A 55,258-nucleotide genomic window follows, 5' to 3' on the forward strand; every position below is an offset into this window, starting at 1 on the left:
AAGGAGAACCAGATTGCGGTGTGTGAAGACGAAACGAACCGAAAGTTCGAGACGCTCGACCGCGACACACAAACTATCGCATACCCATTCGCTGGAACGTGACCGCAAGGCACGCGCCGGCTACCGAATTTCTTGACGACCATAGAGCATTGGAACCACCTGATCCCATCCCGAACTCAGAAGTGAAACGATGCATCGCCGATGGTAGTGTGGGGTTTCCCCATGTGAGAGTAGGTCATCGTCAAGATTAAATTCCGAAACCCCTATCTGCTGACGCAGGTAGGGGTTTTGTTTTGCCCGCAGGAAAGTCTGCGAACGCTCGTAATAAATTTGCACAGTTATTTTCGAGCTGGAGCACTAGAATAGCCCCACCTTAGCTGAGCCAGAGCTGTTTATGCCCGATCCGTCAGACACTGATAGGTTGCCAGATCTACCCCTGAGCGATTTGGTTGCGTGTCATGAGTGCGACTTGTTGATGCGCAAGCCCCAACTGGCCCATGGCGAAAAAGCCGAGTGCCCCCGCTGCGGTTATGAGCTTTATGCTCACCGACACAATGTAGTTGAACGCAGCCTTGCCTTGGTGATCGCCGCCCTGCTGTTATATGTGCCGGCCAACTTCTTACCCATCATGCAACTCAATCTGCTTGGGCAGTCCTCGCAGGACACCGTGTGGAGTGGGGTAGTGGGTCTGTTCGATACCGGCATGCAAGGCGTCTCGGTAGTCGTGTTCCTGTGCAGCATGGGCATTCCGTTACTCAAGTTGCTTTGTCAGTTGGCTGTGCTGTTGACCATTCGCCTGGACGTTGGCCGTAGCTACGGTTTGTTGCTGTACCGCATTTATCACCATCTACGGGACTGGGGAATGCTCGAGGTTTACCTCATGGGCGTGCTGGTGGCCATCGTCAAGTTGGCAGACATGGCAGCCCTCACCGTAGGCCTTGGCTTGGTGTGTTTCATCAGTTTGTTGCTGGTCCAGGTCTGGCTGGAGGTGGTGATGTCACCGCATCAGATCTGGCAGGCGTTATCAGGAGAAGATGCCCATGCGGGCGATTGATGCCGGCATTCTGATTTGTACGGAATGCCATGAACTGAATCGGCAGGACGCTGAAGCCGACAAACAAACCTGTACTCGCTGCGGCGCGCTGATCCATCCCCGTCGCCCGAACAGCTTGATGCGAACCTGGGCTTTGTTGATCACGGCTGCGATTCTTTATATCCCGGCCAATATGCTGCCGATCATGACCATCAATTCACTGGGCCAGGGCGCTCCGAGCACCATCATGGCCGGCGTCATCGAGTTGGTTCACCACGGCATGATTCCTATCGCCGCCGTGGTGTTCATCGCCAGTATCCTGGTGCCGACCTTCAAGCTGGTGGGCATCGCTTTGTTATTGTTTTCCGTGCAACGGCACCAGCCCATGTCGGCACGGCAACGCATTCTTATGTACCGTTTCATCGAGTTCATTGGTCGTTGGTCGATGCTGGATATTTTCGTGATCGCCATTCTGGTGGCGGTGGTGAATTTTGGGCGGCTCGCCAGTGTCGAAGCCGGTCTTGGCGCGATTGCTTTCGCCAGCGTAGTGATTTTGACAATGATTGCCGCAGTAACCTTCGATCCCCGACTGATTTGGGATAACACGGAGTCGGATAACGACCATGACTGATTTGCCTACCGCTAAAACCCGACCGGCTTCGAACTGGTCAGCCATCTGGGTCTTGCCGCTGATCGCACTGATTATCGGCGGCTGGCTCGGTTGGCGGGCTTATAACGAGACCGGAATCGAGATCACTGTGCGCTTTGAGAGTGGCGAAGGCATCCAGGTCAACAAAACCGAAGTCGTCTACAAAGGGATGACGGTCGGTAAAGTGACGGCGCTCAAACTCGATGACGAAGGCAGTTCCAAGGGCGTGGTCGCGACGGTCGAGATGAACAAGGACGTCGAGCAGTATCTCAAGACCGGCACACGTTTCTGGCTGGTCAAACCGAGCGTGAGCCTGGCCGGGATCACCGGTTTGGAAACCCTGGTGTCGGGTAACTATGTGGCGATCAACCCGGGTGAGGGGGAGTCGACCCGTAAATTCAAGGCCCTGGCCGAAGAGCCGCCGCTGTCGGACGCCAAGCCGGGTTTGCACCTGACCCTCAAGGCTGATCGACTGGGTTCGCTGAACCGCGGCAGCCCGGTGTTCTACAAACAGATCCAGGTCGGCCAGGTGAAAAGTTACCTGCTGTCCGAGGATCAGAGCAAAGTCGAGGTCAAAGTCTTCATCGAGCCGACCTATGCCAGCCTGGTTCGTAAACACACGCGTTTCTGGAACGCCAGCGGCATCAGCATCGATGCCAACCTGTCGGGTGTGAAAGTGCGCAGCGAGTCCCTGGCCAGCATCGTGGCCGGCGGTATTGCATTCGCCACACCGGAAAGCCGCAAGGACAGTCCTCCAACGGATCCGAGCCTGCCGTTTCGTCTCTACGAAGACTTTGATGCGGCCGCTGCGGGAATCCGGGTGAAAGTCAAACTCAGCGACTTCGAGGGATTGCAGGCCGGGCGTACGCCGGTGATGTACAAAGGCATCCAGGTCGGCAGCCTGAAGAACCTCAAGGTCGATCCGGACCTGGCCAGCGCGACGGCTGAACTGACCCTGGACCCTTTGGCCGAAGATTACCTAGTCACCGGCACACAGTTCTGGGTCGTCAAGCCATCGATCTCCCTGGCAGGTATCACCGGCCTGGAAGCGTTGGTCAAGGGTAACTACATTGCCATACGTCCAGGCGATAAGGGCGGTGCGCCGCAACGGGAGTTCGAAGCCAGGGCGAAGGCCCCGCCACTGGACTTGCGCTCGCCGGGGCTGCACCTGGTCTTGCTGACCGAAAACCTCGGATCGCTGGAGGTCGGCAGTCCGATTCTCTATAAGCAGGTCAAGGTCGGCTCGGTGCAGAGCTATCAGTTCTCCCGCAAGAAAAAGCAATTGATCATTGGTGTGCACATCGAGAAGGAATATGAAGGGCTGGTCAACGGCTCGACACGCTTCTGGAACGCCAGTGGCATTACCCTCACCGGTGGTTTGACAGGCGGGATCCAGGTCAAGAGTGAGTCCTTGCAAAGCCTGATGGCCGGCGGCATTTCCTTCGAGACGCCAGAACCCAATGTGCCGTTGAAAAGGCGCGTTCCACGGTTCCGTCTGTTTGAAGACCGCGAGGCCGCACAGCAGAAGGGCACGGTCGTGACGATCAAGGTCGACCGCGCCGATGGCTTGCGCAGTGGTACGCCGATCCGTTTCAAAGGGCTGGATGTGGGCAAGGTCGAAGAGGTCGACCTCAGCGCCGACATGCAATCGGTGTTGCTCACCGCGCGTATCACCGAAGTGCCGGAGCGTATCGCCCGCGTCGGGTCTCAGTTCTGGGTGGTCAAGCCTGAGTTGGGGTTGATGAAGACCTCCAACCTGGAGACGCTGGTCACAGGCCAATACATTGAAGTGCAGCCTTCGGCGAAAAACCTCGGGCCACAAAAAAACTTCGTGGCCTTGGCCAACCCACCGGAAAGCGCTGTGCCCGAAGCGGGCCTGAGCCTGGTGCTGAGTGCGGCCCGCCGTGGTTCGTTGAAGATCGGCGTGCCGGTCACCTATCGCGAGATCACGGTGGGCAAGGTCACCGGTTATGAACTGGGCCAGACGGCGGACCGGGTGTTGATCCATATCCTGATCGAGCCCAAATATGCGCCACTGGTGCGCAGCGGCACCCGCTTCTGGAACAGCAGTGGCTTCGGTTTGGACTTCGGTCTGTTCAAGGGCGCGACGGTGCGAACCGAGTCGCTTGAAACGCTGCTCCAGGGTGGTATTGCGTTCGCAACGCCGGACGGTGAACGAATGGGCAATCCGGCCCGAGCGGAGCAGACCTTCCCATTGTTCGATAAGTTCGAAGACGAATGGTTGACCTGGGCGCCGAAGATCAGTCTTGGCAAGTAGTTGTGGCGCTATCGCGAGCAAGCTCGCTCCCACAGGGATGCAGGATCGTTCATCCAGAAGCAGTCCAATGTGGGAGCGAGCGTGCTCGCGATGAGGCCATCCGCTGCACTGAAGACTCAAAACTGACGCAATAAAAAAAGGCCGCGGTCCATTTGGATCGCGGCCTTTTTCATGCCCGGCTATTCACTTCACACCGGATCCAGCTCCGGCTCATCGGCCTGCACATTCACCGTGGCCTTCACCGCATCGTGACGACGGATGTATTTCCAGTCCGCTTCGTCGATGTAGATGCCGTTCGGGCCGCTGCCGCCTTCCAGGTCGATGGCGACACTGGCGCAGACTTGCGGTTTCACACTGGCGAGGATCGGCACGAAGCCCAGTTGCAGGCTGGTTTCCAGCAGTGCCGCCTGGTTTTTCTCGTCGATATCCGCCGCTTCGTCCAGGTAGTAAGGCAGGCGCACGCGACCGGCCTGTTCGCGGTCCATCAGGTGCAGCAACAAGTACATGTTGGTCAGCGCCTTGATGGTCATGGTGGTGCCGTTGGACGCCGCGCCGTCGATGTCGGTGTGGATCACAGGCTGGCCGTTGACCTTGGTGATCTCGAACGCCAGTTCGAACAGGTCCTTCAGGCCGAGCTGGTTGTGATTCGCCGCCACCAGCCGCGCCAGGTATTCCTTGGCTTCTTCGTTCTTGTTGTCCTGCTCGGCGCTCTGGCTGAGGTCGAACACCGACAGCGTCTCGCCTTCCTCGTACTGACCGGCGCTGTGTATGATCTGGTCGATGTGCTTGAGTGCTTCCTTGTTCGGCGCCAGGACGATGCGGAAGCTCTGCAGGTTGGACACCTGACGCTTGTTGATCTCGCGGTTGAACAGCGCCAGTTGGTGTTCGAGGCTGTCATAGTCGCTGCGGATGTTGCGCAGGGTCCGGGCGATGTCGGTCACGGCAGCACGGCGTGCCTTGCCCAGGGTCAGGGCCTCGTCGGTGCGGTGGGCATAGGCGTTGATCAGCAGTTGCAGGCGCCGCTCCATGTCATCTTCGCTGTCGAACTTGGCCACGCCCTTGAGGCGCACCTGGGCATACAACGCTTCGATCTGGCCATCGACGCGCAGCAGCCCTTGCCAGCTGTCCTGGTAGTCGTTGAGCAGCGGCAGCAGGTTGTCCATGGAATCGTCGACCGGGTCCATGAACGGCGTGCCGAACGGCAGGTCCGCCGGGAGCAATTGACGACGGCGCAGGGCGTCGTCGAGGGTGCGTTGCTTGGCTTCCATGTCGGCGATTTGCCGGCCCACCAGTTGCAGCTTGGCGGACAATTGCTGGACGCGTTCGGTGAAGGCATCGCTGGAGCGCTTGAGTTCGTCCTGGGCGGCTTCCATCTGCGCCAGTTGCTCGAGCTTCTCGCCTTCCTCGGCGCTCAGGGTCTGGCTGCGACGGAAGTCTTCCAGGGCTTTTTGCGCATCCAGTACCTGCTGGTACAGCGCCTCGGTCTGGGTCTTACTCGCGGCGCGGTCGGCGGCCACGGCTTGTTGGGTCTTGAGCTGCTTGAGTTCTTTTTCCAGACGCTCTTTCTGGTCCCGCAGCGCGGCACGGTCGGCCAGGGCTTGCAGGGCGGGCGGCTCGATGTGGGACAGGTCGATGGACAGCCCCGGCACTTCGAAACGCTCACCCTTGAAGCCGTCTAGGATCAGCTCGATGGATTTGACCCACTCGCCGTTCTCGTCCAGCGCGATGCCGTGTTCGCCCAGGGGCAGGCTGAACAGGGCGCTGTTGAACAAGCGCATCAGGCGTTCGACATCCTGCTGCGAGAATTCTTCGCGCAGGCGGGCGTAGCTGTTGTTGTCGGCGTGATCGAGCTGTTGCTTGACCGACTTCAGGCGTTTTTCCAGGTCCCGCAGGCGCTCTTCCAGGTCTTCGGCGCTGAACTGCCGGGACTGGGCCAGGGCGCCGGCCAGTTCGTCGTGGGCGTCCTTGGCGGCGAGTAGTTGCTGTTCCAGGACCTTGACGTCATCCACCAGGGCAAAGCGATGCTTGAGCACCGACAGCTCGCCGAGCCAGCGCTGGATGCCGCTGATTTCCCGCTCCAGGCGCATCAGCTCCTGGGTGCCACCGCGCTGGTCGTTCTGCAGCGAGTCCTGCTCGTTGCGGTAGTGTTCGGCCTGGATGGTCAGCTCTTCCTTGCGCGCACTGGCGTAGTCCGACCAGGTGCCCAGCAACGAATCGAGCAATGGCGAGAGGCGATGCAATTTGCCGCGCAGGATATCGCGCTGCTTCACGCCATTGGCCAGGGCTTCCACCAGCGGGCCGGCGGCCACGAGGGAGTTGTAGTCCTGTTCCATGCGGCGTACGTCGCGGAAGGCTTCTTCGCATGCGGCGATGTAGTCCACGCTGCCGGAACGCAGACTGTGCTCGAACGCATCGAGGAACAATTGCTTGAGCTTGGCCGCGGTGATTTCACGCATGTGCAGCAGGTTGATGAACAGGGCGCGGAAGGTCTTGAGGCTTTGCTCGCTGGTGGAGCGCAGCGGGATCAGCGTCAGGTCCAGCGGGATCGAGGTGTGACCACCCACCAGCAGGCGTCGCAGTTCATCCGGCTTGAGTTCGTAGGCTTTCAGGCCTTCGCGCTCCAGGTTGGTGAACAGCTCTTTCTGCCGCAGGCAGGTGTCATTTTTCTGGTAGTGGGCCAGGTCCAGTTTACCGGCATAGGCAAAGAACTGGTGCCCGAAACCGCCGCCGGGACCGCGACCGACCACGCCAATCACGTGCGGGCCGTGGGGCAGGGCGACTTCCACCAGGATGTAGCTGGTGTCCGAGGCGAAGTAGAAACGCCGGGACTGCTCCAGGCTGTACTTGCCGAAGCTCATGTCCGACATGCGCGCCAGGATCGGGAACTGCAAGGCGTTGATCGAGGCGGATTTACCGAGGTTGTTCGCGCCGTACACCGACAGCGGTTCTTCCAGCGGGAACAAGCCAAGGCTGTAGCCGGCGGTGTTCAAAAGGGCAAAGCGGCGGATGCCGTAGCGTTCCTTGCTCATGCGTCGGTCTCCTGTTCTTCGGCAATGGCGCGGGCCAGGGCGTCTTCTTCGCTTTCACCTTCGAATTCGCTGAGGTCCAGCGGATCATCGGTCTGCAGCAGTTTTTCGTCGCTGTCTTCGTCGATCAATACCGGTGCCGGCAACGGCAGCACGCTGTGCAGGCTGGCGGCCAGGTCGCGGTCCTGCTGGACCGACAGGCAGACGTCGAGGAAGCGGTGCATCGGCGGCAGGAAGCGGTACACGCCGTTTTCTTCGCTGGCAAAACCCAGTTGGGTCATGCGGCGCATGATTTTTTCTTCCAGCTCTTCCTGGGTCTGTACTTCGGCCTGGATGAACAGGTCGCGGTATTTTTCCAGCAGCGAAGGCAGCTCATCGCGGCCCAGGCTGCCGCCGTCGAGCACGGCAATCGGGTCACGGCCCTGGTCGGCCAGGTGCTCGACCAGGATGAAGGTGAACAGGGCCAGGCGCTGGGCGGTCTTGTTCACCGCCGCGGCGGCCAGGTCCGGCACGAAGTAATAGAAGCCACGGGTGTCGCACACCAGCTCGAAGCCCAGGGCCTTGAACAGCGTGCGGTACTGGTCCTGGAAGTTCGACAGTTGGGCGTACAGCTCCGGGTCGCGGCGGCTGACGTGGTAACCCTTGAACAGCTCGCGGAAGATCGGCGCCAGCTGGGACAGTTCGGATAGATCAAGATGCATGGGGGATGCTCGCAGAATCCTCGGCGGCGGTGTCGCCGGCCGAGAGCAGGGCGAAGGAGCGCAGGCTGACCTGATGCTCGTGAGTATGGTAGTCGCGGCGCTCCAGGCGCTCGCGCTTGAAGCGTTTTTCCCGCGACAGGCGCGAGAACCAGTACAGCAATTCGTCGGTGGCGCCGTCCGGTTCCTGTTCCAGCAGCCAGGTCATCAGGTCCGGCATCGGCAGGGCGTCTTCGCAACGCTCGACCATCTCGCGCACGGTGCGTGGCGCGCGCGGTGCTTCGCCACCCTTGTGGGTCTTGTGGGACTTGGGGAAACGCGCCGGTTTCGGTTCGAAACGGGCCAGGGCATAGACATAGGCTTCGACCTGGCTGGCACTGCCCAGGAAGGTACTTTGCGGCCGGGTGAACAGCGGCATGGCGGCTTGCGGCACGGCGTCGATGCCTTTGCGACGAATGGCGGCCAGGGCCAGTGCGGCGCCACGGGTCACGGCGTTGTGGCGGCGGGCTTCTTCGCGCAATGGCAGCAGCAGCTCGCGAGCATGGCGCAGGGTCAACTGGGCGCTGGTCTGCATCTCGAGGATGCGCGCGTGGGTGCGCAGCAGCATGTCGTCGTCCACCAGGTGCCCGAGGCGCTGCTGTTCGGTGAGCATGCGCAACAGCACGTTCTCGACCTTGCGCACGCCTTGCTCGAAGGCACCGTCGGCGTTCACCAATTGGATCATCGGCTCGACGTATTCGTCCCAGGTCGCCAACACTTCGGCGTAGCGTTGACGCAGTGGGATCTGTCGGTCGCTGGTCTTGGCCCGCTCGGCCACGGCCACCAGGGCCTGTTCGTCGTTGGCGAGTTTCTTGAGGACGTCGCGCACGCGCATGTCCAGCAGGCGCAACTGGCGGGCCAGGTCGTTGCCGTCGCGAATGTCGAAGGCGTCCTGGATGTAACCGGCCAGGCGCTCGAGGTGGCGCAGGTAGGCTTCGATTTCCAGGCACAGGCCCAGGCGGTGTTCGCGGCGCAGGTAAGCGAGAAAATCATGGATCTGGGCGTTGAGCTCGAAACGGTTCGGGCTTTTCGCCACCGGTACGAGGATGTCCAGGCGGATCCACACGTCCAGCAGGTTGGTGATGTCCTGGGGCGTGCTGTCCAGTTGTTGGGCGGCCAGCTGTGAACGCAATTCGTTGAGGCTCAGGGTGCCCTGGTCGAAGTGCTCGCACAAAGGTTCCAGCAATGCCCAGTGTTCAGCGAGGGCGCGCAAGACGCGCTTGGGTTCGATCATCGCAATGGCCGTCGGGTTGGCAATTAAAAGCGGCGATTGTACTGCATCGAGCCGGTTGCGATTCACCCCCTGGACGGACTGTCGTTCTCTATTGATCAACTATTGCTCCAACAGGGAAGCGATCCGCGTCGAAGGGCGGTAGAATCGCTTCCACTTTCAGTTATCCACAAGTGGCCGACCCTTGCTTATCGAGTCCCGTCGCCGCGCCTATCTGACCGCCATGCAGGTGGTCAACTGGCTGCCGCGTACCGAATTGCCGTTCGCTGCCCCGTCGCGGCCCGAGCTGTTGGAAGCGCCCGAGCCCGAGTACATCGCGCCGGCCGTGACGGCGCCTGTGGCCAAGGCGGTCGCCGAGCCGCCAGCGCCAGCGCCCGAGCGGCCAAAAATCGAAGTGCCGCGCCCGAGCCTGGCCTCGACCCGCACCAATGCCAAGCCGGTGGAGGAGGTGGTCGAGGCGCCGCCCAAGGCTCCCTACGTCGCCCCGCCGCGTTTCGCCCTGCAACTGCTGCGGGCCGGGCGTTGCCTGCTGTTGGTGGAGTTGCCCACGGGCGAGCCGTTCCAAAGCCGCGATCCGGCCTACTTGCTGCTCAAGGACATGCTGCGCGCCGCCGGTCTGCCGGACAGCCCGCAAATCATCGGTGAGCCGGTGCGTTGGCCGTTGTTGTCACGCGGCACCATGGACCAGGGGCCGGAAGCGGCGCGGGATTTCGTCCAGGGCTTCGTTTCGGCGCGTCTCGAAGACGAGCCCTGCGTGTGTCTGTGGCTGATCGGCCTGCCGGCGGTGAAGTTTGCCGGCGAGGCGGATGCCGAAGCGTTCAATCGCGAACTGCAGGTCGAAGGCCTGGGCTCGGCCTGGGCATTGCCCGGGCTGGAACTGTTAATGGAAACGCCACAGCGCAAGGCTGATGTCTGGCAAGCCATGCGCCGGCTGATGGCGCGCTGGAAAGAATCGAATGAGTGACGCTGTATCGTTCCGCCCGATGACCGAGGCGGACCTCGACGCTGTACTGAAAATCGAATACGCCGCCTACAGCCACCCCTGGACCCGCGGGATATTTCTCGACGGGCTGGGCAAATACCAGATCTGGCTGATGTTCGAAGGCCAGCAGCAAGTGGGCCATGGCGTGGTGCAGATCATCCTGGACGAGGCGCACCTGCTCAACATTACCGTCAAGCCGGAAAACCAGGGCCGTGGCCTGGGGTTGCGCCTGCTGGAACACCTGATGTCGATTGCCTACAAGGCCGAGGCCCGGGAATGCTTCCTGGAAGTGCGCGACAGCAATCGCACGGCGTTCCGCTTGTATGAGCGCTATGGCTTCAATGAAGTGGGCCGACGCCGGGATTACTACCCGGCGGTGGGTGGGCGCGAGGATGCGGTGGTCATGGCGTGTACCTTGGTGGACTGAAGCGCCGTGACCCCTGTGGGAGCGAGCTTGCTCGCGAAGACGGCGGTACATTCGACATCGATGCAAACTGATCCACCGCTATCGCGAGCAAGCTCGCTCCCACAGGGGCTTGGCGGTGTGCATCAAGTTTGTGATCAACACAAAACCATGTGGGAGCGAGCTTGCTCGCGATGGCGATTGCCGGGTCAACGCTTGCCATCCAACGGATCGATATCGGCCATCTCCGCTTCGTCCAGCCCGTCGCCGCCACCAATGTCATTTTCGTTCACGATGCTCAGGTCCCAATCGGCCTGTTCGTCGTCGCCGGTCTCAAAGGCATCCCGGGCGCCGTCTTCGTGAATGAGGGTTTCCGGGCTCATGTCATCGTCGGTCGGTTCGTGATCATCCGTCGAGGCGCCTGTCATGCCTGCTTCACGCACGCGTTCACGAGGCATCAGCTGTTCGCGTTCGTCTTGTGGCAGTTCGTCGCCGATTTTCGCGCTGGGCTGCTCGTCGTCGAACTCCAACTCATGCATCGAGCCCATGCGATCCTCATTGTCGTCGATGGGTTCCGGTTGCGTCGCATCGAAAGGGCGTCGTGAATCATTCATGGCTATTCCTCATACTGTGGGCCTTACTGGTGTCGACCGACAGCGCAGCCAGGAATTCCAATGCATCGCCGACGTGACCTCGACCGACGGTCGTCTGTCACAGTTGCGCACTCTCTATCGAGGCTAGACAGCATGAACGAATTACAAGATCTGATTGATAACAACGCGCGCTGGGCCGATGCGATCAAGCAGGAGGATCCTGACTTTTTCGCCAAGCTGGCTCGTCAGCAAACCCCGGAGTATCTGTGGATCGGTTGTTCCGATGCGCGGGTGCCGGCCAACGAGATCGTCGGCATGCTGCCGGGCGATCTGTTCGTGCACCGCAACGTGGCCAACGTGGTGCTGCACACCGACCTCAACTGCCTGTCGGTGATCCAGTACGCGGTGGACGTGCTCAAGGTCAAACACATCCTGGTCACCGGCCATTACGGCTGTGGCGGCGTGCGTGCCTCGATGCAGGACCGCCAGCTGGGCTTGATCGACGGCTGGCTGCGCTCGATTCGCGACCTGTATTACGAGCATCGCGAGGCGTTGGGCCAGTTGCCGACCGAAGAAGAACGGGTCGACCGCCTGTGCGAACTCAACGTGATCCAGCAGGTGGCCAACGTCGGCCATACCAGCATCGTGCAGAACGCCTGGCACCGTGGGCAGAAACTGTCGATTCATGGCTGCATCTACGGCATCAAGGACGGACGCTGGAAGAGCCTGGACACCACGATCAGCGGGTTCGAGCAGTTGCCGCCGCAGTATCGGCTGCGTCCGGTCGGCGCGCCCTGACGCCGGCTCGTCAGTCGCGGTGACACTGACGACGCCAGTGCCGTGGAAAAGTATCTACTGTCGAGTCTGACAGGAGCCAAAGGCGCTTTCCCGTGTCAGTGCAAACTGACGCGGGAAGGCGCCTCAAGGTTTACACCGCCTCGGCAGGCAGCGGCATGGGCACTTTAAGTTGCGGAAGTTGCGACTTGATCGCTGGCGTTTCGCATTTTTTCGCTGCATCTGCCTCGCTCAGTTTGCGCACCGAGGTGTAGAACAACTCGCAGGTCTTTTCCTTTTGCGTGACCTGCCAGGTCTGCGTGCACTGGTTCAGCAGGGTGTTCGGGTCGGTGCCCGGCTTGCTGCCCATGCCGGCTTGCCAGCAGGCGGCGCTCAGGTCCTGGCCCATGACTTTCAAGCCGGCGGCATCGGCCTTGGCTTCGTCACCGTCGTAATTTTCCTTGTCAGCGGCATACCAGATATAGCTCGGGTGGTTGGAGCCCAGGACCGGGACCTTGACCCCCGCGGTCGGCGTGATGGTCGCCAGGCCGAGCACGCCAACGGTCTGGCCGTACTGGGTCTTGATCCAGTTCCGAACGGGCGCTCCGAAGGCCACCATCGGCAAGGCGGCGCCGCTGGCGGTTTGGGTGACCTGCTTGACCATGGTGGTCTGGTAATCGTTGAAGTAGCTGTAGAGCCCCTCCAATGTGCTGCCAGCATTGGACGGCGCTGCGATGGGCGCGATGTCGATGATGGTCTGGTAGGCCGGTGTCTGTGCAACGGCGATGCCGTTCACGGTCAGCAGCGTGGCCCAGCGATCGGTGGTCGCCGACTCCAGGTAATCCTGGGCCTGGGTCAGGGAATAATCCGGCGGAAAGTGCAGCAACTCGACACTCTTGCGGTTTTCCAGGGCCATGCCCAGCGGCAGGAACAGGTACCAGTTGTAGGACCATTTCTTGTCGCTGTTGAGTTTCGAGGCACCGTTGTACGCCAGGTCCCCGGCGTCGAGCAGCGCCTTCAGCGGTTGGCCGTAGCTCTTGGGCACGCCGTCGATGCTGGCATAGACCTTATCGTTGTCGATGTTGACCTGGACCTTGGCGGTGCCGTAGCCGTCGCGCTGCACACTTTGGGTCAGGTAATGCTGGACGGTCTGCTCCAGGGTCCAGTCGCGAAAACAAATGACGTTGCAGTTGTTGGGGTAGGCGAAGAGGCGGGTGACACGCTCGGTGCTGCCCAGTTGTACGTCGATCTTGGTAACGTCGGCGGCGTGAACAGTGGCGCTCAGGGTAAGGGCGGCAAGAGGAAGTGCTGCGAGTTTGAACATGCTCAGATCCTTTTCAGCGTGAGGGACCCTCAAAAGCAGGGCGTATCCATACTGAAACAGACCGAGCCGGAGAAGAAGTGGGCCGATGGAAATATCGGCCCTTTTTTATGGCTTTATGGCATCACTGGCGGCAAATAACTCAATGTCGTCCCCAGCGCCCACAGCAGCGCCAGCACCAGTGGCGTATGCACCAGCAACTGCACGAAGGAAAAGCCGATCAAGTCCCTCGCCTTCAGCCCCAACACCCCCAACAACGGCAACATGTAGAACGGGTTGATGAGGTTGGGCAGCGCTTCGGCAGCGTTGTAGATCTGCACGGCCCAGCCCAGGTGATAGTTCAGGTCGTTGGCCACCTGCATGACGTAGGGCGCTTCGATGATCCACTTGCCGCCGCCGGAAGGAATGAAAAAGCCCAGGACCGCCGAATAGACGCCCATCAGCAAGGCGTAGGTGTCATGGGAGGCGATCTGGACGAAAAAGGTCGAGATATGGTGGGCCAGGGTCTGGGCATCGCTGCCCTTGACCGTGGTCAGCAGTGCGGCGATCGAGCCGTACAATGGAAACTGGATCAACACGCCCGTGGTGGTCGGCACCGCGCGGGCCACGGCGTCGAGGAAGCTGCGCGGCCGCCAGTGCAGCAAGGCGCCGAGCATGATGAACAGGAAGTTATAGGTGTTGAGCCCGGAAATGGCACTGATCGCAGGCTTGGTCGAAAACTCATGGAACAGCCAGCCGGCGGCCAGTAGCACCAGGGCGATGGTCAGCAACGGACTGTGCTCCAGCCATTCTCCCGGGCGGGTACGGGGCTGCAACGCCGGCATGCTGAAACTCGGGTCGATCCCGCAAGCGGCGGCGTCACGGGCGCTGTTGGGGCCGGGAGCGGTGGCGTAGGCGACAACCAACGAGATCACGATCAGCGCCAGCAGCATCACGCCCGACTGCCAGAGGAAAATCGTCTGGGTGAACGGAATGACGCCGGTGATCGACAGGATCGAAGGTGGCAGGCTGGCCGGGTTGGCCTGCAGTTGCGCCGCCGACGAAGACAACCCCAGCGCCCAGACCGCGCCCAGGCCCAGGTAGGCGGCGGCACCGGCGGCGCGGTAATCCATCTTCAGATCGGTGCGGCGGGCGAGGGCGCGTACCAGCAAGCCGCCAAACACCAACGACAGTCCCCAGTTGAGCAACGACGCGACCATGGAAATCAGTGCCACCCACGCCACTGCGGAGCGACCGTTGGTCGGAATGCGCGCCAGGCGATCGATCAACTTGACGGCGGGCGGCGAGCTGGCGACCACGTAACCGCCAATCACCACGAAGGCCATTTGCATGGTGAACGGGATCAGGCTCCAGAAGCCGTCGCCAAATGCCATGGCCGCCGCCGTGGGCGTGGCGCCGATGAATTGCGTCGCCACGGCGACCACCAGCACCGCCAGGGCGGCGAAGACCCAGGAGTCGGGGAACCAGCGCTCGGCGAAACTGGAACAGCGCAAGGCGAAGCGGGCGGAACGGCTGTCTTCGATGTCAGTGGTCACGGACAATTACCTCGTTTTTATGGTTATGGGTTATTGATGGCGGCAAGGCTTCAAAGGTCAGGGCAACAGTAGAACAATCCAGTGACCATGGGAGGTATATCGGGTTCGAGGTCACCGGGAATATTTTCAATGGGCTCGCGGCGCTCTTTAGAAAAAAAATACCGGGCCGATGGCAAGGGAACAGCCTATTAATTTTTCCGCTGTTCCTGGAGCTGCCCATGTTCAACAACCGCCTGAAGCAGGAGCTACTGGCTCTTCGCCAAGAACTGTCCAGCCTTATGCAAGTCAAGGAAAGCCTGGACCGTGAAATGCTTGGTCTCACCCTGGATGCCGATGGAAGGATTCAATCGGTCAATCAGAACTTCCTCGACGACATGGGCTACAAGAGCCAGGACCTGATCGGCCGGCCTGTGGATGAGCTGGTGCCCGCGTATTTGAAATCCAATGAGTTCCAGGCTCGCTTCAAGGCGGCGCTGACCCGCGGTGAACACTTCTCCGGTGCCGTGCGCTTGCTGCGGGGCAATGGCCAGGAGGCCTGGTTGCGTTCGATCCTCCAGCCTGTACGGAATGCCGACGGGCGAATCCGCTTTTTTTCGATGTATGCCAATGACCTGACCCGCACCATCGAGGGGTCCCGTGAACATGAAAACCTCATCGGTGCGTTGGTGCGTTCAACGGCGGTGATCGAGTTCGATCTGGGCGGTCACGTACTGACGGCCAACGATCGCTTCCTCAATGCCATGGGCTATAACCTGGCGCAGATCAAGGGCAAGCATCACCGCATGTTTTGTGAGCCTGAGGAGTACAACAGCGCGGACTACCAACAATTCTGGAAGCGCCTGAACAGTGGCGAGTTCGTGGCCGGGCGCTTCAAGCGCATCGACAGCAACGGCCACGAGGTCTGGCTGGAAGCCTCCTACAACCCGGTGCTCGATGCCAACGAGCGACTGTACAAAGTGGTCAAGTTCGCCACCAACATCACGGATCAGGTCAACCAGGAAAAAGCCGTCGCCGAAGCGGCCAACATTGCCTACAGCACCTCGTTGCAGACCGACAACAGCGCCCAGCGCGGCACGACTGTGGTGACCCAGGCCGTGGACGTGATGCGCGACCTGGCCCGGCACATGCAAACCGCTGGCGAAGGCATCGAGGCGTTGAACGAGCAATCCCAGGTGATCGGTACCATCGTCAAGACCATCAGCGGCATCGCCGAACAGACCAACCTGCTGGCGCTCAACGCCGCCATCGAAGCGGCCCGGGCCGGCGAGCAAGGGCGGGGCTTTGCGGTGGTGGCCGATGAGGTGCGTCAACTGGCATCGCGTACCAGCCAGGCGACCGAGGAAATCGTCGGCGTGGTCCGCCAGAACCAGGATATGGCCCGCAACGCGGTGGCGCTGATGACCGACGGCCAGCACCAGGCCGAACATGGCCTGGCCCTGGCTGCCGAGGCGGGGACGGTGATCGTCGAGATCCAGGACGGGGCGAAGAAGGTGGTCGATGCCGTGAGTCAGTTTGCCAATCAGCTGTCCACGTAGAGGTATTATTGTTTTTTACATATTAATTATTGTTTTGCGATAATTTCCTGGCTATGTTCTGGGCTCCCTTATTCTATTGGAGCCTTACATGCACTCGAATCGTCTTGCCCTGTACAGCCAGCGGATGGCAGCCGTCACCCTTGTTTTCATGGTCGCGATGATGGTCGTCAACGCCGTGGCCTGGCTGTATCCTGAAGCGGCCTCCCGATACGGCCTGGGGTTTGCCCTGACCGAGCGGCAGCTGTCGAGCTTGCCTGAAGAGGCGATGGGCTTGACGGGCTGGCAGTGCCTGGGTGGCGTACTGTTGACGAGCATTCCCTTGTTGGCCCTGGCGGTCGGGCTCACCCACTTGCGCAGGCTCTTCAAGCACTACGCCCAGGGGCAATACTTTTCCACCGCGGCAGCGGCTTATCTGGGAAATGCGGGGCGCGCGGTGGCGTTGTGGGTGCTGCTGGACTTCATCTGCGAGCCGTTTCTGAGCCTGCTGATGACGATCAATGCGCCGGTCGGCCAGCGATTGCTGACCTTCAGTATCACCGCGCCGTCTTTCGTGGCTTTATTTCTTGCCGCCTGTATTGCGATCATTGCCCGGATACTGTCCCAGGCCAGTGAAGTCGATTCGGAAAACAGAACATTCGTTTGAGATTCCCATGCCCATCGTTATTCAACTCGATGTGATGCTGGCCTTGCGCAAGGTCAAATCCAAGGACCTCGCTGCTGCAATCGGCATTACTGAAGCCAACCTTTCCTTGTTGAAACAAGGAAAGGTCAAGGGCATACGCCTGGCGACCCTCGAAGCCATTTGCAGCCATCTGCACTGTCAGCCTGCGGATCTGCTGGTCTATCAACCGCAGGGCGAGCACGATCAATCGCCCAGTGCCTGACCCTCGCGCCTTGGATCCGCACCGCCGGCCAACGAGGTTTTCCCTTGCGCGTCACGCACCCGGACTATGGCCTGGGTGCCACTGTTCATGTCGATCTCGCTCACCTCATGGCCTTTGTCTTTCAGCGCCTGGATCAGTGCCGGGCTGAATTGACCCCGCTCCAGTTCGGTAGGGCCGTTGCGGCTGCCGAAGTTGGGGAGGTTGATGGCGGTTTGCGGGTCGAGGTCCCAATCCAGCAGGCCAATCATTGACTTGGCGACGTATTCGATGATCTGAGAGCCGCCGGGGGAGCCGACAGCGGCCACCAATTCTCCCCGACGATCGAAGATCAGCGTCGGCGCCATGGACGAGCGTGGGCGCTTGCCCGGTTCGACGCGGTTGGCGACTTTTTGCCCATTCTCTTCGGGGATGAACGAGAAATCGGTCATCTGGTTGTTGAGCATGAAGCCCTGGACCATCAAGTGTGAGCCGAACGCCGATTCCACGGTCGTGGTCATGGACACGGCCCCCCCCTGGTCATCCACGGCCACCACTTGCGAGGTGGAAATACGCAGGGGTGAACGGTCCGGGGCGTAGGCCACCTGGATGCCCGGTGGCGTGCCGGGCTTGGCGACGCCCATGCTGCGAGGGCCGATCAGGCTGGCGCGGCTGGCCAGGTACCCGGCATCGACCAAGCCTTTGAGCGGCACGGCGACAAAGTTCGGGTCGGCAATGTATTGGGCGCGGTCAGCATAGGCCAGGCGCTCGGCTTCGGCGATCAGGTGCACCGCTTCGGGGATGGGTTCGATGCCGGCGGGCTTGTCGGTCTTGACCGGTTTCAAAGGCGCGAGGGCCGCGTGGCTGTCGCGCTGTTCCAGGGCTTGCAATGTCCCGAGGATCTGCGCCACGGCAACCCCGCCCGAAGACGGTGGCGGCATGCCGCAGACTTGCCAGCGCTTGTAGTCGGTGCACAACGCTGGCCGCTCCCGTGCGGTGTAGCCTTGGAGGTCATTGAGCGAAAGGCTGCCGGGGTTGGCGTGGTTTTGTACCTTGGCGACGATTTCCTCGGCGATCGGGCCTTTGTACAGCGCATCGGGGCCTTCGTTGGCAATGCGCTTGAGCACGCCGGCTAAGGCTGGATTCTTCAGCACCGTGCCAACCGCCTTCGGGCTGCCATCGGCGTTGAGAAAGTAGGCGGCCATGTCTGGCGAGCCCGGCAAGGACGGGTCTGTAGCGATCAACGTGTGCAGGCGGGGGGAAATCGCAAAGCCTTGTTCCGCCAGCGCGATGGCTGGCTCGAACAGCGTCGCCCATTTGAGGCGGCCATGTTTGCGATGGGCCAATTCCAGCCCACGCAACACCCCCGGTGTCCCCACGGAGCGACCGCCGATTTGCGCCGCCGTGAAAGACATGGGTTTGCCGTCGGCTTGCAGGAAAAGTCTTTCGGTGGCACCTGCCGGTGCCGTTTCGCGGCCGTCATAGGTGCGCACGGCCTTGCCATCCCACAGCACAATGAACGCACCGCCACCGATGCCCGAGGATTGCGGCTCCACCAGGGTCAGCACGGCCTGCATCGCGATGGCCGCGTCGATGGCCGAGCCGCCGCGCCGCAACATCTCGCGCCCGGCCTCGGCCGCCAAAGGGTTGGCCGCAGCGGCCATGTGCTTCTCGGCGTAGCGGGTCTGCAGATCGGTGCGGAAGCCGGAAATGACCTCCGGTGGGGCGGGCAAGGCCGGTGTCGCGGTGGAGGAAGGCGGCGCCTTGCAGGCCGCGAGCGTTAGGGCGACAGCCAGCAACGAAAAGGCTGACAGGCGAAGGTTCGGTTTGAAGTCTGTAGGCACGTGTCGCTCCATCCGTGGCGTGGAATATAGAGGAGGACTGTAGCGATGGGAGGTGTAGGGCGCAAACCAGAAGCCGAATTGTTCACGCGCCATCCCCAGTCTCGAGGGCTCGACAGTGCATTTGCCACGCCGCAGTGTGGCGTGGCATCCAGGGCCGATGAACCTAAGGGGCGGGCGTCAGTGTCAGGGTGCCTTGGGTATGCCGGGCCACGTCCGTCGATGAAAGGTGCAAGGCCTGGTACTCGCCGCGCATGAAGGGCAGGACCTGATCCTCATAGTGGCTGTTGAACGGAACGCCGCTCTGGCCCACCGGGAGTATGCCGAGGGCTTTGTCCGGCGTGGCCAGGTCGATGACCCGTCGCGTCGAGGGACCGTAGGTGACCGACCAGGGCGCCGGACTCAGCGGTGCGGAGAAGTTGTTCGGCACTTCGTGGCTCCCGGGGGCCGGGTAAGGGCCTGCGTTGAGCAGCGGCGCCAGCCATTTCTGGCTGCCAAGCGGATGCGCCTGCGTCAGTTGATGCACCTTGCCCCATTGCCACTGCGTGGAGTCGTCACCCAGGGTGGCCCGCAGATGGGCGATGCTGGTGTTCCAGGCACGAACGATAACGTCGGCCCGCGTCTGCACGTCCGGTTGTGTCCTGTCCTTCCACCAGGGCGAGTACTCGTCGGCGACCAGGCGCGGCAGCGCAGCGTCTATTACGCGGGTGCTCAACAGGTTCTGGAACATCGTGTCGCCCAGCTCATCGTGCAGGGCGCCATAGCTCAGGTCGTAAAGGAACTGCGTGAACAGCGTGGCGTCGATCGAGTCCAGCGGGTAGTCGCCCTGCCACTGCGCAAGCCCCTCCAGCCACTGGCGTTGGCGCGGGTCGGCAATCGCCGCGCGCAGGATCGGCAGCGCCGGTTGCAACACACGTTGGGCATAGCCGGTCTGGGTGTCGAGTTGCAGCCGGGTGCTTTTTTCGCTGTTCCACTGATCGTCCCGGCCCAGTTCTCGGGTCAGGCGTCGACCTCGGTCGGGCAGGTTGTAATAACCGGGTATCGCCATGCCATCTGGCGAGACGGGCTGGGCGTTGGCGGAGACGATGTAGCCCCTGGCCGGGTTTTCTTCATGCGGGTTGGCGCTGAACGGGTAATAGCCGTCCTTGTCGGCCTCGGGGGTGCTGCCGTCGAGAATGAAATCCGCGGTGACCTGGGACGGGCGCCTGGGCAATCGCGCAGCCGCCCACCAGGCGATGTCGCCTTGGGCGTTGGCGTACACCACGTTGAGTCCCGGGGCCTTGATCAATGACGCCGCCGTGCGAGCCTTGTCCAGTGTGTTGGCGCGGTTGAGCCGATAAAAGGCATCCACCACCGGGTTATCGCCGTCCAGGTACGACCACCAGAGGGCGATGGGCCGGCCAGGAGCATTGTCGCCCAGCGCATCATTGATGATCGGGCCGTGGGGGGAGCGGCGCAGGCGCAGCATGACCGGTTCGGCATCGCGCACTTCGATACTCTGCTGTTCTTCCTGCAGGGCGACCCAACGGCCCTGGTACCAGACTTCATCGGGGTTGTCGGGATTGGTGGTTTCGCCAATCAAGTCAATGTCATCGTTCTGGAACATGGTGAGGGTCCAGGCGAAGTCGTTGTTGTGCCCCAGCAAGGCGAACGGCACGAGGCTTTCGTAATCGCCGTAGAGTTCGAAGCCGGGGGCGTTGAGGTGGGCTTCGTACCACACCGATGGTACGGAAAAACGGATATGCGGGTCACCCGCCAACAGCGGCTTGCCGCTTTGCGTGCGCCGACCCGAGACAACCCAGGCGTTGCTGCCCTCCATCTGCGGCAGCCCCGAATGGTTCACGGCCTGTTCGCTGAGCTGCGCCAGCGCCGCCATCGATTGCCAATCGGTGGCGTTCAGTGCCTGGCTGCCAAGGGCGCCTTTTGGGTCCCAACTGCGATCGAAAATGGCCAGGTAGGGCGCACCCAGCGTGTCCTTGACGTAGGTCAGCAGGGGTTCGGTACGAAACGCCGCCGCGAAGCTGTAGGCCATATAGCCGACCACGCTGTAGACGTCCTGGGCGGTGAACGGCCTCTTCTCGATACCGAGCAAGTCGAACTCTACAGGGCGTGGATTTTCCATCTGATAGGCGTTGATACCGTCAAGGTACGCCTGCAACGCCTGCCAGGTCGCGCTCTGTTGATCGGCGTGCGCCACCTGCCAGTCTGCTTGTTCACGGATACGCAGGGTGCGGAACAGTCTGTCGGTGGGCAGCAACTTGCTGCCCAGTACGGCGGCCAATTCACCGCGGGCCAGGCGCCGGAGCATTTCCATCTGGAACAGGCGGTCCTGGGCGTGTATGTAACCCAAGGCGCGGTATGCGTCGGGCTCGTTGCCGGCAGTGATATGCGGTACGCCACGCTCATCGAACCGCACCTCGACTGGCGACTGTAGTCCAGGCAGGCTGGCCAGCCCCTGTCGCTGCGGTTGCTTGCCATAGAGGTAGATGGCGATCACGGTAACGCCGATCAGCAGCGCCGCCGCAACGAAGACACCGATGCGCTTGAGCATGCTTGGTTTAGCAAGGGCCGTGGGGGGCAGGGGGACGTTGAGGGCGGTCATTGCACACCCAGCCTTTGGCGAGCGTGACGCAACCGTTGCAGCAGGTTGAGCAAGGGGCCGGTCATGACCGTGGTGACGACGGTCATGATGACAAAAAGAGTAAAGAGCTCTTTGCCGATAATCCCCAGGTCGAGGCCGATTTTCAGTACCACCAGTTCCATAAGGCCCCTGGCGTTCATCAATACGCCGATGTCAATGGCGACCGGTGTCGAATAACCGGCGAAGCGGGCGCCCAATGCACCGCCCAACAGTTTGCCGGCGATTGCCACCAGCAGCACCAGGCCTAGCAGGCTTACACCGACGCTCGAAAACGTCGCCGCGGTGGTGTTGAGCCCGGCGAGGGCGAAGAAGCCGGGCATCAGCACGATGACCGCAATGTGCTCCACTCGCTCGACCAGCATGTTCAAAAGCCGTTGGTCTCGCGGCAGGCACGCGCCGAACAGAAAAGCACCGAACACTGCATGGATTTGCAGCCATTCGGTGATGCTGCCGTACATCAGCGCACCACACACAAGTACCGCGAGCAGGGTCAAGGTACGCCTGCCCTCAAGGTGGGCTATCCAGCGCCTCAACAAAGGACGCACGCACCAGAATGAAGCGCCGCACAAGGCTGCCAGGCCACACAACCGCAAAGCCAATTCCTGCCATTGACGGTCCAATTGCAAACTCATCGCGGTGATCGCCAGCAACACCCAGGCACAGACATCACTCACGGCGGCAGCCATCAGCGAGAGCGCACCGACCTCACTGTCGAGCATCCGTCGCTCCTTCAGAATGCGCGCCAGAACCGGGAACGCGGTGACCGAAAACAGCGTTGCAATGAACAGGTTGAAGCCTAGATGGGGGACGCCGGCAGGTGCGAAGGTGCTGTAGAGAAGAGGCGCGATCGCAACGCCCAGAATGAAGGGCAGGGCAATGCTGCAACCGGCGATCAGCAGCACTTTGCCATGGGCGTAGCGGGAGTGCTGTTCAGGCATACGGAACTCGGCGCCGACGACAAACATGAACAGCAGAATTCCGAGGTCGCTGAGCACCTTTAATTGTGTAACAGCGTCGCCCTTAAATAGTGCATGGTGGAAGTCGGGAAAGAAAAAACCAAGTACTAAAGGGCCCAATACAAACCCTGCGATCATCTCGCCAACCACTTCTGGCTGCCCTAGTCTTTTTAGAAAAGCACCCGCAACCTTGGCCGTTAATATTATAAAAACGATTTGCAAGAAGAGCATGGGGGTTACCTTGTCCGAAGAGTTGAGGGTACGCCGCCACCGGGCTCTATATAGCGTGCTGGCAGATAATCAGCGGATGTTAGCGGAGCGCGCAGGGATAAAAAAACTACCAGATCTGGTAGTTTTTTTTGATGAGATGAACCTGTTAGATTTTCCTTGCTTCGTTGTTGTGCGGCTTGTTAGTCGTGCTCGACTCCTGTTTGCCGATAATTTGGAAGGTCGATTATGAAAGACGCGATATTTACGATCATTCATCAAGCCCTGATTGAAGTTAATGCCACGCGTAAAGAGAAGATCGATTTGCAAAATATCGAAACGTTGGCGCTTTATGGTACTACCGGGGTGTTCGATTCCATGCAATTGGTCAGCTTTCTGGCGGCGGTAGAAGAAGGCCTGGACGACGAACTGGATATTGAAATCTCGTTGACGTCGGAAAAAGCGGTGTCACAGACCGTCAGCCCGTTCAGCAGCGTTGCCTGTTTGATTGATTTCATTATCGCCGAGCAACAGGTTCCTCAACTGGCCTCTGCCTGAATGAACGCCACGCAGGGAGCATTGACGTGAACGTGACGGTCCGTAAAGCGCTGAGCAGTGACATGTACCCGGTGTGCAAGCTGTTGCGCGAGTCCACCTTGAACTCCAACTGGATTGGCGTAAATGTGCGCAAGCGCATGTTTGCCGATATCTGGTCCGGGGGAGAGGACTACTTCGGCTATGTGATGCTCGACGGCGACGTGGTGGTGGGTTTTCTCGGTTTGCTGTTTACCACCCAGCCCTGCAACGGGCAGCAGCGCTTCTGCGAATTGCATAGTTGGTACGTGCAGGCCGAGTACCGCAAGGAAAGCCTGAAACTGTTGTTGCCGGTACTGTCGATGCGCAAAGTTACGCTGCTCAACTATACGCCCACGCCTGATGTGTACGAGATCAGCAAGAAGTTCGGCTTTATCGACCTGGAAACCGAGCTGCTGCTGATGTATCCCTTCCCCAATCCGTTGAAGATACGTCGGCGCTATCGCCTGGAAACCGATGTCCATCGAGTCGCGGGCTGGCTGAGCGAGCAGGAAAGCGTGGTCTTCCAGGATCACTCGGGGGTCGAGTGTCGGCACCTGATGATCGTCGATTCACTGACCGGCGAGTCCTGCTACCTGATCGTCAAGCGCATGACCCGGCGCTGGTTCGAGCCGATCGGCCGGGTGCTGTTCATCGGCAACCCGCAGTTGTTTGCACGCAGTCTCGACAGTTGGCGATTGTCCTTATGCCTGCAAATGCGCGTTCAGTGCCTGGTGAGTAATGCGGCGGAACTGGCAGGGTATCCCCTGGGCGGTACGCGGTTGATCAAGCGCGAAGTTCCGTCATTGGTAAAGCCTGCTTCTGGCAGTTTGGCAAGTGCACCGATAAAACCGCTGTACAGCCTGCCGCTACTCATCGGATATAAGTTGCATTGATATGATTATATTGTTGACGGGTACCCGCAAAGGCGTCGGTAAAGAAGCGGCGCTGTATTTTCTGGAACAGGGCCACGTCGTCATTGGTTGCAGTCGTGGTGAAGGTTCAATTGAGCATGAACGCTACACGCACTTCTGTCTGGATTTGAATGATGCCAGTGCGGTCAGGAAAATGATCAAGCATATTCGCTTGAGTCATGCGCAGCTGGATGTGCTGATCAATAACGCCGGTGAAGCCAATATGGCGCCTTTTCAGTTGACGCCTGCCGAGACGGTCCAGGGTTTATTTGCGAGCAATGTATTTGGCTTGATGAATGTTACCCGCGAAGCCGTCAAGTTAATGCAGAAGAACGAGCATCCGGGTGTCATCGTGAATATATCTACCGTGGCGACCCATTGGGCCATTCCAGGCCAATCGATATATGCCGCCAGCAAAGCCGCTGTCGAACAGCTGACCCGAACGTTGAGCAAGGAACTTTCGGTTTTTGGCATTCGCATCAATAACCTGGTGTTACCGCTGTACCGAAGCTCTTTGACCCGCACACTTCCTCAAGAGATCAGACAGAAGATGATCGAGCGCCAGACGATAGCCAGGCCCTGTGTGTTTACCGACTTGATCGGACCCTTGAAGTTTCTTATCTCCAGCCAGTCGGCTTTTGTGACGGGTGAAACCCTCAGCCTGGGAGGTGTGCAATGAGCCGTGATGCCTTGCTGGCAACGCTGGCCGAACCGGGGCAGCGCGTGGCGCTGTTGCACGGCGAGCAGCAATGCACCTACAGCGATCTGCATGCCAAGGTGCAGCAGTGCCTGGCCTGGCTGGTCGACCGCGGCGTCAAGCCGGGGGATGCGGTCATCCTCAACAGTGACTACAGCGTGCCTGGCGTCGCTGCGCTGCTGGCCTTGTACCTGAACCGCAATATTGTGGCGCCGCTGGTCGATCTCAGTGAGCGCTCCCTGCAAACCCTGCAAGGTGCCGCACGGTGTCAGCATCGGATCGAGATCGTCGACGATGCCTGGGTGCATCACTCGCTGGCACAACCGATTGCCGACGAAAGCCCTGAGTACTACAGCGCGTTGCGGGAGATGGGGCGCTCGGGCCTGGTGTTGCTGAGCAGCGGCAGTACCGGCGCACCCAAGGCGATCCTGCATGACCTGGATGACCTGATCGACACCAAGCTGGGCAAGGAGCGCAAGAAGCCCCTTTCGATCCTGATGTTCCTGTTGTTCGACCACATTGGCGGCTTGAATTCCTTGCTCAACACGCTGGCGGTGGGCGGGTGCGCGGTGATGCCGGTCGATCGGGCACCCGAATCGATCTGCGCGCTGGTCGCGCGGCATGGGGTGAAGGTGCTGCCGGTCAGCCCGACCTTTCTTAACCTGATCCTGATGGGGCGGCATCACGAACAGCATGACCTGTCCTCGGTACGGCTGATCACCTATGGCACTGAAAGCATGCAGCAAAGCCTGCTCAAACGGGTCCAGCAGGCGTTTCCCAAGGCCAAGATGCTGCAAACATTCGGCACCAGTGAAACGGGTATCAGCGCTACGGTCAGCCAGTCCTCGGCCAGCACCTTTTTCAAGCTGGCCGATGCGAACACTCAGTACCGCATTGTCGATGGCGAGTTGCAGCTCAAGACCCGCAGCCAGTTTGTCGGCTACCTGAACCAGGACACCGATAACGTCACCGAAGATGGCTGGTTCCGTACCGGTGATCTGGTGGAGCAGAACGAAGAGGGTTATCTGCGGATCCAGGGACGGCAAAAGGAGCTGATCAACGTCGGAGGGCTCAAGGTGCTTCCCACCGAAATCGAAGACGTGATGCTGCGCAGCTCGCTGATCGACGACTGTGTGGTGTACGGCGTGCCGAATGCGATCACTGGCCAGGCCGTCCACATGGATGTCATGGCCACAGGCGTGGAGAGCAAGAAAGCCCTCAAACAGCATGTGCTCGAGCATCTGGGCAGTTGCCTGGAAGCCTACAAGTTGCCCGTCAAAGTCAACAAGGTCGACGAAATCGCTTTTTCCAATCGGTTCAAGAAGACCCGGGCGGTGCTCTCATGAGCGATATCGTGATCCTCGGCGCCGGGCGCTTCGCGCTGGAACTGGCGACCTACCTGCAAGACATCGAGCCGTTGGCGGTGGTGCGTCACCTGATCGTGCCGGATGAGGCCGGGGGCGATGCCGCACCTGCCGCGCCGTGGCCCGCCCAAGGCCTGGACCCACGTTATCGCTACGTTCTGGGGGTGGCCGATATTGCCTTGCGCCAGCAACTGATCGACGCGTACTTCAGCGATGGCCGCTTGTTGGCGCCCAACTTCATCCACCCCAGCGTCCGTCATCGGTTGGACCTGCGCGCCAGCCGCGGCAATGTCATCGCCGCCGATTGCCACGTGGGTGTCAACACCCGGATCGGTTCCTGGAACATGATCAATTACCACTGCAGCGTGGGCCACCATTCGCAGTTGGGCGACAACAACTTCCTGTCACCGCATTTCAATGCCGGTAACAGCGTGACCCTCGGTAATCGCTGCTTCATCGGGCTCAGTACCGTGGTCACGCCCCAGACGGTGATTGAAGACGATGTGACGATCCAGGCCGGTTGCACCCTCAGCGAGTGCATCCCGGCGCATTCGCACTGCACATCCACGGCCCGCCAGAAAATCCTTCAACTGGTCTAAAGGAGTAGTACCCGCATGAACAAGTCTGCACACGTCATTATCATGGGTGGTGGTCCTGCTGGCAGCATCGCAGCGTTGACCTTGCAAAAACTCGGGCATCAGGTGACGGTGTTCGAAAAAGAGAAGTTCCCGCGCTACCGCGTAGGCGAGTCTTTCTTGCCGGGCACGTTGTCGATCCTGCACCGCCTCGGGCTGAGTGAAAAGATTGCGCAGGCCGGCTACGTGCTCAAGCCTTCCGCCACCTTCCTGTGGGGCAAGACCGAAGCGCCGTGGACCTTCTCGTTCAGCACGCCCAAGACCGAAGACTGGGTGTTCGACCACGCCATCCAGGTTCTGCGCTCGGACTTTGACCAGATGCTGCTCGACACCTGCCGCGAGCGCGGTGTGCGCGTGTTCGAGGAGGCAGCCGTCATCGATGTGGATACCGAGCAGGCCGACAACGTCAGCGTAACGGTACGGCACAAGGACGAGACCAGCGACTTCACGGCCGATTACCTGATCGACGCTTCAGGCAGCAATAGCCCGCTGGTGCGCAAGCTGGATCTGCGTGAGTACGACGAGTTCTACAAGAGCGTGGCCTTGTGGTCGTACTTCAAGACCCCGGACCCGTTCAAGAACGACCTCAATGGCACCACTTTCTCGATCACCTTCGAAGATGGCTGGATCTGGATGATCCCGCTCAAGGACGGTATCTACAGCGTGGGTACCATTGTCGACCAGAGCAAGCTGGCCGATATCAAGGCCATGGGGCTCAATGCTTTCTATGACAAGACCCTGGCCAAGAGCGAGCGAGCCCTGTCGATCCTCAACGGTGTGGAGCGTTGCGAGGATGTGAAGCTGGTGCGTGACTGGTCCTACGAAACCAAATACTTCTCCCGCAACCGCTTTTTCCTGTGTGGCGATTCGGCCTGCTTCACCGACCCATTGTTCTCCCAGGGGGTGCACCTGGCCTCGCAGTCGGCGGTCAGCGCGGCCAGCAGCATTGACTACCTGATGCAGCATCCGGAGCAGAACGAAAAGGTCCACGCCTGGTACAACCGCAGCTACAGCGAGACCTACAACCAGTACCACGAGTTTCTGGCGTCCTTCTACACGTTCGCCTCGTTCACTGAACCGGAATCCGAGTTCTGGACCAAGCGTCGCATCAGCGAGTCGGCCGACGAACGTCTGAAGCGCAAGGAGTGGTTCGAGCAATTGGTCAACGGGGAAAAACAGAACCGCCCGCAGATTGGCGACTTCAAGGACCGCGCCTCCACCATGATTGCCATCGGCCGGCACCAGCGCAATGAGTTGACCGACGAGTTCATGGATGCCGAGCTTAACCCGGCTCGCGTGCGCTGGATCTCCGACTTGACCAAACAGTTGAACCGCATCGCCAGCTTCAACTGGTTGGGCGACCGGGTCGAGACCGCCGACTATTTCAAGATCGAGCCCCTGAGTTTCAAGTTGAGCCTCAAGCGGATCCTGTCCAACGGGGCCGGCAAGGACATGACCAAGTACACCGTGAGCGAAGCCCTGGTGCAGCTGTTCAAGGACCTCTACGAACAGAAATTCGGCTACAAGGAGTTGATGGTGCGCCTCAACGAAGTGGGGGAGGTGAACTCCTCGCAGTTCGTTATCCGGCTGATGGAGGCCGGTTTGCTCGATGGTTTCGACAAGCATGGGCAACGAGTGCTGGTGCAGGATCGCCTGCGCTTCGATGGGGTAGGTGTCGAATATGAAGTATGACGAGGGGTTCAGTTGGCTTTTCCTGGCGGGCGTCGGCAATTCCGGCGATACCCACTGGCAGCGGCATTGGAATACCGAGCATCCCGATTCATTGTGGCTGGAGCACCGTGACTGGGATAACCCGGACTGCGAGGAGTGGGTCGCAGATTTGCAGGCGCTGTTGTCCGGGCAGCAGCGACCGGTGGTCGTGGTCGCCCATAGCCTGGGGTGCCTGTTGCTGCTGGAGTGGGCGGCGCGACATCGCTCGGACCTGATGCGCGGCGCGTTTCTGGTCGCGGTGCCGGACCCCAATGGCAAGCAGTTTCCGGAGCAGGCCCGCGGCTTCCGACCGGCCGACCAACTGAGCGTCGACTTTCCGGTCACGGTGATCACCAGCCAGAACGATCCCTACGGAGACCTGGATTACGTGCAGCGCAGCGCCCGCCAGCTGGGTTGCGGCTGCACCAACCTGGGCGAGCTGGGCCACATCAACGGGAAATCGCAGTTGGGGTACTGGGATCAGGGCTACAACCTCTTGCAATCCTTTGCCCGGTCACTGAACCACTGAGTGACGATTGCACACAGGCTGCCCATGGCGGCCTGTATTTCTGTAAGCCATCAGGACGATGCTATGTCAGCTAATGCCGTGTCTGTGCTGCCGGGCGATGAGCTTGGAGCCGCATTATCGCCATCGGTTCGAGGGGTTGCGCAGGGGCAGTGCCACCGGATCCCGGTGCATGCGCGATTTGAAGGGCACAGTGTGCCGGCCACGTTGGCGGTCCGGGACGAGGCGCATTGCGTGCTTGAAGTGCCGGCCGGTCTCTACAGCGCCAACCCCGAGCCTTTCACCGTGGCGCTGTGTTTCCAGCAGTGCCTGCATCGCCCGCAAGTGCCGGTGAACATGCAGGGCCGGTGGTCAGGCAATGACCGGGCCTGCTTGGAGCTGGTGAGCTGCGGTTCCAGGCCGGCGTACCTGAATGAGCGCGATCGCACCGACGCGTCACTCAGGGCGGCGGCGCGAAGTCCCACACTGTTCAATCGTCGCCTGACCGTACAACTGCATTACCTCAGCCCGCTCAACGGTGCTTTCGAGGTACTGGACCGAGATGTAGTGATCGTGCCGGGCATGGATCTGGAACTGCAGTTCAACTGTCCGTGGAGTGGCCTGGCCATGGTGCGTGCGCAGGTCCTGGGGCGTTTCGAGGACCAGGGCCGCTTCCTCTGTCATTTCCGGGTGCTGGACAAACCCTCGAGCACCGCGGTGGCGTTGATGCTGCTGTGCCAGCGTCGGCACTTCTCCTTCGACAGCCTGCCCGTGGCGCTACGCAAGAGTCCGGCCATCGGTCGCCTGATCCATGTCGCGATTATCGAAGGGACCGGCGCCATGGACGATTTGCTGACGTGCCGCCTGGCTGCCAACCGCCACTACGGTCGACTGGAGGACGTGCAGGATCCGCGAGTCTTGTGGGATGAATGGGACCCTTACGCCATCCAGGTCTGCGCGCGGCTGGGCAACAAATGTGTGGGGGCGGGACGTGTCGTCGTCAACAGCGGTTATCGTGAGCGCTGCGAGATCGAGATGTCGACGCCCTTGCCTCAATGGTTGTGGGCGGCGGGCTTTGTCGAGATGTCCCGGGTCGCCATTTTGCCCGAGTACGCCGGTCATCACGTGATGCTGGCACTGCTGCGCGAACTGGGCCGGATTACCCTGCATTTGCAGAGCCGGTACATCGTGCTGGACGCCATCGATCTCCTGGTGCCGATCTACACCCGACTAGGAGCGCAATGCCTGCCGATCAGCAAAAAACACCCCTACAGCGGTGAAACCGTGCGCGTGATGTATTTCGACGTTGGCCGTCTTTTGAGCCATCTCGACTGGCATTTGCCCCAGTGGCTGTTTGTCTTCGGTCCTACCATCGGGCACAGCGTGCATCGCCAGCACATCAGCCAGCTGGCCGCTCAATTCCGGGTGTCGGCCACGGGGATACGGGTCAAGCGGGGGATCGCGCGTGCGCTCAAGAAACTCATGGGTTAATCCTTCGGTCGTGAGGTTTGTCAGCTCCACCGCATCGGCCACCCTGTACGCCGGTTGGGTGGCATTCTGCGCCCGTCAGTTGCCCTGGATGGCCATGGCGCAATCGGCCTTGGCGCAGTGGCTGCTCAGTTTCGCGGCTACTTTCGCGTTCTCCGCATTTATCAGCCGCCGGATCGGCAGCAGCCCGCACCAGGCCGTTGCGGTGCGAGTGGCCGGTTGGGCAATGTTGATCTATGCGGCTGTGCTGCTGAGCGTGCACATGATGATCGGCACGCCGGATCCGGTGCTGACCCTGCTCCCGGTATTGGGCCTGGCGGGAGCCTATGCTTTGTTCTATGCCCGGTTGCAGGTCCGTCACAATGCCCGTGAACAATCTGCATGAGCGCGTTGCAGTTGGTTGTCTTCCCGGTCCATGCACAGGCTGATGCCGCGTGGCATGCCGTGCTGGACGCACAGCAGATGCGACACGCCGCGACCTTGGGCGAGCGCCAGCGCGTTCGTTACATTAACGCACGCATTGCCCTGCGCCTGACGGTGGCCGGGCTTGAGCAGTGCGATCCGCAACGGGTGGTGATCGAACAGCAGGCATCGGGGCAATTGCGTCTTTGTACCCACCCCCGACTATTCGCCAGTGTGACCTATGCACAACGTCTGGGCCTGCTGGTCGTGGGATCGTCCCGTTTGGGCCTTGATTACGAGGACGGTGCCGCCCCGGTCTTCTGGCGCAGTGCTGTACGTCGATACTTTTGCGAGAGTGAGCGTCGCTGGCTCCAGAGTCGCGATGAGGGTACGCGGGAAGCCGACTTTGTGTGGTTGTGGACCCGGCGCGAGAGTCTGCTCAAATACCGGGGGAGTGGGATACGCGGTGATACGCGATGCTTATGTCGCCCCGAAGATGCCGCCCCTCCCCAGCGCAGTTTCAACCTGGCCGGAGGGGTCGGCACACTCACCGGTGAGGTACCTACAGCCGATCTGTTGCCTTCACGGTTGGCCCTGTGCAGTGAGTGGTCGCCAGAACTCGATTTCAGCTGGCACCCGGCGCCTGGCCGGATGCCTTGCTGTGTCAGATCTGAATGAGCTGCATCGACAGGGCCTGGACGACGGCAGCGCTACGCGTCGTCACGCTGAACTTTCGGCGGATATTCTTGAAGTGATAGTCCACGTTGGCTTCCGAACAGCAGCAGATATTCGAGATCTCCCAACTGGTCTTGCCAAAGGCACTCCAGCGCAGTATTTCCTTTTCACGCCGGGTCAGCTTGACCAAGTTAACGGGCGCTGGCGGAACCATCAGGGCCAGGGCGGCTTGCAGGGCTGCGTCCCTGAGGATCGATAGCGTACCCATGTGGTGCCTGATCATCGATTGCGCCCGATCAGCGTCGCGTGCCTGGAGATTGAGGCCCAATGTCCCGAACTGGCCCTGCGGGCCGTGCAGGGCAAAGGTGACGCCATGTTCCAAGCCGTGCGCCACGGCCAGCGCTCGCAGGCTGTGTTGTTGCGGTGAGCTGTACAGTCGTTCGGTCCAGACGATGGGCGTGACATTATGCATGCAGTGCAACATGACCGGGTCGATCCTGACGTAGCCTGCCTGTTCGTAGGCTTCATGCCAGGCTTGTGGGTAATCGCCGATGACCAGCTCGCTGCGCTCCCGTGCGTTTCTGTCCGGTTTGAGGCGCAGTTCATAGCGGCCAAAGCCCAGTTGCAGAATCGGTTCTTTCAAGCGATCGAACAGATCGCTGCTGGTCGAGATGCCGGGGCCGTCCAGAAGAAACTCAAGCGCTTGCGATAACATCATTCATTTCCTTTTCAATGATTGCCGGCTCAGCTCGCAGGATGCGATCAACGGTTCATCAGCCAGATCGAAGCCGCGACCAACAGACCCCCAAGGCATTGCCAAGCGGAGAGTTGGATATCCAGTACGGCCCAGGACAGCAGCACCGCGAACATTGGCGCCAGGAACAGCCAGCCACTGGTGCTGGTAGCGTCTGCCTGTTTCAGCGCGACGAACCACAGCCCGAACGAGCCGGTCGAGGCCGGTATGGCCAGCCAGGCAAACCAGCCCCACTGTTGGATCGAAAGGTGATCGGGCCAGTGTTCGCCGGCCAGGAGGGCGCAGGCGAGTGCCCCCAGGGCGCCGATGAACAGTTGCCAGAAACTCAAGGTCCACGTGCCGACCGCCACCGGGTTGCGCTTGATGATCAGTGTCGCGGTGGCCCAACTGACGGCGGCGCCCAAGCCCAGCGTCACGCCGATCCAGGCGCCAGGCTGTGGGTCTTTTGCAAAGTCAGCGCCAATGGCCAGCGCGACGCCGATCAAGCCTGTAACCAAGCCCAACAGACGGTTGGCCTTGAGCGGCTGCGCGAAGAACAGTCGGTTGCCTACCGCGACCCACACGGGGTTGGTGAAAAGCAGGATCGCGGCCGTGGAGGCCGAGACGGTGCGCATTGCCAGGAACAGCAGGCTCATCACGGCCGTGGTCTGGGTAAGGCCGATGATGGCGATCACCAGCACCTGCCGGGCGTCCAAGTGGCGTGGGAGCAGGTTGGCACGCCAGGAACCACCTTGCATGAATACCAACGGCAAGGTTGCCAGCGCGGCCAGGAAGAATCGCCAGCCCACCAGCATCAAGGGATCGAATCCCTGCTCGAGCAATATCTTGCCCGACACGAAACTTGAGCCCATCAGAAATGTGGACGCCAGGATCGTGACAGCGAAACCCAGTCGGCTATGGAGGCCCGTCGCCTCGCCAGCCACTGACAGTGCCATCAGCGGATCTCGATCCGCAGCGGCTGGACCCGGCTCGGTAACAGGGGGGCGATGCGCCATTGGCCCAAGCGTTTGATGGTTTCCTGTGGCGCCGGCGCCAAGGCAAGCTGCAGCACCCCGGTACCGTCGATCAGCGCTTTGCCGGCGCTCAACCTGAGGGTCTGGCTCTGCTCCAGGAGCATGTCGCGACCTTCCCAGCTCACCCAATGACTGCCGCTCAGGGCGTGAGCGATGATGTCCTGGCGCAAGTGCAACGACATCAGCTCGGTCGGGCGAAGATAGATGTAGACCCAGTCCGGCTCGCCGTCGGATGACCCCTGGGAATTGGCACTGAAAGAGACCGTTAACGTACGCACCTTGGTCTTCCTTCTGAAAAAGTCATTGGAAAATACATCTGCGCTTACATTAAATGGCTGATTTCGGTAAAAACATCAGTAATTTCTTGAAGTAATTGTTAGCGGGGCTTACATGATGGTGATCCCTCCCCTCAGTTGTCTGCGCAGTTTCGAAGCTGTCAGCCGCTTGTCCAGTGTCACCCTGGCGGCGACGGAGCTGCACGTCACTCATTCGGCGGTCAGCCAGCAGCTCAAGGTGCTGGAAGAGATGCTGGGCGTGACACTGTTCGTGCGCGAGGGACGTACCTTGCGCATCACTGAAGACGGTCGGTTGTACTCGTTGCAGGTGCGTGAGTCGTTGAAGAACATCGCCGATGCGACTCGCCAGGTTAAAGCGCAGCCCAAGGCTTCGGAGCTGGTGGTGGCGGTCATGCCTTCCTTCGGCTTCTCCTGGCTGCTGCCGCGCATCGGTCGATTCCAGGCGCGTTACCCGCATATCACGGTGCGTCTGCAGGCCAGTCTCACCGTGACCAATCTGGCGCAAGAGGCGGTGGACGTCAGCGTGCGCATGGGGCGGGGCGACTGGGAACTGGTGGAAAAACAGCTGTTGTTTCACGACGAAATGATCGTTGTCGCTTCCCCGGGCTTCAATGGCGGACAGCTACCGCATACGCCGGCGCAGATCGTCGCGAGCCCGATCATTTTCACCATGGACTCCTGGCAGCCCTGGTGCGAGGCGGCGGGGCTGGACACCGAGGTCACGCGCAAGGGGCTGTGCAGCAACGATTCGAACCTGGTGCTGGAGGCCGTGCGACTCAAGCAGGGTATCGCGCTGGTGCGTCGCAGCCTGGTGCATGACGCCATCGGGCGTGGTGAACTGGTGCAGTTGAGCGAGCATGCGGTGCCGTATGCCTACCCGTATTGGCTGCTGCTGCCGGACCGTGAGCGCGTCGAGGCCAAGCGGCAGCAGTTTGCCGAATGGCTGGGTGAGGAGGTCGAGTCGTATCTGCGAGAGCTCAGCCAGGCACGTCGACTGCCGGCCTGCTGAACGGCCCTTTTATTGAGGCATAAAAAACGGCCTATCTTTCGATAGGCCGTTTTTAGTACTTGGTGGTACACAGGCAATTGAACTGGTCCAATAACTAGCTGTATTTGCTGGTTATTGGTCAGTTCTCGTTTTTAAGGGATACACCAGGGGATACACGGCGCTGTCTGCTGGGCTGTTTTTGGTCTGCTCCGCGCTGCCAAGATTTAGCTATTGGAGGCGCTAACCATTGTCGACGAACGGTAGTCCATCTTCTGTTCGGTCACCCCGCAAGCCCGCCCGGGTGTTCACGGCGCCCCGTAAGCAACCCGAGCTCCCATTTCGGTAGGACAGATATGCTCGCCTCGCCCTATCTGCAAACCGAACGAAAGATCATCTCCGTCGTAAAAGCCCTCAATTGCCTGGGCTCGGGTCGGATATCCACATAGCTATTGCCGACTGACGCCAAGCCACCGAGTTCGGTCCTATCCGGATCTGCTTTGGAAAGGTGCCTTCCCTGATCCTGCGATAAATCGTGTTACGACCAAGGCCAGTGATATGAACTACCTCTTCGAGGCGTAGAAAACGATCAATGCTTTCTGCCATCTTCTGATTATCCCTCTCTCTGGTCGCCGTCTCTGTCTGGCCAAGTCCAGCCCAGCATATGACGGTCAGCCTGGCGCAGCGAGCGGCCATGGTGAATGGATACCAGGCTGGCCGGCCGGGCACTGGTCCCGGCTTTAAAACTTTAGCGCAGGAGCGAAGTGTTGCTGGCTGAAGTGATAAAAGGCGGCGCCATAATTGCGTCTTGCCGGCCGTTTTGACGATTTCGGGAAAAACTGTCAGCGTAACCAATTTAACCTCCAGGCCAATTCAGAGGTAGGAGATGGACCAGGATCGCGTCCCAAGGGAGACCCTTTACTCCGAGGTATGGGCAACGCCTATGCTTTCCCTGGCTCCAAAATATGGAGTTTCCTCGGTATTCCTGGCTCGGGTTTGTGCCCGCCTGAACATACCCCGTCCACCGCGAGGCTATTGGGCCAGGAAGCAATCGGGGCAGAAACCGAAAATTCCGCCTTTGCCCAAGCCCCAACCGGGTGATCCTACCGAATGGAGAAAGGGCGATCAGTTACCGCGTAAAGCGGGGGTTGAACTGACTGAAGCTGCTCCGAAGAAAGCCAGTGCCCGGCGCACGATGGTGATGGGCTCTTTGGCCTCATTCACAAGCGGCCGAGTTGCTGGTGACGGCTACCTCAAACCCGCAAAGCGAAATCTTCCTGACCTGATAGTTACTGAGCCCACGCTTCAGAGGGCCGCGTCAGTTCTGCTGAAACTCGCTACCTGTTTCGGTGAAATTAATCATCGAGTTTCGATCGCATGCGGCGAAAGCGGATTCAACCGTAAGGCGCTCGGAGATGAGGAGGGACGGCTGAAACGATCGGTTTTCGAGACGAACATCTGGGCGCCTGCTCGGCCAACATTGGTTTTCATCGACGAGATAGCCATAGGACTGACTGTCTACGAGGCTACGGTCGAAAAAGAGATGGTCTACATAGATGGCCAGTATGTGCCCGTTAAAGAGGCCAAAGTGCTCAAGCCTAGTCTGTGGGACAGGAAGACGAAGACATTTTACCGGCGGAGTGCTCAGCGCGTTGCTTCCAAGCGACTATGTCTCAGGGCTTATAGCCCCTATGGGCGGGTGGACTGGGCTCGTACCTGGACAGAGGACAAAGTTAGCCTCTTGAGGCAACTCGACGACATCGTATTGGCTTTAGTCGATAGGGCGAAAGCGTTGGTGCCCCAGATCGCTGAGGCTGACCGGAAGGCAGAGGAGGAACGAAAGAGGTGGGACGCTGAGCACGCGATAGCGACAGCTCGATACCAGCGTTCCCTGATTATCCGAGCCCGGGAAGACTCGCTGAGCAACCTACTGAAGATTATTGACAAGTGGAGCTCTGATAGGAAGCTCCAGGATTTCTTTGACGACATCGCCACCCGCTCAATTGATATGGATGACGAAGCTCGCGCGGAGCTTTTAGCAAAGGTTCAGGAGGCAAAAAATCTGCTCTCTAGCTCTGACAGCGTTGAAGCATTGATGTCATGGGGGGCACCACCACCGAAACCGCTTGAATAGAAATGCTGTTTCTTATCCACGTTCTTAAAGCTGAGAACAACGCCATCTCCTCGCTCTACCATTGATCTGGCTGGATCAGGCGAGAGCGCCACAGGGCTCTATTTTTGCGATGAAAATATCGAGGTTTGGGATAGAAGTCGCGTTAGATATCCCCGTTCAAACCCACGCATGCGGTATCGGAGACCTAGGGATGTCGTAACTCGCCAAGGTCTCCGGACGCCCGTTATAAATATTCCTTTTGCCTTCTGATGAATTGCCCTAGGAGCGGAACAGCAAAAGAATACTTGCCATGTCGGTTTTTGTATATGAGCCCAGATTCTGCCAGGCTCGATAGCATTTGATTTACATGGCTGCTTCCGAAAGGCTTCTCTAGAGCCTCTTTGGATTTTACTGTCACGTCTTGTACGGAGAACTCTCCGTCGCAATGATCTAGTTCCGCGATTACACCCAATAGTTCTCTCTGCCTATCGGTTGCTCTTGCCCAGCGGCCAACAAAGAAATCGCTATCTAGTTTGCGAAGAATTTCATCCGCAGGCACACTAGGATTCTTGCCGGTGCCTATTTGCTGAATGAAAACGTCATAAACTTCTCTACATATAAATTGCACAAAATAAGGATACCCTCCAGACAGAGCCGCGACCTGTTCCATGGAGGACTTTGATAATTTAATTGGGTAGTCTTTGAGAGGAATGCTTATGGCGTCGTGTACAGCTTTTTCGCTCAGTTTGTCGAGCATTACAACTCGAAACATCCGCTCAGCATAGGTTCGTGCTTCCACTAGCTTTGGAAACAGAGTTGGTAAACCTGTCAATGCGAGCATAAATGGAACGCCCTTCCGCTGGATAGACTGGAAAACGTCTAAAAGCATAGATAGCGGGAACTGATCTTTTTGCGCATGATCAGACAAGTTTTGGGCTTCGTCATACGCAAAAATTATTCCGGCAACGCCAAGATTCTTTATGGAATTCCAAACAATTTCCAGTACACGCTTGATCTTGTCTTCCACGAGCCCTGGCGTTGTCTCATAAATATTTTGTAGAGTTTGATAATTTAATGTTTGGTCAACGGTTATTTCGGTTCGGGAAAAACCTATGCCTTCAGAGATTTGATATTCGCCAACTTTTACGGCGGAAGTTACAACTGAAAGGTCCGTTAATAATCGAGTCGCGATGCTGCCTTCATTCAGGCTTGCGCTTTCCGATAAGTCGGTACCGACCCACAACCATTTACTCTGCTGAGCCATTGGTTTGAATGTTTCAAGGAGGACTGTCTTGCCTGTGCCTCTCAGACCCGTGAGAACCAAGTTCTCAAGGATCGTCTTCTGCTCTAGAAGGCGCGCAAATTCCTTTTTCTCATCCTCCCTACCTGCGAGGTAGGGAGGCATGTGCCCCGCGCCTGGCTTGAAAGGGTTTTGAAGAGCGGCCATGATTAGCTCCAGCTATAAACTTAGTAAGAAGACTAAATTTACACCTAAGACTGGAAATGTCAAATGACGTTTGTCGGATGCTTTTAGGTCTGATAGGAGGGCGCCACTCCTGCAAAAATATTAGACGAGGGAACAGTCGCTCGGAGCCTCATTATCGCCGGAAGCCGCACGCATCAAGGCCGCCCGACAACTGAGAGGAATTCTGCCGGCGGGAATCCGTCTAGGGCCTGTCTAGTATTGCCTGGTGCGCTAAGCATTTGTCTGCCCCGGTATTTCACCACCCAATCCGCCAGCGAGGGCGTGGATCAAACAATTACCTTGACGTCCACCTCCTGAATTTTGACGAGGCTGGTGCTGGCAAAGCTGCGCAAAGCGTTGCCCAGCCTGGCTTTCAGTGTTCCAACTGCTGGTGGCCCCAATAAATCCGTCAAGGATGGTCAAGGATTATGGGCGCGCTTGCCTAGTTCGACCGTGGGCCACTTGTCCCGCAAGTGACTGTCGCGGCTCGCCCCTGTTTCTGGACGAGGTAGCTATCCGACCACATGCCCGATCTGCCGCCAGCCTTTGCTGGCTTTGGCGCGCGGGTCGGGCCGGATGAACTGCGGCCGCTTCAGCCGTCCAGAGCCTGTCCAGAATCTATCGTGCGTCACGAACGCCCTAGACTGCCGGCGACGGTCAGCTCAGCGATCCCCTGGCGAATGAACACCAGATTGTCGTCGAGCGTTTCGAGTGCGGCCCGCACATTGGCAGCGATGTCCGCAGATCCGCGTTGCTCCACCCAGTTGGAAAGTTCCTCAACCGCTGCGCCCAAGGCGAGCTGATTTTGAGTCAGGCGGTCGAACAGGCTGGCGATCAGGTTGGTGTCCGTCATGGGGGCTCTCCTTCTTTCGAGAAAGCGTAGCATCGGCCCCGTGAGCACCCGGGATCACTTTTACGGGGTTTGTGTTTGTCGGCGGCAAAGTGGCTGCCGATGTAATACGGACTTTCCCGTATTTAATCTGTAAGCCCCGCCCGCAAGGGCCGCTGCGCGCGCTCAGGCGGCCATGCTCGCCGAATCCGTCTCATGCCTGTCTCACATTCGCCAGCAATTCGGTAAAGGCCGGGTAAAAGTAGGCGGGCCGAAAGCGCCGTATCCGTCAGAGGTCTGTCAGGGGTATCAGCGACCACGGTGCGCTTGTTTGACGGGCTGGCCACGCGAAAGCCTCAGATGCCCACCAGCGTGCGGTCCGTCTCACACCTGTCTCACATTCCGTCAAAGCGTGGTCAAAGTGCGTGAGCCGCGCTTAAGCCCACTTCAAGGTTTTGGCATTTTTGGAGACAACAGCACTCCAAGGCCCCGCGCGCCGTTTCTGTAGCTCGGTGACAATGCCGTATTCGGGGAAGTGAGCGAAGTAAGCGAGATCGGTTAGAACTAGGCTTACCCTGAGATCACCATTTTCTAAGTAGCCACGCTTTTCCAGTTCGGGAAGCAATGTGGGTATCAGGTCTGGAATGAGCCGCTCCAGGCATTCGAGAAAGTCATGCTCTTTGTCCATTTCCGTAATCGCAAATATGCTGTGGCCGGAAAACATATACCCGCCACCAATGGGGGCATATGTAGTGCCGTCCTTCACTTGAACAAATGAGTTGTACCGTTTCTTTCGTAGCGTTTTGCGCTGATCAGATGTCAGCCGCTCTTTTGACTGCATTCCTTGAAGCGCCCAGTGTTCAATCGTTTCAGGCCAGTTTCTATGGACTACCTCCACAATCTCAGCGTCCGCAAAATCGTCGTGCGTGTACACATCGATCGCATAGAAACTGTCTGCGGTTACTCGTGCAAACAGAAGTGGCCCTGTCCTGGCTTTGTACTGTCCTTCTAATTCGGTGCCTAGGTGTAGATGGTGTACTCCCCAGTCGCTGAGCAGGAGATCAGTTTTTTTAACCTTGCCTATAAATTTGCTCAGGTGGGGGTTGAGATCCCTGCCCTCTAGCGCGCTTTGCTTGATCTGTTCCCACCCCTGCAAATGTTCGGCCGGGCAGTGAAAAGTATTAGATACAAGAACCTTTCTCGGCGTTGCGGTTATGCGGCGTTGGGCCGCGTTGAAGTAGTGAACAGGAACGTTTTCAGTGATTGCTTTTGTGTCGAGATCCCATTCTGATTTCATGATCTCCTTGAGCGTTTCGTGCCAGTCGGCCTTGAAGTCCATGATCAATTTCATTAGGGCGCCCTCCAATTTGCGCATCTTGATCCTACGCGTCCCTAGGCTTTGTGAAGGATCTGCAAGCTCGCTGCGCCACCTCCGTGGGTTTGTTCAACAATTGACCAGATTGCCAGTGGAAACCACTGCAATACCGTGGAAACCATAGTGGAAACCAGGGACTGTAAACGTGTCTTTGATAGCCGGGGAGCTGCCTGTGTGCTGTTTGGAGCCGTACTAACTTGGAGCTCGAGCCACGGATGCGAATTGCGTGCTGATCTTGTGTGCAGAACTAATCCATGGAGGTGTCCGCAAATCGGCTTTGTTTAAGCGTACACAGTCAACTTCAACCCAGTTGCGACCACTTGGTATTCGGTCTCAGATATCTGGTTTACAGCTCCGCCCCCCTGAATTTGATACCGCTTCAATCCAGGCGTGCGCCTCACCTCGCCGCTAAGTAATCGTTCTGTGATCACGTCTTGAAAGACCTGAATCTGGTAATCCAAATTGTCCGGCCCTACCGCAACGATTTGTCCCACGTACTGTTCAGCCATTTTGGGATCTCCGTGATTTGAACAGCAACGATAGCCGCAGTTCGTCCATCCCGCGGGGCGAAATAGCAGCGATCCGATGAAACAGCATAGGAGACCGGTTCACCCTTTCTTGGGGAGACGGTTCGCGCGCAATGGTGGTTGCGAACCAGGTGCGAACCATCGCTGCGAACTGACGAACGCGCGTGCCATAGTGCTGGCGGCTCACAGGCTTAGCCGCCTCTGGAAGCCATTTGTTAAATCATGATCTCAAGGAAGGTACGCATGTTCGCGGGCGCTAACGTTGGTGAAGTCTATAAAAAAACCTTTGAGTTGCTTTCTGAAGAGAATGATCGAGGTGCGGTTCTGCTGAGCGGAGTAATAACAGACGGCATTTTGGATGAGATGATCAAAGCGCGACTCATTGGTCTACCTCGCGCTCGCAAGGGGAAGCTGAAATTCCAATATGCCGCAAAAATAGACCTCGCGTTCTCCCTGGGTTTGATTTCGTTGGAAATGCTGACGCTTCTGCATAGTCTGCGTGAGGCAAGAAATTCCTTTGCTCATCAGGTAGTGAATAGCCTCAACGACGCCGCTATCGCTGGAGCTATCAAGTCGGTGTTCGATGCGGTACCGAGCCTTTATGACGGTTTCATGAGTAACTGGATTGCCAATTTGCAGGCCACTCTACGAGGCGTGGGCGTTGTGGACGAAGCAGTGATCGCCAGCGTCTCTCCTGGCGACAGGGCCAGATTTAACAATTACCTGGCACTCGTTGCAGCTCGGCTTCATGAAGCGTCAGTCAACATCAAAAAGCTGAGTTTCACGGGAATTTAGCTTTGCTCGGCACCCTCCACCGAGGGGCTGGCTGGCAGGGCAAGGGTGCGTACTGATCGTGCGTGCCGGGCTGAGTACCAGCGCTGGACATCTCGCTCCCACAGGGATTTCGCGGGCTCTTGGGTGCGTGAAGATCGTGCGTGAAGGTTCATTCATGGGGTTGGTTTTCCCAAAACGGCATTGGATGGCCTGGTGACCGTGGCTGGTGGTCACTTATCGTCGTCACCGCGGCTGGTCACAGGTGGGGCTCGTGGTTCCACGCAGCCCAGAAGGCTATGCGGCGCGCACTAACTTTTGCTAACAAATGGTGGATACCAAAGTGGATACCGGACGACTCGAGAACCTAACAAAACCCAACATCGATTTGAGTGCGGGGCATGGTTCGATGTTGACAAATGTTGACATGGAACCGCGTCTGTTTCCGAGATGACCCCAAATCTGGGGAGATGAGTGTGGCCTGGGGCCAGCGTCACCCTGTTAACAATTGTCAAGGTTGGCCAGGCCGGCGAGGTGCTGCGGGGATGGTTACCAATGGTGGTTACCCCGCTTGGTTACCACTACCACCGAACCAGACCATATGACCTCATTGGGACCGTATGGCCTGTCGCTCATTTGGTCCGCCAGTTACAAACAGGTCTTTATGCTCGCCACCCGCCGGTCAGATATCCAACCCATGCTGCCGCTGGAATAGAACTGGACTTTGGTCGACCCGTTGCCGCCGACTACATCAGCCATTTCTCTGTTGCCAGCGTTCACCACGGACTTGCCACCGCCCGGCCGAGGCTGAAGGCTCACCGCATAGTGAACCCCTGCCAATGATTCGTTTTGCCAGGCATACAGGATGCATTCTGCTACCTGCTGCTCAGGCTTTCGGGTTGTGAACGATTGCTCTGGTCCCTCCGCCCGCATGTCCTGGAGTGATGTGGTACAGCCGCCCAGAGCAACAACACAACAAACTGTTGCGATAATCCTTTGCATCGACTTCCCTCCGAAATTGGGGACTGTACCACTGGATCGCTACATCTGGTCTTCGGCGTAGATCGCGGCGCTGATTACTGCTCCGCCCCACCGCCGGCGGCCCGCGCATAGCGCAGCCGGGTTGCCAGACGCCGTGGTGTTTCGGGCGGAGCCGAATGCATATCCGGGCGTGTTTTCGGGGGCAGCGCTGGTCTTGAGGCCGCCAGCCTGGGGACTGAGCATCTGGATCACGCCGCCGATGGACATCGAAACGCCTGCCGCACCAACGGCGCCCCAGGCCCCTCCAGCGGCAAACCCGCCGAAGCCCCCAGTGGCGATTGTGGCAATAACAATCAGTGCGGCGCCGATGATCGTTTGCATCAACCCGGCGCGCTTACTTCCCTCGATCACCGGAGCAATGATGATATCCCCGACCCCCTGATACTGGAGTTCGGCTTCACCAATGTTCTTCTTGCCAAGAAATACGGCGAACACAAGGCCCCGTGATTTTGCGTTTGAGATGAACCGCTCGAAGCCTGGAATCTGTACGCATAGCGCCTTGATTGCCTCTGCTGGGGTGCGCACAGCCAGCGGATAGGACTTCCCAAACTGCCGCAGCTGCCCATAGAGCTTTACGGTTCTGATCGGCTGGTAATCAATGGCGCTCATGCTTTGTCCTCTGCGTAGATCGATGCGGAAATGATCATCCCGCCCCACCGGCGCTCGCCGATGCAGATCGGAACCGGATTGCCGCTGGCGGTGGTGTTTCGTGCTGATCCAAACGCATAACTCGGTGCGTTTTCGGGAGATGAACTGGAGCTGAGCCTGCCTTGCTGGGGGCTGATCATTTGAATTACACCGCCTATGGCCATCGAAGCACCAGCTGCGCCAACGGCCCCCCACGCGCCGCCCGCCGCAAATCCCCCGAATCCCCCAGTCGCAATCGTCGCCACTGCGATGAGCGCGACGCCGATAATGGTTTGTAGAGTTCCCGCACGCTTGCCGCCAGCGATCACGGGAACGATGCGGATTTCCCGCGCGCCACCCAGGCCAAGCTCATTTTCTCCTATGTTGCGGCGGTTCCGGAAAACCGCGAATTCCATGCCGCGCGCCTTTGAGTCGGCAAGGTATTTTGCGAATCCCGGATGGTTTACATCAACGGCCTTCACAGCCTCGCGAACGTCCCCAGTGGAAAGCTTGTACAGATGCTTTCGTCCGAACATCTTGCCGGCGAGCCCGCCCAGCAGAATAAGCGTTTTGTTGCCGTAGTCCGTTGCCATTGCCATGTCTTACTCCTGGGCGCCTTGGGCGCTGTGTTTGGGGGTTTCCATGCCGAGCTGGCCGGCAAGTATCATTCGAGAGGCCATCGCGTCGTTTCGAATCGCGATCTCGCGTTTCACGTCGGGATTCCAGGCGGAACAGTGAGTCGACTGATAAGCCCGGGCTCCGCGGTACTCGATGCGCATCAGTTCGGCGGATATCCTGGCTTCCTCCTCGGTGAAGAAAGGTCCCTCGATTTCAACTCGCTGGCCGTCGCGCACATGCTGTACGGTCCAGACGATGTATCCGCCAATGGTGCCGGGATCAGTTGTGAAGTCTGTGGCCTTGCACGCTTCGGCGAAGCGTATGTGATGTGCCATGTGTTGCCTCCTGCGACGCCTGGGCGCCATTGATGGGCTGCTGCCCGGTTTGTTGCTTCGTGTCGCGACACGATTTGATGATTCGCAAATCGTGTCGCGGAATTGGTTGCCTACTTGCCAACGATGCTCAGGGAGGGCGGGAGCTTCGGTCCGAACGGTGCGCCAGGCGCGAACGGATCGGGAAGCAGGTGCTCGGGGCACTCCCTGAGAAACTTGTTGAAGGCGAGCTGACAGGCGTTGAACAACGGGGCGTCGTTCCATTCCTGCCCGCGGCGTGCGGCGCTGTCCTCCAAGGAATGGGCGAACACCAGCTCCGCCAGACCGCTCACGCCGTCTTTCCTCGCCGCCTCACGCTCAATGGTGTTCACCGCCAGCAGATCGCACACCCGGTCGAATCCAAGGCCATCCATCAGGCCTTCGGTGTCCAGCATCAGCGATCGGCCGAAGGCGCCGAGTACCTTGCGTAAGTCGTCCCACTCGGGCCGCCGATGCTCCAGGGCCTGCTGCTGGAGTTCCTCAATCCTGTTGGTGGTGAAGGGTAGAAAGGCGCGAAGTTTCCCGGCCTCCCGCCGTATAGCCCGGCGCTCGCTTCGGATGGCGTCCGCCCTCTCCCCGAAGATTCGGCAGATTCGGCGGGTGGTGATCAGGCTGGTACTCATGCTGGCGCCTGGCTTCTGTGCAATATCCAAAAGGGTGATAACGACGTGGGTCTTCATGGCTGTGTCTCCATGGGCGTGCGGTCATAGGTGGCGTACAGGCCGGCGCCGACGCTGCAATAGCGGGCGGTGGGCGCGTAGCAGGACCGGCAGGCCATGATGTGGTTGAGGTATGCGTCTCGGGCCAGGCGCCACTCGAGCGTTGCCGTGGCGGCGCTTGCATGAGGCGCAGTCACAAACTGGGGCCGGCGCTCTGCTTGGGCGACCAGCGCCAGCGATGGACGAGGCGCAGGTCGGCGGGAGCCCTTCGCGTTGATCCCAGCGATGATCGGCGGCATGTGATCGAGCAGGCCGGAAAGGAGGCTCATTGCATCACCTCGCCCGAATTGCACCACTGCCCAAATGTGTCTGTGAAAAAAAAACGGGGGAACGGGGGAACAGTGGGAACACCCAATGATTCCGGGGCTTTCAGAGGGGGATTCTGTACCCCACGTTTTTTTGTGGGGAACAGTGATAACCAAACGTCAGGAAAACGGCATTCGCTTATATTCAAAAACATGTTTGTGTTCCCCCTGTTCCCCAACCACTCAATAAGGGGGAACGGCTACAAGCCGCGTATTTACTGGCTGTTCCCCCGTTCCCCCTGTTCCCCACGTTTGTAGGTTCCTGTGAACTCGGGCAATCATTTCTGTTGGTGGTAGTGGTGGTCATGCGGCACCGCCTTCGCTGTCCAGGGCTTCCGGGTCGATGACGTACAGCCGCGCCGATCCGCCGGCGGGGATGCGGTACTTTTTGGTTTTCCGGCTTTCTCGGTCGGTGTCGCGCTTGGCCAGGGCTCCGCCAACCTCCAGCGCCTTGATGACGCGGGTGAGACCGAACCCATGGGCGGCTTCGATGAGGGCGGACTTGTTGAACAGGAACAGTCGCTTGTTGGCGACCACCTCCCAGTACCCGGCGCGGTTGAACACCTTGGCGTCCGCCTCGGGTGCGTCCACGTCCGAGAAACGGCTGCTGCCGTGCTTGTCGATAAAGTCGATGATGCCGGCCAGGATCTGGCGGTCTTCGGCATTCCCTCCGCCGACACGGGAGAGCCATTCGCCATAGAGCAGGCGGCAGTCGGCGAGGGCGGTACCGGGTTCCCACGGGAGCAGTCCGTAGGCGATGGCCATCTCGCCCGCCAGCGCAATCACGGCGAACCGGTCAGCCACACGGCCGGCTTGGGCGTTGTCCTCGACGAACTGAGCGCGGATGCCGTCAAAGTCACTGAGCAAGCCAGGCTTGTCGTCTTCGGCGACCAGGCGCTCGACGAAGGCCGGCCCCAAGTGGCCATGGTGGGCGCCCACCGCGACGGTGAGCTGCCGGTGAAAGTCCGCGCCCTCCAGGCCGTGCAATTCGTCAAAGGCCCGATGGGTGCGGGTACCGGCGTTCACGTCGACCATGCGGAGTTCGGCGCCAGCGTGGGCGGCGTTACCGGATATTGCTGCGTGCTCGGAGAGGGAGCGCTCGCCACTGGAGAGCGTGAGCAGACGCCAGCTCAGCTTGCCCCTGGCCTCGCGCTCGCGGGTCATGGTGCCTTTGCCCTGGCCGTTGGCGAGGGAGTAGGCCATTTCCTGTACCCGCTTGGGGTCGGCGCGTTTGATTTCGTCCAGTGGCAGGATGGTGTCGTTACGGCTCGACGCCTCGATCTCAAGGCCACCCTTGGTCATGTCCCAGCTGGCGGCGAACACCCCAGGATCGCCCCACACCGACGAGCCGATCAGTTGCGCCAGCGATTTGCCGCTCGAGCTATCGCCCACCAGGTGAACGCCGCCACCCAGCACGCCGACCAGACTCAGCAGCGGCCCGGCCAGTGAGCAGCCGATCGCTAACGTCAGCACCGGATTCCCCGCGCATTTGGCCGCCACCTCGGCCTGCCACTGTGCCAGCTCGCCGCGCTGACTGAACAGAACTTGCGCCTTATTGCTGGCCTGATACCGCACGTTGGCCGTGCCGATCGTTCGCCCGGGCAGCACGAACGCTCCCGACTCATGCCAGCCCGGCCGGCTGGTGGTGGCGAATACCTCGGCGGGGTGCTGGTCGAGCAGATACTCCATGAACGTGCCGCGCTTCTTGAGCGCGATGATGACGCCCATGCCAAACAATGCCCGCCGGGCATCTTCACCGCTGCCACCGAACACCTCCATGGCGATGATCCACTCCTTGATGCCACCCTCGGTGACCAGGCGGAGCAGCCGCCCCTCGCTGCCGTCGTCGCTGTTGGTGGTGCGTGCTACGACCGTCACTGGGCTGGAGATCCATTCGTCGGTGATTGGACGGTCGGCGGCATCGTTCTCCGCGTCGTCCTGATCGGCTGCGGTGCGCTTGAAGCTGTGCCAGTACACGCCCGGGCGCAGCTTTCGACCGTTCTCGTTGGTAACCCAATGCTCGTACACCGCCCAGCATGGCCGGGCGGGGGTGATGGTCGCGGCTTCTGGCCGAAGTTCGATCACGTTGGTGTCAGGCTTGGCCATGGGCGAGTTTCCAGTTGGCAAGGTCGTTGAAGTCGGTGAGGTCGTTGGGCGCGCCTTCTGGCCAGTCAGGGAAAGCCACCTGGCCACCTACTGCCGCCGCGGCTGCGTTCGCCGCTGCGCGCCCCGGGTTGCCGTCGGTGAGCCGATCGTCGTCACCGGCGATGACGATTGGCTGGCCCGGGTAGCGAGCGCGAAGGGCCATCGCTGTCGGGATCAGGTTGCCCGCGTTCATGGCTGCCGCGACGACATAGCCGCCATGCTGGTGGAGGCTGGCGGCCGTCGCCCATCCTTCGCAGATGCACAGCACGGAGCCGGGCTCGATGATGCCCAGCGGCGAATACGTGCCCTTCACGAGGCCACCGGGTAGGAAGCGCTTGGCCCCGTCCGGGCCGATTCTCTGCAGGTTGACCAGGCGACCATCCAGGTAGAGCGGGACGAGCAGATCAGCGCCACGCTGGCGCAAGCTGTGGGAGCGAACGCCCTTGGCTGTGAGGTAGGGATGATCAGGCGAGGCGCGGCGCGCATTGCGCCACCAGTGGTTGGCCTTCTCGGCGGCCTGCTGCTGGCGTCGGTGTTGCTTGGCTTCGCGCTGGCGTCGGGCCTGGTCAACCCGCTCGCGGATCTGCGCAGCTTCGCGGGCGTCCACCGGTTCACGGCTACACCAGGTGTTGGCACCGCCGGCCTTCCAACTGCCGAACGCTCCGGACGCGATGCCATCCAGATACAGTACGTACCAGCCGTTGAGGGAGCCGGGCTTGTCCTCCGGCACACGGAACCGGTGGATGAAGCCATCACCTTCGGGCATCCAGTCGAGCGGGCCATAGACGGCCTGGAGCGCATCACGGAATTGGATCGCTGCGTCTGTCATGCGGCCCCCTTCGGCGGGGTAAACCGCTTGGCCAAGTTCTCCAGTTTCTGAGTCAGGCGTTCCAGCTCATCGCAGTGGCGCCCCTGGTCGCCTTCCCTGATGCGCAGTTCCAGGAAGCCGACCAGGGTCTCCACCAGCAGCACATAGCTGGCGCTGTCGATATGAGCGTCGGCAGCGGGTGGGCCGCCACTGCTCTTGCGATTGATTGGGGTCACGTCACCCATGGCTGACCTCCCGTCGATCAGCGCCAGCGAAGGCCCGGCAAACACGGCCGTTGTTTACGGCGTGCCAGTGCGTGATGTCGTCGATGGAATCAACCAGGCAGGCCGTGACCTGGGCGTCGGCGCTACGCATAACCACGCGCCCGCACTCGGCGTCGGCTTTGCTCAGGAACGGGCCCAGCAGCGCTTTGGGGGCCTTTGGGTGGGTCACGTAAAACAGCTCGTTGGCTTTCTTCAGGCAAGCCGATCCCGTCGACGCAGATGCGTCGTTTTGAAATTTCATGGTCTTAACCCTTTATCGAATCAGTGTGTGCGTGGCGTTCTGCATTGCCTGCTGTGGCTGGGTTTTGGTCGCTACACGACTGAGCCCTAAGCCTGCGTTGGCCTTCTTAAGCTCCGCCTTCTCGTCGAGCTTGGCGAGCCTGCAACGGGACGCCATCGCTGCTGCGTGCGCCCATCGGCCGATCTCCTCCATGAACCCCAGCACCTGCCCCTGCAGAGTATCTAGCTCCTCTGGGTTGGCAGTGCTGGCTCGATCGATCCAGGCAGACGCGATGCTCTTGAGGTGGCCGCCATCGCAGTCATGATGGTGTTGGCTCATGTGCTTGATCGCGACGAGACCCAAGGCACGACCGGTTGCCCAGCCTCCGTTATAGCCACCGGTCAAAGGGACATCCCAGTATCCGATTCGCCCATAGCGATCGACATAGTTTTCGTAGCCGACATAGGGGAGGCGGTGCGCCGGATACGTTCTGCGTGGCTTGAATTTCAGCGGCTGGATCATTGGGACGCCTCCTGCTCAGCGATGACATCACCGAGGAGATCGGCCCAAGCCATCGCTGTGTGCTGTGCGAAAACGGCCGTGACGCGGGCCACAATGATGTGAGTCGAGGGCGAGGCGATCAGCGCCAGCGACATGGCCAGCAGCACCAGGATCTCTTGCGCATCGCGCAGATCGTCGACGACGCCTGTATTGCTTGGGAATGCGCTGGTCATGCCGCACCTCCGAGGCTCGACAGATTGGTATTGAGGACCTCAAGGGACTGCTCGGACACTTCGAGGTGGCTCTCGGACAGATAAACGCCAAGGGCAGCCAGACCGGCGGCGTTCAGGCCGCCCGAGTGTTTGTGGTCGTCACGGATGGCCGTCATCAGCGAAAACATCCAGTTGCCGAACTCGTTTCCGCACTCCAGTTGGAATACGGCCTCGTCGGCGATTTCTTTGTAATCTGTGGCTTGCGGCTTGGTATTCATCGCGCACCCCCTTCGCCCATTTCGGCGCGGTTACCCACCACGCCGTGCGAGGCGCCCAAGTGACGATGGCGCCAGCAGAAATTGCCGCTGAAAATCCGGATCTGCTCAAGGTGGCGGGCGATATCGCTGGCTGGTCCAGTCGCCTGATGGCACAGCAGCGGCTCGATCAGCGGCCACAGAATCCGCTCAAGCTTGTTGAATTCCTCACGGGCGAAGTTCATGGAGCACATGTCCCGAGCGTCAATAACAGCCTCGCCCAGGACTTGCCCCTCGATTGGATCGGCGCCGACGATTCGCAGCTTGCGGTTCATTGCACACCCCCGGAGGCTTCCAAGGTGCGGACGATTGCCATGTGGGCGTTGTAGCGGGCGAGGCGAACGGAGAGGGATGAGTTTGCGCGGAGAGCACTCAAGGCCATGCGGCGGTGAGCAAATGCGCGAATTGCGGACGGAATGAGGGCGTGTTGCATGGGTGTAGCTCCCGAATCATGAGAACCACCACGGCCTGCCGCCAAGCAGAGAAGGGTGGCGAGTTGCACAGGATTGGCGGACCGGTGATTCAGGAACCCGGCGCACCCGAGGGTGCTCCTGCGCAACCCGCCATAACACGAGAATGCGGACGCAAAAAAAGCGCCTGCAATCGTAATGGGGGCGCTGTTGCGCCTGAAATCGTTCGACCCGCCAAGGTCGGTCGCTGAATTTGCAGCGACGGGCAAACCATACCGGCGGGCGTGACTGCTGGCAAGAAGACTTATCGACCGTTCATCGTTGAACATGAGGGGCGCTGTCATGCGGCGTTACTCCGAAGGTGCTTAGCCGTCAGGCTTTGGACGTAGCGGAGTAGAGACGCCTTCCGGGCTGTGAAGTCTTTGCCCTGACCGATCAGCAACACGTCGCGGATCTCGATCAGCGTGACCAACAACAACTCATGCGCGTTGAGTTCATTGCGATTGCGGCCGGCAAATTGACCAGTAATTACCTGGTTGATTAGCTTGGCTTCGTTGATGAAGTGGTGGCGCTGGGGAGCCGTGCCGCGCTCCTCGTGTGCGATCGCCAGCGCTTCACATAAGCCGCGGTAGCCGATAGCCGATTGGTGACGGGCCTGCTGCCAGTCCTGGCTCCCGTGAATGAGCGCCTCGATCTGCATGTCACACCAGACAGAGAATTTGGCATCGCACCAACGGGCGAACGCTACTGCCAATTTGGGATGTAGCCAGCTGCCTCCGGCGTTACCGCGGCGGGATTTCAAATACCCGGATTTCCGGGTATTCACGATTTTGGATGGCCCCGCTGTGGGATGCTGAATCTCATCCAGGGCGCGGATGTACTCGAGTGTCTCTGCGTTGTCGAGCCAATGGTCCAGTCGCTTGCCGAAGCGTTCGGCGATCACTGTGGCATGGAGCCAGCCCTCGGCATTAAAGCTGACGGCCTCGCCCTGGTAGTCGAAGGGGATGATGCGGGCGCTCATGCCTTAACCTCCGCTGGTGGGTTGGTGCTGAGGTAGTAGAGCGCCATGCCTTGGTGAGTGCGGCCTTGATCGTCGGTCAAGGTAAGGCGATGGGTCAGGATCTTATGGCCCAGGCTGCGCAGTTCATTGATGCGGGCACCAGGGCGGACGATGTTCAGTTCGCGGATGGCGGTGAAGGTGTCAATCGGGCCAGCATGCAGGCGCTCCAAAAGGCGAGCGCGTTGTGCCGTTCCGCTGGTATTCTCGACGCGAGTATTTTCGTGGCTGGCCTGTTGGTCGGCCTTTTTTTTGTTCATTAGGCGGCCACCTCGCGCAGGGCGATGCGCTGGCGAACCCAGGCATGTACCTCAGCCAAAACAAAGCCCACCGGCGACCCACGCGACTTGCTATTGCTCAGCGGCACGGGGCGGGGAAAGGTCGGATCGTCTTTAAGGCGTTTGTACACAGTGGGGCGGGCGAGGCCGGTAATGGCCTCCAGATCCGGCATGCGAATCAGGGTGATCGCCGGATCGAAGTTCTGCGCGGCGGCAGAGGGTTGGTGCGGTGTGTGGATGGTGTGCATTTTGCGTTTCCCGATACTGATGTAGACGGGAAACAGGATGATTGCGCGACGGTGCTCTCAACAGACCAGCATGCGCGGAGACTGTACCGTTAGCGCGTATACCGTACTGTATGCGCGCAGATGGTAGTCAGTCAGGTCTTTGAACGCACGTGCGCCGTGACCCATCCATAAAGCGTTCTCTCGGTAACTCCGTATTCTCTGTGTTTATTCCGAGCGAAGGCTGTGCGGCTGCTGAAGTTTGATCCGGTATTATCCCAACACAGCAGAGCTGCTGACCTACTCTCGCTTGTTTCTTTATGTCGAGCATTGGCTGCGAGACTGGCTGCGAGCGAAACCTTTTTCCTCACCAGATCCTCTACCTGCTCGGGGATTCTTTTTTCATTGTCATGCAAGAAAGCCTCGATTCTTTTGCGCATTTCGTATTCGTCCTGACGCTGCTCTGCTCTACAAATAACCTCCATGATGTCTACCGCGTCGTTGGCAATGGAGCGAAGGCACACCATAGGTAGGTCTGCTTTCAGGACGGGTGGCCACCACTCATCTTCCTGGTATGAAAGGATCGCTTCCCCAATGAGCACCAATGCTAAAACTGCGAAGTATTCATAGGGTTTTGCGTCAGGGAAATTCTCATCATCAAGGTCGACTCCTTTTAAACTATCCTCCAGTGCCTCTAGGCGGGTGGTGTTCTCTTCATTCGGAAAATCGAACTCATCAGAAATGATGTCAGGGTTTTGATCGACCAGCGTTCCCAGCCCATATTCCGTCCGGTCCTCCTCGGGGAGATGACGGAGTATCGAGCCATTGGTTTTCACTTGGTGGGTGATCCAAGATTCTTTCTCTTTTTCAAAATATTCGTTGGTGAGCCACTCGATAGTTGAGGCGGCTACTCTGATCTCATGTTCTGATCGGTTCGCAAGTACCAGCCTGGCGCGTGCTTGCATGCCGGGCAGCCGATATATGGGATCGAACGGCACTTCATCCGTGAAGGCATCAAACTCTTTATCAGTGTCCAAGATCTACGCCTCCTACGGTACCCTGTAATGAGAAGTCGGCCAGCCGAGCGGATGGGTGTCCGCTTTTCAGCTCGTCGACCTAGGCTCACAAAAATATTGTCTATACGAATACTGGTTATCCGAACAGCTACTGCTTTCAGTCTATATCTGTCTACGCAGTAGATGGAAGCGGAGTCAGGCGCGCTTGCCGAAATGACCCTGAATTACAATGCCGCCGGCCAGCCCGTCCAGGTAGTTCGCATACCATTGCATCATCGCCGTGCGCTGCGGCAGGTACTTCGCCTTGTTGTACACGCCAGCGACGCCAGGTTTCTTGTGCGATAGCTGGGCCTCAATGTGGTTCTCGTCGAACCCGTTTTCATTGAGGACCGTCGACGCGATGTGTCGGAACCCGTGCCCGGTTTGGCGGCCCTCGTACCCCATCCGGCGCAGCGCCATCAGGAACACCGTGTCGCTGCGTGGCTTCGTACGGTCGCTGCGCCCAGGGAAGAGCAGGGGATTGCCACCGGTGTACTGGCGCAGCTCTTCCAGCGCCTCGATCGCCTGAGTGGAGAGGGGCACCAGGTGTTCCAGACCTTTTTTTCGGCCCTTGCGATCAACCGGCACCGTCCAGATTTTCTTGTCGAAGTCGAACTCTGACCATTGGGCCTCACGCAGCTCACTGGGGCGAACGGCGAACAGGCTCAACAGGCGCAGGCCGAGGCGAACGTCGTGGGCGTGAGGATATGCGGCGATGGCGCGGATCAGGCCGGGGAGTTCGTCCTGGGTGACGTGGGCGTAGTTCTCTGCCTTTCCTGACTTGAGATATTTTTGCAAGCCTTCCAGCGGATTGTGCGTCGCCCGGCCGGTAACCCGGGCCAAGTCGTACACGTCGCGGCAGTAGGAGCGCACCCGACTCATCTGCTCGAGGATTCCCTGCTGCTCCATGCTGCGGAGGAACTCCATCCACTCAAGTGGAGTGATGTCGACGAACTGGCGCTTGCCGAACACCGGGAAGACATGACGCTCCAGAGCGCCGATGATTCGCTTCGCCGTGCCCGCGTCCCAGTTGGTCAGGCGTGACGAATACCACTCACGGGCCAACGGTTCGAATGTCTCTCCGGCGATGTCCCGCTCCGCCTTCTTGCGCGCCTGCTTCGTCACGATCGGATTTTTGCCATCGGCGGCATCGTTTCGCAATTCGGCTGCTTTCTGCCTGGCCATTGATCCACTGACTTCGGGGTAACCACCAAGCCCGAGCCAGGACCATTTGCCATCCGGCTTCTTGTAGCGGTACTGCCACGACTTTTGGCCATCAGGCTTCACGCGGAAATAAAGGCCGCTCCCATCCAGTTCGCGATATTCCTTGGCATCAGGCTCCAGGCCGGCCAGTGCGGTATCGGAAAGGGGGCGGCGCTTTATCTCGGATCGCTTCATTTGGGCTTGTATCCCCTCGGTTCAATTATTTGTCGAGGATACACACCGGGATACACGAAGGGAAGGTATAGGGGGATACAGAGGGAGATAGCCAGAAACAAGAAAGCCCGCACTAGGCGGGCTTCTTGAGGTTGTTTAGAGACTCATGGAGACATCTGTAAACAGGTACTTGGTGGCTACACAGGGACTTGAACCCCGGACCCCAGCATTATGAATGCTATGCTCTAACCAACTGAGCTATGTAGCCAAGTGGCGCGCATTATTCGCCGGTAACGAAGATGTGTCAAGCGTAAACCTGAAATATTTCTCTGCGCTTTCAACCGCTTAACAATCCCCGCCGCAAATCCCTGTCAACCGAGCTGAAATCTCCCTGTGTTGGCACTCAAGGCCTTGCTTCCCTGGCTCAGGGTGTCCGCCGCCACGTTCACGGCCCGTGCGCCTTCGAGCAAGCGCATGGCCGCCTGGTCGACCTGCTGGATATTGCCGCTGACCTCGTCGGCGGTGCTGGCTTGTTCATCCACGGCGGTGGCGATTTGCGCCAGGGTGTCGGTGACACTTTGCACGGCGCTGGCGATTTCTCCCAGCCGTTCGCCCAGGCCGGTGACGGCTTGGGCGTCGGTCTGGGCCTGGCCGCAGGCGGCTTCCATCAGGCTGACGGCCTCGTTGACTGTGGCACGCAGGCTGTCGACGGTGCCGGCAATCTGTTGCGTGGAAGACTGGGTGCGTTGCGACAGGCTGCGGACCTCATCGGCCACCACGGCGAAACCACGGCCCTGTTCCCCGGCGCGAGCCGCTTCGATGGCGGCATTGAGGGCCAGAAGATTGGTCTGCTCGGCCACGCCACGGATGGTATCGACCACCAGTTGGATCTGCTGCCCTTGTTCGCTGACTCGCCCCAGTGCGGCGGCGGTTTCGTTGAGTCGCTGGTTGAGCTGCTGGATGCTCGCCGTGGTGCGCTGGCTGTCACGGCTGCTGTCA

58 protein-coding genes, 1 tRNA gene, 1 rRNA gene and 2 pseudogenes (1 of these 62 cut by a window edge) are annotated in these 55,258 nt (G+C 59.6%); 25 read left to right on the forward strand and 37 right to left on the reverse strand.

From position 1 onward, the window contains the following. Window positions 1-131 precede the first annotated feature (131 nt). The 4 genes from rrf to BLU85_RS18915 all read left to right on the forward strand — a co-directional run bounded on the left by rrf (window position 132) and on the right by BLU85_RS18915 (window position 3,960). Window positions 132-247: ribosomal RNA gene (rrf, locus tag BLU85_RS18900) — 5S ribosomal RNA — on the forward strand. A gap of 147 nt (window positions 248-394) precedes the next feature. After that, on the forward strand, window positions 395-1,054 hold the full coding sequence (locus BLU85_RS18905) for a paraquat-inducible protein A (RefSeq protein WP_092202373.1): 660 nt from the start codon (window positions 395-397) through the stop codon (window positions 1,052-1,054). Continuing rightward, window positions 1,041-1,664, forward strand: a complete 624-nt coding sequence (locus BLU85_RS18910) for a paraquat-inducible protein A (RefSeq protein ID WP_092202375.1) — start codon at window positions 1,041-1,043, stop codon at window positions 1,662-1,664. Before BLU85_RS18905 ends, BLU85_RS18910 begins: the two co-directional genes overlap by 14 nt. Continuing rightward, on the forward strand, window positions 1,657-3,960 hold the full coding sequence (locus BLU85_RS18915) for a PqiB family protein (protein WP_092202377.1): 2,304 nt from the start codon (window positions 1,657-1,659) through the stop codon (window positions 3,958-3,960). Before BLU85_RS18910 ends, BLU85_RS18915 begins: the two co-directional genes overlap by 8 nt. A 188-nt stretch (window positions 3,961-4,148) precedes the next feature. Here the strand turns inward: BLU85_RS18915 and mksF are convergent, their stop codons facing one another. The 3 genes from mksF to mksB are packed head-to-tail and all read right to left on the reverse strand — an operon-like array spanning window position 4,149 to window position 8,957. Beyond that, the gene (gene mksF / locus BLU85_RS18920) at window positions 4,149-6,989 is read right to left on the reverse strand and encodes an Mks condensin complex protein MksF (RefSeq protein WP_092202379.1); all 2,841 of its coding nucleotides are present in this window, start codon (window positions 6,987-6,989) and stop codon (window positions 4,149-4,151) included. Further along, window positions 6,986-7,687 (reverse strand): Mks condensin complex protein MksE, encoded by a 702-nt coding sequence (gene mksE, locus BLU85_RS18925; RefSeq protein ID WP_014340217.1) that lies wholly within the window; start codon window positions 7,685-7,687, stop codon window positions 6,986-6,988. Before mksE ends, mksF begins: the two co-directional genes overlap by 4 nt. Next, entirely contained in the window at window positions 7,677-8,957 is a 1,281-nt protein-coding gene (gene mksB / locus BLU85_RS18930; RefSeq protein ID WP_060743131.1) for an Mks condensin complex protein MksB, read from the reverse strand. The genes mksE and mksB overlap by 11 nt, the downstream gene beginning before the upstream one ends. Window positions 8,958-9,138: 181 nt before the next feature. Here mksB and BLU85_RS18935 point away from each other — a divergent pair, with 181 nt between their 5' ends. Next, a complete protein-coding gene (locus tag BLU85_RS18935) occupies window positions 9,139-9,918 on the forward strand; it encodes an energy transducer TonB (protein ID WP_092202381.1) in 780 nt (259 codons plus the stop codon). Continuing rightward, a complete protein-coding gene (gene rimI / locus BLU85_RS18940; RefSeq protein ID WP_047229376.1) occupies window positions 9,911-10,363 on the forward strand; it encodes a ribosomal protein S18-alanine N-acetyltransferase in 453 nt (150 codons plus the stop codon). The genes BLU85_RS18935 and rimI overlap by 8 nt, the downstream gene beginning before the upstream one ends. 185 nt (window positions 10,364-10,548) lie before the next feature. Here rimI and BLU85_RS18945 read toward each other — a convergent pair whose 3' ends face one another. Then, complete coding sequence (locus BLU85_RS18945; RefSeq protein WP_092202383.1) at window positions 10,549-10,953, reverse strand: serine kinase/phosphatase; 405 nt, start codon at window positions 10,951-10,953, stop codon at window positions 10,549-10,551. A gap of 132 nt (window positions 10,954-11,085) precedes the next feature. Between BLU85_RS18945 and can the strand changes: the two genes are divergently transcribed. Then, window positions 11,086-11,730, forward strand: a complete 645-nt coding sequence (gene can / locus BLU85_RS18950; RefSeq protein ID WP_003185433.1) for a carbonate dehydratase — start codon at window positions 11,086-11,088, stop codon at window positions 11,728-11,730. A gap of 130 nt (window positions 11,731-11,860) precedes the next feature. Here can and BLU85_RS18955 read toward each other — a convergent pair whose 3' ends face one another. After that, window positions 11,861-13,030, reverse strand: coding sequence for a hypothetical protein (locus tag BLU85_RS18955; protein ID WP_092202386.1), 1,170 nt, complete (start codon window positions 13,028-13,030; stop codon window positions 11,861-11,863). Between the two features lie 113 nt (window positions 13,031-13,143). After that, on the reverse strand, window positions 13,144-14,562 hold the full coding sequence (locus BLU85_RS18960; protein WP_092202388.1) for a short-chain fatty acid transporter: 1,419 nt from the start codon (window positions 14,560-14,562) through the stop codon (window positions 13,144-13,146). 308 nt (window positions 14,563-14,870) lie between these two features. Here BLU85_RS18960 and BLU85_RS31780 point away from each other — a divergent pair. The 4 genes and pseudogenes from BLU85_RS31780 to BLU85_RS18975 form a co-directional block, all read left to right on the forward strand. Next, window positions 14,871-15,557 (forward strand): annotated as a pseudogene (locus BLU85_RS31780) (PAS domain-containing protein); the annotation flags it as partial. A gap of 108 nt (window positions 15,558-15,665) precedes the next feature. After that, window positions 15,666-16,097 (forward strand): annotated as a pseudogene (locus tag BLU85_RS31785) (methyl-accepting chemotaxis protein); the annotation flags it as partial. A gap of 88 nt (window positions 16,098-16,185) precedes the next feature. Beyond that, on the forward strand, window positions 16,186-16,740 hold the full coding sequence (locus tag BLU85_RS18970) for a DUF2975 domain-containing protein (RefSeq protein ID WP_092202392.1): 555 nt from the start codon (window positions 16,186-16,188) through the stop codon (window positions 16,738-16,740). A gap of 7 nt (window positions 16,741-16,747) precedes the next feature. Further along, entirely contained in the window at window positions 16,748-16,981 is a 234-nt protein-coding gene (locus BLU85_RS18975; protein ID WP_092202394.1) for a helix-turn-helix domain-containing protein, read from the forward strand. Here BLU85_RS18975 and ggt read toward each other — a convergent pair. The 3 genes from ggt to BLU85_RS18990 form a co-directional block, all read right to left on the reverse strand. Then, on the reverse strand, window positions 16,963-18,801 hold the full coding sequence (ggt, locus tag BLU85_RS18980; protein ID WP_256572863.1) for a gamma-glutamyltransferase: 1,839 nt from the start codon (window positions 18,799-18,801) through the stop codon (window positions 16,963-16,965). The two genes, BLU85_RS18975 and ggt, sit on opposite strands and share 19 nt — an antisense overlap. A gap of 163 nt (window positions 18,802-18,964) precedes the next feature. Further along, window positions 18,965-21,349, reverse strand: coding sequence for a penicillin acylase family protein (locus tag BLU85_RS18985; RefSeq protein ID WP_092202638.1), 2,385 nt, complete (start codon window positions 21,347-21,349; stop codon window positions 18,965-18,967). A gap of 47 nt (window positions 21,350-21,396) precedes the next feature. After that, complete coding sequence (locus BLU85_RS18990; RefSeq protein ID WP_092202395.1) at window positions 21,397-22,626, reverse strand: cation:proton antiporter; 1,230 nt, start codon at window positions 22,624-22,626, stop codon at window positions 21,397-21,399. A gap of 10 nt (window positions 22,627-22,636) precedes the next feature. Here BLU85_RS18990 and BLU85_RS30645 point away from each other — a divergent pair, with 10 nt between their 5' ends. The 11 genes from BLU85_RS30645 to BLU85_RS19040 all read left to right on the forward strand — a co-directional run bounded on the left by BLU85_RS30645 (window position 22,637) and on the right by BLU85_RS19040 (window position 31,568). After that, the gene (locus BLU85_RS30645; protein ID WP_139207984.1) at window positions 22,637-22,855 is read left to right on the forward strand and encodes a hypothetical protein; all 219 of its coding nucleotides are present in this window, start codon (window positions 22,637-22,639) and stop codon (window positions 22,853-22,855) included. Then, window positions 22,852-23,160, forward strand: a complete 309-nt coding sequence (locus tag BLU85_RS18995; protein ID WP_092202397.1) for a hypothetical protein — start codon at window positions 22,852-22,854, stop codon at window positions 23,158-23,160. The genes BLU85_RS30645 and BLU85_RS18995 overlap by 4 nt, the downstream gene beginning before the upstream one ends. Window positions 23,161-23,186: 26 nt before the next feature. Beyond that, window positions 23,187-24,071 carry a hypothetical protein gene (locus BLU85_RS19000; protein ID WP_092202399.1) on the forward strand — a complete coding sequence of 295 codons (885 nt, stop codon included), beginning with the start codon at window positions 23,187-23,189 and terminating at the stop codon, window positions 24,069-24,071. A 1-nt stretch (window position 24,072) separates the two neighbouring features. Beyond that, complete coding sequence (locus tag BLU85_RS19005) at window positions 24,073-24,768, forward strand: SDR family NAD(P)-dependent oxidoreductase (protein ID WP_092202401.1); 696 nt, start codon at window positions 24,073-24,075, stop codon at window positions 24,766-24,768. Beyond that, window positions 24,765-26,132, forward strand: coding sequence for an ANL family adenylate-forming protein (locus BLU85_RS19010; protein ID WP_092202403.1), 1,368 nt, complete (start codon window positions 24,765-24,767; stop codon window positions 26,130-26,132). Before BLU85_RS19005 ends, BLU85_RS19010 begins: the two co-directional genes overlap by 4 nt. Next, window positions 26,129-26,749 (forward strand): LbetaH domain-containing protein, encoded by a 621-nt coding sequence (locus BLU85_RS19015; protein ID WP_092202405.1) that lies wholly within the window; start codon window positions 26,129-26,131, stop codon window positions 26,747-26,749. The genes BLU85_RS19010 and BLU85_RS19015 overlap by 4 nt, the downstream gene beginning before the upstream one ends. 15 nt (window positions 26,750-26,764) lie before the next feature. Next, complete coding sequence (gene cmlS / locus BLU85_RS19020; RefSeq protein WP_092202407.1) at window positions 26,765-28,477, forward strand: chloramphenicol-biosynthetic FADH2-dependent halogenase CmlS; 1,713 nt, start codon at window positions 26,765-26,767, stop codon at window positions 28,475-28,477. Then, window positions 28,467-29,024, forward strand: a complete 558-nt coding sequence (locus tag BLU85_RS19025) for an RBBP9/YdeN family alpha/beta hydrolase (protein ID WP_092202409.1) — start codon at window positions 28,467-28,469, stop codon at window positions 29,022-29,024. Before cmlS ends, BLU85_RS19025 begins: the two co-directional genes overlap by 11 nt. Before the next feature lie 192 nt (window positions 29,025-29,216). Beyond that, a complete protein-coding gene (locus tag BLU85_RS19030; protein ID WP_092202411.1) occupies window positions 29,217-30,491 on the forward strand; it encodes a GNAT family N-acetyltransferase in 1,275 nt (424 codons plus the stop codon). 10 nt (window positions 30,492-30,501) lie between these two features. Further along, window positions 30,502-30,873 carry a hypothetical protein gene (locus BLU85_RS19035; RefSeq protein ID WP_092202413.1) on the forward strand — a complete coding sequence of 124 codons (372 nt, stop codon included), beginning with the start codon at window positions 30,502-30,504 and terminating at the stop codon, window positions 30,871-30,873. Next, complete coding sequence (locus BLU85_RS19040) at window positions 30,870-31,568, forward strand: 4'-phosphopantetheinyl transferase family protein (protein WP_092202415.1); 699 nt, start codon at window positions 30,870-30,872, stop codon at window positions 31,566-31,568. Before BLU85_RS19035 ends, BLU85_RS19040 begins: the two co-directional genes overlap by 4 nt. Here the strand turns inward: BLU85_RS19040 and BLU85_RS19045 are convergent. The 3 genes from BLU85_RS19045 to BLU85_RS19055 are packed head-to-tail and all read right to left on the reverse strand — an operon-like array spanning window position 31,555 to window position 33,610. Further along, entirely contained in the window at window positions 31,555-32,283 is a 729-nt protein-coding gene (locus tag BLU85_RS19045; protein ID WP_092202417.1) for a helix-turn-helix transcriptional regulator, read from the reverse strand. The two genes, BLU85_RS19040 and BLU85_RS19045, sit on opposite strands and share 14 nt — an antisense overlap. A gap of 44 nt (window positions 32,284-32,327) precedes the next feature. Beyond that, window positions 32,328-33,254, reverse strand: coding sequence for a DMT family transporter (locus BLU85_RS19050; protein ID WP_092202419.1), 927 nt, complete (start codon window positions 33,252-33,254; stop codon window positions 32,328-32,330). After that, window positions 33,254-33,610, reverse strand: coding sequence for a hypothetical protein (locus tag BLU85_RS19055; RefSeq protein ID WP_092202421.1), 357 nt, complete (start codon window positions 33,608-33,610; stop codon window positions 33,254-33,256). Before BLU85_RS19055 ends, BLU85_RS19050 begins: the two co-directional genes overlap by 1 nt. Window positions 33,611-33,722: 112 nt before the next feature. Here BLU85_RS19055 and BLU85_RS19060 point away from each other — a divergent pair, with 112 nt between their 5' ends. Beyond that, on the forward strand, window positions 33,723-34,637 hold the full coding sequence (locus BLU85_RS19060; protein ID WP_092202423.1) for a LysR substrate-binding domain-containing protein: 915 nt from the start codon (window positions 33,723-33,725) through the stop codon (window positions 34,635-34,637). A 390-nt stretch (window positions 34,638-35,027) separates the two neighbouring features. On the opposite strand, the gene BLU85_RS19065 is transcribed toward BLU85_RS19060, so the two are convergent. After that, window positions 35,028-35,309, reverse strand: coding sequence for a helix-turn-helix transcriptional regulator (locus BLU85_RS19065; RefSeq protein ID WP_371914246.1), 282 nt, complete (start codon window positions 35,307-35,309; stop codon window positions 35,028-35,030). A 505-nt stretch (window positions 35,310-35,814) separates the two neighbouring features. Here BLU85_RS19065 and BLU85_RS19070 point away from each other — a divergent pair. Beyond that, window positions 35,815-36,747 carry a hypothetical protein gene (locus tag BLU85_RS19070; protein WP_256572864.1) on the forward strand — a complete coding sequence of 311 codons (933 nt, stop codon included), beginning with the start codon at window positions 35,815-35,817 and terminating at the stop codon, window positions 36,745-36,747. Window positions 36,748-36,970: 223 nt separating this feature from the next. On the opposite strand, the gene BLU85_RS19075 is transcribed toward BLU85_RS19070, so the two are convergent. From BLU85_RS19075 to BLU85_RS19090, 4 genes are all read right to left on the reverse strand, one after another. Continuing rightward, the gene (locus tag BLU85_RS19075; RefSeq protein ID WP_256572865.1) at window positions 36,971-38,173 is read right to left on the reverse strand and encodes an ATP-binding protein; all 1,203 of its coding nucleotides are present in this window, start codon (window positions 38,171-38,173) and stop codon (window positions 36,971-36,973) included. 646 nt (window positions 38,174-38,819) lie between these two features. Further along, window positions 38,820-39,044 (reverse strand): hypothetical protein, encoded by a 225-nt coding sequence (locus BLU85_RS19080; protein ID WP_092202427.1) that lies wholly within the window; start codon window positions 39,042-39,044, stop codon window positions 38,820-38,822. A gap of 412 nt (window positions 39,045-39,456) precedes the next feature. Next, window positions 39,457-40,371 (reverse strand): hypothetical protein, encoded by a 915-nt coding sequence (locus tag BLU85_RS19085; RefSeq protein WP_139207988.1) that lies wholly within the window; start codon window positions 40,369-40,371, stop codon window positions 39,457-39,459. 305 nt (window positions 40,372-40,676) lie between these two features. Continuing rightward, window positions 40,677-40,904, reverse strand: a complete 228-nt coding sequence (locus BLU85_RS19090) for a hypothetical protein (RefSeq protein WP_092202431.1) — start codon at window positions 40,902-40,904, stop codon at window positions 40,677-40,679. A 261-nt stretch (window positions 40,905-41,165) separates the two neighbouring features. Between BLU85_RS19090 and BLU85_RS19095 the strand changes: the two genes are divergently transcribed. After that, a complete protein-coding gene (locus BLU85_RS19095; RefSeq protein ID WP_092202433.1) occupies window positions 41,166-41,717 on the forward strand; it encodes a hypothetical protein in 552 nt (183 codons plus the stop codon). 1,017 nt (window positions 41,718-42,734) lie between these two features. Here BLU85_RS19095 and BLU85_RS19105 read toward each other — a convergent pair. The 20 genes from BLU85_RS19105 to BLU85_RS19205 form a co-directional block, all read right to left on the reverse strand. Beyond that, a complete protein-coding gene (locus BLU85_RS19105; RefSeq protein WP_092202437.1) occupies window positions 42,735-43,343 on the reverse strand; it encodes a tail assembly protein in 609 nt (202 codons plus the stop codon). Then, window positions 43,340-43,960, reverse strand: coding sequence for a tail assembly protein (locus BLU85_RS19110; protein WP_092202439.1), 621 nt, complete (start codon window positions 43,958-43,960; stop codon window positions 43,340-43,342). The genes BLU85_RS19105 and BLU85_RS19110 overlap by 4 nt, the downstream gene beginning before the upstream one ends. Before the next feature lie 3 nt (window positions 43,961-43,963). Next, window positions 43,964-44,314 carry a hypothetical protein gene (locus BLU85_RS19115; RefSeq protein ID WP_092202441.1) on the reverse strand — a complete coding sequence of 117 codons (351 nt, stop codon included), beginning with the start codon at window positions 44,312-44,314 and terminating at the stop codon, window positions 43,964-43,966. A 110-nt stretch (window positions 44,315-44,424) separates the two neighbouring features. Then, window positions 44,425-45,030 carry a hypothetical protein gene (locus tag BLU85_RS19120; RefSeq protein WP_092202443.1) on the reverse strand — a complete coding sequence of 202 codons (606 nt, stop codon included), beginning with the start codon at window positions 45,028-45,030 and terminating at the stop codon, window positions 44,425-44,427. Next, window positions 45,027-45,338, reverse strand: a complete 312-nt coding sequence (locus tag BLU85_RS19125) for a hypothetical protein (protein WP_092202445.1) — start codon at window positions 45,336-45,338, stop codon at window positions 45,027-45,029. The genes BLU85_RS19120 and BLU85_RS19125 overlap by 4 nt, the downstream gene beginning before the upstream one ends. Window positions 45,339-45,677: 339 nt before the next feature. Further along, the gene (locus BLU85_RS19130; protein WP_092202447.1) at window positions 45,678-47,480 is read right to left on the reverse strand and encodes a DUF927 domain-containing protein; all 1,803 of its coding nucleotides are present in this window, start codon (window positions 47,478-47,480) and stop codon (window positions 45,678-45,680) included. After that, a complete protein-coding gene (locus tag BLU85_RS19135; RefSeq protein WP_092202449.1) occupies window positions 47,467-48,348 on the reverse strand; it encodes a toprim domain-containing protein in 882 nt (293 codons plus the stop codon). The genes BLU85_RS19130 and BLU85_RS19135 overlap by 14 nt, the downstream gene beginning before the upstream one ends. Next, complete coding sequence (locus BLU85_RS19140; protein ID WP_092202451.1) at window positions 48,345-48,572, reverse strand: hypothetical protein; 228 nt, start codon at window positions 48,570-48,572, stop codon at window positions 48,345-48,347. Before BLU85_RS19140 ends, BLU85_RS19135 begins: the two co-directional genes overlap by 4 nt. Next, on the reverse strand, window positions 48,565-48,852 hold the full coding sequence (locus tag BLU85_RS19145) for a hypothetical protein (protein WP_092202453.1): 288 nt from the start codon (window positions 48,850-48,852) through the stop codon (window positions 48,565-48,567). The genes BLU85_RS19140 and BLU85_RS19145 overlap by 8 nt, the downstream gene beginning before the upstream one ends. Before the next feature lie 12 nt (window positions 48,853-48,864). Continuing rightward, on the reverse strand, window positions 48,865-49,353 hold the full coding sequence (locus BLU85_RS19150) for a hypothetical protein (protein ID WP_092202455.1): 489 nt from the start codon (window positions 49,351-49,353) through the stop codon (window positions 48,865-48,867). Next, window positions 49,350-49,565 carry a hypothetical protein gene (locus tag BLU85_RS19155; RefSeq protein ID WP_092202457.1) on the reverse strand — a complete coding sequence of 72 codons (216 nt, stop codon included), beginning with the start codon at window positions 49,563-49,565 and terminating at the stop codon, window positions 49,350-49,352. The genes BLU85_RS19150 and BLU85_RS19155 overlap by 4 nt, the downstream gene beginning before the upstream one ends. After that, window positions 49,562-49,822 carry a hypothetical protein gene (locus BLU85_RS19160; protein WP_092202459.1) on the reverse strand — a complete coding sequence of 87 codons (261 nt, stop codon included), beginning with the start codon at window positions 49,820-49,822 and terminating at the stop codon, window positions 49,562-49,564. The genes BLU85_RS19155 and BLU85_RS19160 overlap by 4 nt, the downstream gene beginning before the upstream one ends. Beyond that, on the reverse strand, window positions 49,819-50,133 hold the full coding sequence (locus BLU85_RS19165; RefSeq protein ID WP_092202461.1) for a hypothetical protein: 315 nt from the start codon (window positions 50,131-50,133) through the stop codon (window positions 49,819-49,821). Before BLU85_RS19165 ends, BLU85_RS19160 begins: the two co-directional genes overlap by 4 nt. A gap of 475 nt (window positions 50,134-50,608) precedes the next feature. Continuing rightward, window positions 50,609-51,289, reverse strand: a complete 681-nt coding sequence (locus tag BLU85_RS19175; protein ID WP_092202465.1) for a KilA-N domain-containing protein — start codon at window positions 51,287-51,289, stop codon at window positions 50,609-50,611. Continuing rightward, a complete protein-coding gene (locus BLU85_RS19180) occupies window positions 51,286-51,585 on the reverse strand; it encodes a helix-turn-helix domain-containing protein (RefSeq protein ID WP_092202467.1) in 300 nt (99 codons plus the stop codon). Before BLU85_RS19180 ends, BLU85_RS19175 begins: the two co-directional genes overlap by 4 nt. Then, window positions 51,585-51,851, reverse strand: a complete 267-nt coding sequence (locus BLU85_RS19185) for a helix-turn-helix transcriptional regulator (protein ID WP_092202469.1) — start codon at window positions 51,849-51,851, stop codon at window positions 51,585-51,587. Before BLU85_RS19185 ends, BLU85_RS19180 begins: the two co-directional genes overlap by 1 nt. A 131-nt stretch (window positions 51,852-51,982) precedes the next feature. Next, the gene (locus BLU85_RS19190) at window positions 51,983-52,864 is read right to left on the reverse strand and encodes a hypothetical protein (protein WP_092202471.1); all 882 of its coding nucleotides are present in this window, start codon (window positions 52,862-52,864) and stop codon (window positions 51,983-51,985) included. 174 nt (window positions 52,865-53,038) lie between these two features. Further along, window positions 53,039-54,280 carry a tyrosine-type recombinase/integrase gene (locus BLU85_RS19195; RefSeq protein WP_092202473.1) on the reverse strand — a complete coding sequence of 414 codons (1,242 nt, stop codon included), beginning with the start codon at window positions 54,278-54,280 and terminating at the stop codon, window positions 53,039-53,041. A 170-nt stretch (window positions 54,281-54,450) separates the two neighbouring features. After that, a tRNA-Met gene (locus tag BLU85_RS19200) sits at window positions 54,451-54,527 on the reverse strand. Between the two features lie 103 nt (window positions 54,528-54,630). Beyond that, window positions 54,631-55,258, reverse strand: the end of a protein-coding gene (locus BLU85_RS19205) for a methyl-accepting chemotaxis protein (RefSeq protein WP_092202475.1). Its footprint extends 1,430 nt past the window's final position; 628 of the gene's 2,058 nt are visible here — the last part of the coding sequence; its start codon lies off the right edge, out of view; the stop codon is at window positions 54,631-54,633.

Source organism: Pseudomonas sp. NFACC14, assembly GCF_900106885.1.
Taxonomy (GTDB): Bacteria; Pseudomonadota; Gammaproteobacteria; order Pseudomonadales; family Pseudomonadaceae; genus Aquipseudomonas; species Aquipseudomonas fluorescens_AA.

Coding starts and splice junctions, on each gene's coding strand:
- BLU85_RS19080 (WP_092202427.1), bottom strand. CDS start 39,044: ATGACGGACACCAACCTGATCGCCAGCCTGTTCGACCGCCTGACTCAA.
- mksB (WP_060743131.1), bottom strand. CDS start 8,957: ATGATCGAACCCAAGCGCGTCTTGCGCGCCCTCGCTGAACACTGGGCA.
- BLU85_RS18985 (WP_092202638.1), bottom strand. CDS start 21,349: ATGCTCAAGCGCATCGGTGTCTTCGTTGCGGCGGCGCTGCTGATCGGC.
- BLU85_RS19040 (WP_092202415.1), top strand. CDS start 30,870: ATGAGCGCGTTGCAGTTGGTTGTCTTCCCGGTCCATGCACAGGCTGAT.
- BLU85_RS19115 (WP_092202441.1), bottom strand. CDS start 44,314: ATGGCACATCACATACGCTTCGCCGAAGCGTGCAAGGCCACAGACTTC.
- BLU85_RS19180 (WP_092202467.1), bottom strand. CDS start 51,585: ATGAACAAAAAAAAGGCCGACCAACAGGCCAGCCACGAAAATACTCGC.
- BLU85_RS19175 (WP_092202465.1), bottom strand. CDS start 51,289: ATGAGCGCCCGCATCATCCCCTTCGACTACCAGGGCGAGGCCGTCAGC.
- BLU85_RS19010 (WP_092202403.1), top strand. CDS start 24,765: ATGAGCCGTGATGCCTTGCTGGCAACGCTGGCCGAACCGGGGCAGCGC.
- BLU85_RS19050 (WP_092202419.1), bottom strand. CDS start 33,254: ATGGCACTGTCAGTGGCTGGCGAGGCGACGGGCCTCCATAGCCGACTG.
- BLU85_RS19120 (WP_092202443.1), bottom strand. CDS start 45,030: ATGAAGACCCACGTCGTTATCACCCTTTTGGATATTGCACAGAAGCCA.
- BLU85_RS19075 (WP_256572865.1), bottom strand. CDS start 38,173: ATGGCCGCTCTTCAAAACCCTTTCAAGCCAGGCGCGGGGCACATGCCT.
- can (WP_003185433.1), top strand. CDS start 11,086: ATGAACGAATTACAAGATCTGATTGATAACAACGCGCGCTGGGCCGAT.
- BLU85_RS19125 (WP_092202445.1), bottom strand. CDS start 45,338: ATGAGCCTCCTTTCCGGCCTGCTCGATCACATGCCGCCGATCATCGCT.
- BLU85_RS19060 (WP_092202423.1), top strand. CDS start 33,723: ATGATGGTGATCCCTCCCCTCAGTTGTCTGCGCAGTTTCGAAGCTGTC.
- BLU85_RS18915 (WP_092202377.1), top strand. CDS start 1,657: ATGACTGATTTGCCTACCGCTAAAACCCGACCGGCTTCGAACTGGTCA.
- mksF (WP_092202379.1), bottom strand. CDS start 6,989: ATGAGCAAGGAACGCTACGGCATCCGCCGCTTTGCCCTTTTGAACACC.
- cmlS (WP_092202407.1), top strand. CDS start 26,765: ATGAACAAGTCTGCACACGTCATTATCATGGGTGGTGGTCCTGCTGGC.
- BLU85_RS19095 (WP_092202433.1), top strand. CDS start 41,166: ATGTTCGCGGGCGCTAACGTTGGTGAAGTCTATAAAAAAACCTTTGAG.
- BLU85_RS19070 (WP_256572864.1), top strand. CDS start 35,815: ATGGGCTCTTTGGCCTCATTCACAAGCGGCCGAGTTGCTGGTGACGGC.
- BLU85_RS18945 (WP_092202383.1), bottom strand. CDS start 10,953: ATGAATGATTCACGACGCCCTTTCGATGCGACGCAACCGGAACCCATC.
- BLU85_RS19155 (WP_092202457.1), bottom strand. CDS start 49,565: ATGACCAGCGCATTCCCAAGCAATACAGGCGTCGTCGACGATCTGCGC.
- BLU85_RS19090 (WP_092202431.1), bottom strand. CDS start 40,904: ATGGCTGAACAGTACGTGGGACAAATCGTTGCGGTAGGGCCGGACAAT.
- BLU85_RS19130 (WP_092202447.1), bottom strand. CDS start 47,480: ATGGCCAAGCCTGACACCAACGTGATCGAACTTCGGCCAGAAGCCGCG.
- BLU85_RS19145 (WP_092202453.1), bottom strand. CDS start 48,852: ATGAAATTTCAAAACGACGCATCTGCGTCGACGGGATCGGCTTGCCTG.
- BLU85_RS18905 (WP_092202373.1), top strand. CDS start 395: ATGCCCGATCCGTCAGACACTGATAGGTTGCCAGATCTACCCCTGAGC.
- BLU85_RS18910 (WP_092202375.1), top strand. CDS start 1,041: ATGCGGGCGATTGATGCCGGCATTCTGATTTGTACGGAATGCCATGAA.
- BLU85_RS19045 (WP_092202417.1), bottom strand. CDS start 32,283: ATGATGTTATCGCAAGCGCTTGAGTTTCTTCTGGACGGCCCCGGCATC.
- BLU85_RS19135 (WP_092202449.1), bottom strand. CDS start 48,348: ATGACAGACGCAGCGATCCAATTCCGTGATGCGCTCCAGGCCGTCTAT.
- BLU85_RS19160 (WP_092202459.1), bottom strand. CDS start 49,822: ATGAATACCAAGCCGCAAGCCACAGATTACAAAGAAATCGCCGACGAG.
- mksE (WP_014340217.1), bottom strand. CDS start 7,687: ATGCATCTTGATCTATCCGAACTGTCCCAGCTGGCGCCGATCTTCCGC.
- BLU85_RS19025 (WP_092202409.1), top strand. CDS start 28,467: ATGAAGTATGACGAGGGGTTCAGTTGGCTTTTCCTGGCGGGCGTCGGC.
- BLU85_RS19165 (WP_092202461.1), bottom strand. CDS start 50,133: ATGAACCGCAAGCTGCGAATCGTCGGCGCCGATCCAATCGAGGGGCAA.
- BLU85_RS18975 (WP_092202394.1), top strand. CDS start 16,748: ATGCCCATCGTTATTCAACTCGATGTGATGCTGGCCTTGCGCAAGGTC.
- rimI (WP_047229376.1), top strand. CDS start 9,911: ATGAGTGACGCTGTATCGTTCCGCCCGATGACCGAGGCGGACCTCGAC.
- BLU85_RS19085 (WP_139207988.1), bottom strand. CDS start 40,371: ATGAAATTGATCATGGACTTCAAGGCCGACTGGCACGAAACGCTCAAG.
- BLU85_RS19150 (WP_092202455.1), bottom strand. CDS start 49,353: ATGATCCAGCCGCTGAAATTCAAGCCACGCAGAACGTATCCGGCGCAC.
- BLU85_RS19005 (WP_092202401.1), top strand. CDS start 24,073: ATGATTATATTGTTGACGGGTACCCGCAAAGGCGTCGGTAAAGAAGCG.
- BLU85_RS18955 (WP_092202386.1), bottom strand. CDS start 13,030: ATGTTCAAACTCGCAGCACTTCCTCTTGCCGCCCTTACCCTGAGCGCC.
- BLU85_RS19110 (WP_092202439.1), bottom strand. CDS start 43,960: ATGGCAATGGCAACGGACTACGGCAACAAAACGCTTATTCTGCTGGGC.
- BLU85_RS19140 (WP_092202451.1), bottom strand. CDS start 48,572: ATGGGTGACGTGACCCCAATCAATCGCAAGAGCAGTGGCGGCCCACCC.
- BLU85_RS19105 (WP_092202437.1), bottom strand. CDS start 43,343: ATGAGCGCCATTGATTACCAGCCGATCAGAACCGTAAAGCTCTATGGG.
- BLU85_RS19185 (WP_092202469.1), bottom strand. CDS start 51,851: ATGCACACCATCCACACACCGCACCAACCCTCTGCCGCCGCGCAGAAC.
- BLU85_RS18970 (WP_092202392.1), top strand. CDS start 16,186: ATGCACTCGAATCGTCTTGCCCTGTACAGCCAGCGGATGGCAGCCGTC.
- BLU85_RS19065 (WP_371914246.1), bottom strand. CDS start 35,309: ATGGCCGCTCGCTGCGCCAGGCTGACCGTCATATGCTGGGCTGGACTT.
- BLU85_RS18995 (WP_092202397.1), top strand. CDS start 22,852: ATGAAAGACGCGATATTTACGATCATTCATCAAGCCCTGATTGAAGTT.
- BLU85_RS19195 (WP_092202473.1), bottom strand. CDS start 54,280: ATGAAGCGATCCGAGATAAAGCGCCGCCCCCTTTCCGATACCGCACTG.
- BLU85_RS19015 (WP_092202405.1), top strand. CDS start 26,129: ATGAGCGATATCGTGATCCTCGGCGCCGGGCGCTTCGCGCTGGAACTG.
- BLU85_RS18990 (WP_092202395.1), bottom strand. CDS start 22,626: ATGCTCTTCTTGCAAATCGTTTTTATAATATTAACGGCCAAGGTTGCG.